At 71.1% G+C, this 57,671-nt stretch carries 43 protein-coding genes and 2 pseudogenes (2 of these 45 only partly in view); 19 read left to right on the top strand and 26 right to left on the bottom strand.

The genetic code is table 11. The features are described 5' to 3' along the window. The 3 genes from F6W97_RS32880 to F6W97_RS32890 form a co-directional block, all read right to left on the bottom strand. Positions 1-448 carry the 5' portion of a hypothetical protein gene (locus F6W97_RS32880; RefSeq protein WP_155374438.1) on the bottom strand. 128 nt of this gene lie to the left of the window's left edge, so only the first 448 of its 576 coding nucleotides appear in the window; its start codon is at positions 446-448; its stop codon lies beyond the left edge, outside the window. Continuing rightward, a complete protein-coding gene (locus F6W97_RS32885) occupies positions 445-1,206 on the bottom strand; it encodes a hypothetical protein (RefSeq protein ID WP_155374439.1) in 762 nt (253 codons plus the stop codon). Before F6W97_RS32885 ends, F6W97_RS32880 begins: the two co-directional genes overlap by 4 nt. A gap of 90 nt (positions 1,207-1,296) precedes the next feature. Further along, positions 1,297-2,130 (bottom strand): aldo/keto reductase, encoded by an 834-nt coding sequence (locus F6W97_RS32890; RefSeq protein ID WP_155374440.1) that lies wholly within the window; start codon positions 2,128-2,130, stop codon positions 1,297-1,299. A 372-nt stretch (positions 2,131-2,502) separates the two neighbouring features. Between F6W97_RS32890 and F6W97_RS32895 the strand changes: the two genes are divergently transcribed. Next, complete coding sequence (locus F6W97_RS32895; protein ID WP_155374519.1) at positions 2,503-5,364, top strand: glycoside hydrolase family 48 protein; 2,862 nt, start codon at positions 2,503-2,505, stop codon at positions 5,362-5,364. Positions 5,365-5,463: 99 nt separating this feature from the next. On the opposite strand, the gene F6W97_RS32900 is transcribed toward F6W97_RS32895, so the two are convergent. The 6 genes from F6W97_RS32900 to F6W97_RS32925 all read right to left on the bottom strand — a co-directional run bounded on the left by F6W97_RS32900 (position 5,464) and on the right by F6W97_RS32925 (position 11,241). Continuing rightward, positions 5,464-5,985 (bottom strand): hypothetical protein, encoded by a 522-nt coding sequence (locus F6W97_RS32900; RefSeq protein WP_155374441.1) that lies wholly within the window; start codon positions 5,983-5,985, stop codon positions 5,464-5,466. A gap of 282 nt (positions 5,986-6,267) precedes the next feature. Further along, positions 6,268-6,849 carry a hypothetical protein gene (locus F6W97_RS32905; RefSeq protein WP_155374442.1) on the bottom strand — a complete coding sequence of 194 codons (582 nt, stop codon included), beginning with the start codon at positions 6,847-6,849 and terminating at the stop codon, positions 6,268-6,270. 3 nt (positions 6,850-6,852) lie between these two features. Beyond that, positions 6,853-7,686: a carbohydrate ABC transporter permease gene (locus F6W97_RS32910; protein ID WP_155374443.1), complete on the bottom strand. Its 834-nt coding sequence runs from the start codon at positions 7,684-7,686 to the stop codon at positions 6,853-6,855. Further along, positions 7,686-8,672 (bottom strand): carbohydrate ABC transporter permease, encoded by a 987-nt coding sequence (locus F6W97_RS32915; RefSeq protein ID WP_407924630.1) that lies wholly within the window; start codon positions 8,670-8,672, stop codon positions 7,686-7,688. The genes F6W97_RS32910 and F6W97_RS32915 overlap by 1 nt, the downstream gene beginning before the upstream one ends. Before the next feature lie 155 nt (positions 8,673-8,827). Next, on the bottom strand, positions 8,828-10,189 hold the full coding sequence (locus F6W97_RS32920; protein WP_155374444.1) for an ABC transporter substrate-binding protein: 1,362 nt from the start codon (positions 10,187-10,189) through the stop codon (positions 8,828-8,830). A gap of 5 nt (positions 10,190-10,194) precedes the next feature. Continuing rightward, the gene (locus tag F6W97_RS32925; protein WP_155374445.1) at positions 10,195-11,241 is read right to left on the bottom strand and encodes a LacI family DNA-binding transcriptional regulator; all 1,047 of its coding nucleotides are present in this window, start codon (positions 11,239-11,241) and stop codon (positions 10,195-10,197) included. 247 nt (positions 11,242-11,488) lie between these two features. Between F6W97_RS32925 and F6W97_RS32930 the strand changes: the two genes are divergently transcribed. The 9 genes from F6W97_RS32930 (at position 11,489) to F6W97_RS32970 (ending at position 24,752) form a co-directional block, all read left to right on the top strand. Continuing rightward, entirely contained in the window at positions 11,489-12,802 is a 1,314-nt protein-coding gene (locus tag F6W97_RS32930) for a Gfo/Idh/MocA family protein (RefSeq protein ID WP_155374446.1), read from the top strand. Between the two features lie 4 nt (positions 12,803-12,806). Then, complete coding sequence (gene uxaC / locus F6W97_RS32935) at positions 12,807-14,264, top strand: glucuronate isomerase (protein ID WP_155374447.1); 1,458 nt, start codon at positions 12,807-12,809, stop codon at positions 14,262-14,264. Beyond that, entirely contained in the window at positions 14,261-15,541 is a 1,281-nt protein-coding gene (locus F6W97_RS32940) for an enolase C-terminal domain-like protein (RefSeq protein ID WP_155374448.1), read from the top strand. The genes uxaC and F6W97_RS32940 overlap by 4 nt, the downstream gene beginning before the upstream one ends. Further along, the gene (locus tag F6W97_RS32945; RefSeq protein ID WP_230687172.1) at positions 15,538-16,896 is read left to right on the top strand and encodes a mannitol dehydrogenase family protein; all 1,359 of its coding nucleotides are present in this window, start codon (positions 15,538-15,540) and stop codon (positions 16,894-16,896) included. The genes F6W97_RS32940 and F6W97_RS32945 overlap by 4 nt, the downstream gene beginning before the upstream one ends. Positions 16,897-16,981: 85 nt before the next feature. Further along, positions 16,982-18,097, top strand: coding sequence for a Gfo/Idh/MocA family protein (locus F6W97_RS32950; RefSeq protein WP_155374450.1), 1,116 nt, complete (start codon positions 16,982-16,984; stop codon positions 18,095-18,097). A 178-nt stretch (positions 18,098-18,275) separates the two neighbouring features. After that, positions 18,276-19,634, top strand: a complete 1,359-nt coding sequence (locus tag F6W97_RS32955; protein WP_155374451.1) for a pectate lyase family protein — start codon at positions 18,276-18,278, stop codon at positions 19,632-19,634. A gap of 157 nt (positions 19,635-19,791) precedes the next feature. Continuing rightward, positions 19,792-21,447, top strand: a complete 1,656-nt coding sequence (locus F6W97_RS32960; protein ID WP_230687173.1) for a pectate lyase family protein — start codon at positions 19,792-19,794, stop codon at positions 21,445-21,447. 12 nt (positions 21,448-21,459) lie between these two features. Continuing rightward, entirely contained in the window at positions 21,460-23,061 is a 1,602-nt protein-coding gene (locus tag F6W97_RS32965; RefSeq protein ID WP_269059722.1) for a pectate lyase family protein, read from the top strand. A gap of 98 nt (positions 23,062-23,159) precedes the next feature. Next, complete coding sequence (locus F6W97_RS32970) at positions 23,160-24,752, top strand: pectate lyase family protein (protein WP_155374452.1); 1,593 nt, start codon at positions 23,160-23,162, stop codon at positions 24,750-24,752. Positions 24,753-24,871: 119 nt separating this feature from the next. Here the strand turns inward: F6W97_RS32970 and F6W97_RS32975 are convergent, their stop codons facing one another. The 7 genes from F6W97_RS32975 to F6W97_RS33005 all read right to left on the bottom strand — a co-directional run bounded on the left by F6W97_RS32975 (position 24,872) and on the right by F6W97_RS33005 (position 35,597). Then, the gene (locus tag F6W97_RS32975; protein ID WP_155374453.1) at positions 24,872-25,348 is read right to left on the bottom strand and encodes a hypothetical protein; all 477 of its coding nucleotides are present in this window, start codon (positions 25,346-25,348) and stop codon (positions 24,872-24,874) included. Continuing rightward, on the bottom strand, positions 25,345-25,617 hold the full coding sequence (locus tag F6W97_RS32980) for a YbaB/EbfC family nucleoid-associated protein (protein ID WP_155374454.1): 273 nt from the start codon (positions 25,615-25,617) through the stop codon (positions 25,345-25,347). Before F6W97_RS32980 ends, F6W97_RS32975 begins: the two co-directional genes overlap by 4 nt. A 141-nt stretch (positions 25,618-25,758) precedes the next feature. Continuing rightward, the gene (locus tag F6W97_RS32985) at positions 25,759-28,632 is read right to left on the bottom strand and encodes a glycoside hydrolase family 9 protein (protein ID WP_230687174.1); all 2,874 of its coding nucleotides are present in this window, start codon (positions 28,630-28,632) and stop codon (positions 25,759-25,761) included. Between the two features lie 231 nt (positions 28,633-28,863). After that, the gene (locus F6W97_RS32990) at positions 28,864-29,910 is read right to left on the bottom strand and encodes a LacI family DNA-binding transcriptional regulator (protein WP_155374523.1); all 1,047 of its coding nucleotides are present in this window, start codon (positions 29,908-29,910) and stop codon (positions 28,864-28,866) included. 94 nt (positions 29,911-30,004) lie between these two features. After that, complete coding sequence (locus F6W97_RS32995; RefSeq protein WP_155374456.1) at positions 30,005-32,839, bottom strand: glycoside hydrolase family 3 protein; 2,835 nt, start codon at positions 32,837-32,839, stop codon at positions 30,005-30,007. A gap of 296 nt (positions 32,840-33,135) precedes the next feature. Further along, positions 33,136-34,155, bottom strand: a complete 1,020-nt coding sequence (locus F6W97_RS33000) for a sulfotransferase family protein (protein WP_155374457.1) — start codon at positions 34,153-34,155, stop codon at positions 33,136-33,138. A 230-nt stretch (positions 34,156-34,385) separates the two neighbouring features. Beyond that, the gene (locus tag F6W97_RS33005) at positions 34,386-35,597 is read right to left on the bottom strand and encodes an ROK family transcriptional regulator (RefSeq protein ID WP_155374458.1); all 1,212 of its coding nucleotides are present in this window, start codon (positions 35,595-35,597) and stop codon (positions 34,386-34,388) included. Positions 35,598-35,838: 241 nt separating this feature from the next. On the opposite strand from F6W97_RS33005, the gene F6W97_RS33010 reads away from it, so the two are divergent. From F6W97_RS33010 to F6W97_RS33020, 3 genes are read left to right on the top strand one after another with little or no spacing between them, the layout of a single operon-like run. Then, complete coding sequence (locus F6W97_RS33010) at positions 35,839-37,509, top strand: extracellular solute-binding protein (protein WP_155374459.1); 1,671 nt, start codon at positions 35,839-35,841, stop codon at positions 37,507-37,509. Positions 37,510-37,522: 13 nt separating this feature from the next. Further along, positions 37,523-38,686, top strand: coding sequence for an ABC transporter permease (locus tag F6W97_RS33015; RefSeq protein ID WP_230687177.1), 1,164 nt, complete (start codon positions 37,523-37,525; stop codon positions 38,684-38,686). Next, positions 38,683-39,618 (top strand): carbohydrate ABC transporter permease, encoded by a 936-nt coding sequence (locus F6W97_RS33020; protein ID WP_155374460.1) that lies wholly within the window; start codon positions 38,683-38,685, stop codon positions 39,616-39,618. The genes F6W97_RS33015 and F6W97_RS33020 overlap by 4 nt, the downstream gene beginning before the upstream one ends. 232 nt (positions 39,619-39,850) lie before the next feature. Here the strand turns inward: F6W97_RS33020 and F6W97_RS33025 are convergent, their stop codons facing one another. Further along, complete coding sequence (locus tag F6W97_RS33025) at positions 39,851-40,615, bottom strand: alpha/beta fold hydrolase (protein ID WP_155374461.1); 765 nt, start codon at positions 40,613-40,615, stop codon at positions 39,851-39,853. Positions 40,616-40,790: 175 nt separating this feature from the next. Beyond that, positions 40,791-42,032, bottom strand: coding sequence for an MFS transporter (locus F6W97_RS33030; protein ID WP_230687178.1), 1,242 nt, complete (start codon positions 42,030-42,032; stop codon positions 40,791-40,793). Positions 42,033-42,089: 57 nt separating this feature from the next. On the opposite strand from F6W97_RS33030, the gene F6W97_RS33035 reads away from it, so the two are divergent. Continuing rightward, a complete protein-coding gene (locus F6W97_RS33035; RefSeq protein WP_230687179.1) occupies positions 42,090-42,941 on the top strand; it encodes a transcriptional regulator in 852 nt (283 codons plus the stop codon). A 166-nt stretch (positions 42,942-43,107) separates the two neighbouring features. Here the strand turns inward: F6W97_RS33035 and xylB are convergent, their stop codons facing one another. Together xylB and F6W97_RS33045 are read right to left on the bottom strand one after the other, a co-directional pair. Beyond that, positions 43,108-44,499: a xylulokinase gene (xylB, locus tag F6W97_RS33040; protein WP_155374462.1), complete on the bottom strand. Its 1,392-nt coding sequence runs from the start codon at positions 44,497-44,499 to the stop codon at positions 43,108-43,110. A 5-nt stretch (positions 44,500-44,504) separates the two neighbouring features. Then, positions 44,505-46,865: a TIM-barrel domain-containing protein gene (locus tag F6W97_RS33045; RefSeq protein WP_155374463.1), complete on the bottom strand. Its 2,361-nt coding sequence runs from the start codon at positions 46,863-46,865 to the stop codon at positions 44,505-44,507. Between the two features lie 111 nt (positions 46,866-46,976). On the opposite strand from F6W97_RS33045, the gene F6W97_RS33050 reads away from it, so the two are divergent. Next, positions 46,977-48,959: a beta-galactosidase gene (locus tag F6W97_RS33050; protein WP_196279428.1), complete on the top strand. Its 1,983-nt coding sequence runs from the start codon at positions 46,977-46,979 to the stop codon at positions 48,957-48,959. A 259-nt stretch (positions 48,960-49,218) separates the two neighbouring features. Here the strand turns inward: F6W97_RS33050 and F6W97_RS33055 are convergent, their stop codons facing one another. Together F6W97_RS33055 and F6W97_RS33060 are read right to left on the bottom strand one after the other, a co-directional pair. Continuing rightward, a complete protein-coding gene (locus F6W97_RS33055) occupies positions 49,219-49,581 on the bottom strand; it encodes a hypothetical protein (RefSeq protein ID WP_155374465.1) in 363 nt (120 codons plus the stop codon). A gap of 56 nt (positions 49,582-49,637) precedes the next feature. After that, complete coding sequence (locus F6W97_RS33060; RefSeq protein ID WP_196279429.1) at positions 49,638-51,047, bottom strand: DUF1254 domain-containing protein; 1,410 nt, start codon at positions 51,045-51,047, stop codon at positions 49,638-49,640. 121 nt (positions 51,048-51,168) lie between these two features. Here F6W97_RS33060 and F6W97_RS33065 point away from each other — a divergent pair, with 121 nt between their 5' ends. Then, on the top strand, positions 51,169-51,516 hold the full coding sequence (locus F6W97_RS33065) for a hypothetical protein (protein WP_155374466.1): 348 nt from the start codon (positions 51,169-51,171) through the stop codon (positions 51,514-51,516). A gap of 373 nt (positions 51,517-51,889) precedes the next feature. On the opposite strand, the pseudogene F6W97_RS33070 reads toward F6W97_RS33065, so the two are convergent. Together F6W97_RS33070 and hisN are read right to left on the bottom strand one after the other, a co-directional pair. Next, positions 51,890-52,720: pseudogene (locus tag F6W97_RS33070) on the bottom strand (hypothetical protein); the annotation flags it as partial. A gap of 106 nt (positions 52,721-52,826) precedes the next feature. Next, positions 52,827-53,630 (bottom strand): histidinol-phosphatase, encoded by an 804-nt coding sequence (gene hisN, locus F6W97_RS33075; protein ID WP_155374467.1) that lies wholly within the window; start codon positions 53,628-53,630, stop codon positions 52,827-52,829. Between the two features lie 163 nt (positions 53,631-53,793). Here hisN and F6W97_RS33080 point away from each other — a divergent pair, with 163 nt between their 5' ends. Then, positions 53,794-54,072, top strand: coding sequence for a DUF2087 domain-containing protein (locus F6W97_RS33080; RefSeq protein WP_155374468.1), 279 nt, complete (start codon positions 53,794-53,796; stop codon positions 54,070-54,072). Here the strand turns inward: F6W97_RS33080 and rsgA are convergent. Next, positions 54,057-55,091 carry a ribosome small subunit-dependent GTPase A gene (gene rsgA, locus F6W97_RS33085; RefSeq protein ID WP_155374469.1) on the bottom strand — a complete coding sequence of 345 codons (1,035 nt, stop codon included), beginning with the start codon at positions 55,089-55,091 and terminating at the stop codon, positions 54,057-54,059. The genes F6W97_RS33080 and rsgA overlap by 16 nt on opposite strands. 10 nt (positions 55,092-55,101) lie before the next feature. Continuing rightward, positions 55,102-56,388: a 3-phosphoshikimate 1-carboxyvinyltransferase gene (gene aroA / locus F6W97_RS33090; RefSeq protein ID WP_155374470.1), complete on the bottom strand. Its 1,287-nt coding sequence runs from the start codon at positions 56,386-56,388 to the stop codon at positions 55,102-55,104. Between the two features lie 111 nt (positions 56,389-56,499). Between aroA and F6W97_RS33095 the strand changes: the two genes are divergently transcribed. Next, a complete protein-coding gene (locus F6W97_RS33095; protein WP_155374471.1) occupies positions 56,500-57,186 on the top strand; it encodes an SOS response-associated peptidase in 687 nt (228 codons plus the stop codon). Positions 57,187-57,365: 179 nt separating this feature from the next. Next, positions 57,366-57,671: pseudogene (locus F6W97_RS33100) on the top strand (WhiB family transcriptional regulator); its annotated part runs 42 nt beyond the window's last position; the annotation flags it as partial.

Here is a 57,671-nt window from a genome sequence, read left to right on the forward strand (position 1 = left end):
CGAGCAGGGTCAGGTCGCCGGCCGAGGCGGCGGGCACCTCGATCGCGATCTCGCCCTCGACCGGAAGCCCGGGCTGGATGCTCCGGCCCCCGGTGACGAGAAGCTGGTCGAACCGGTCGGTCGTCTGGTAGATCCGGCCCGAGGCGTCGCGTACGGCGGCGTAACTGATGTGCGACGGCTCGGTGCGGGCGCTCAGGCGCAGCTTGACGACGACCCAGACGCCCTGGGTGTCCATGATCGCATCACCGATCTTGAGTTGGGCGGCGCAGCGCACGGCGACGGCCCGTACCGCGAAGTCGCGGCCGACCACGTCCGTGCCGAAGTCGCCCGATACGGCGAAGGGCCGGAGCTGGTGGTTGCGGTCGGGCGGGGAGTCGGCCACGGCCTGGCCGGCGGCCAGCACGGCCGCGACGAGCAGGAGACCACCGAGACGGCGCAGCAGGCTCACGGCGACGTCCTGACCGTCGGCGTCGCACCGGGTCTGGCCGAGGTGGCGACTCGCGGCGGGGGCACCGGCGACGGCGTGGCCCCCGGCGACGGCGAGGCGCCGGGCGAAGGCGTCGCGCCGGGAGAAGGCGTCGCGCCGGGAGAGGCCCGCACGTCGAGCACGGGCACCGTGACGCCGGCCCGGACGGCCTCGTCCTCCATCCACGTGCGCTCGGAGCTGAACGAGTCGGCGCGGTACGTCATGCCGAGGACGAGGACCGTCGCCGTGGTGGGCACCGGCGCGTCCCCCGACTGCTCCCAGAAGAACGCCACCTTCTCCGGCATGTTCGGGTGCAGGCGGCTGACCACCCGCTTGTCGCGGTAGAGGACCATGTCGTAGGGCTCCTCGGTGAGCACACCCTCCACACCGGACAGCCGCACCATCTTCTTGGTGAGCGTCCAGCTCTCGTTCGCGGTGATGGTGACATTGGCGGTCACGTAGAGCCAGCGGTTCTTGTCGTCCTGGCGGCGCAACGGCGGCAGGTCTCCGGCCAGGCGCACGTCGATGACCTCGACCCGCCACGGCCCGCCGTCCACCGGGACGCCCGCCGCGACCTGGGGACTCTTGTCCTCCGCGGGCGCGGTCTCCAGCCCGCCGAACCCCGCGGTGACCGCCAGCACCAGGCCGATCAGCACCCAGCGCAGCTGCGGCGCGACGCCGTCCAGCAGACCTCTGAAGAGCCTGCGGCTCAGTTGACCCCGCCCCGTGGTGACCGACACAGCGGCGAGCATACGAGATGGAACGCTTGCGGGGACACCCGAGCGGGGCCGCATCCCTACACAGTGGACACGACCCCGCCGGGTGGTGGATCAGCCCATCCAGGCGAAGACGGCCGGGTCGGGGCCGATGCGGCCGCCGTTGTCGAGGGTGGCGATCGCCGCCATGTCCTCGTCGTCGAGGGCGAAGTCGAAGACCGCGATGTTCTCGGCGATCCGCGACGGGGTCACCGACTTGGGGATGACCACGTTGCCGAGCTGCAGGTGCCAGCGCAGCACCACCTGCGCCGGGGTGCGGCCGTGCTTGGCCGCGACCCGCGCCAGCAGCGGGTCGTCGAGCAGGCCCTTGCCCTGGCCGAGCGGGCTCCACGCCTCGGTCGCGATGTCGTGCACCGCGTGCAGCTTGCGCAGCTCCTCCTGCGGGAGGTGGGGGTGCAGCTCGATCTGGTTGACCGCGGGCACCACGTCGAACTCGTCCAGCAGGCGGCTCATCGTCTGCACGGTGAAGTTGCAGACGCCGATGGCGCGCACCCGCTTGTCGGCGTGGAGCTTCTCCAGCGCGCGCCAGGCCTCGGTGTACCTGTCCTGGGACGGCACCGGCCAGTGGATCAGGTACAGATCCAGGTAGTCGAGGCCGAGTCTGGCCAGGCTCTCGTCGAAGGCGCGCAGGGCCTTGTCGTACTCGTGCTCGGTGTTCCACAGTTTGGTGGTGATGAACAGCTCCTCGCGGGGCAGCCCGGCGGCCCGCAGTCCGCGGCCCACGCCTTGCTCGTTCATGTAGATCTTGGCGGTGTCGATGCTGCGGTAGCCCGACTCCAGCGCCGTGGTCACGGCCTTCTCTGCCGCGTCGTCGTCGACCTGCCACACGCCGAATCCGAGCTGGGGCATCGCTACGCCGTTGTTGAGGGTCACCTCAGGAACGATCATGTGGTCCATTCTTCCAGTGCCGCGCCCTCAGGTCTCGGCAGTCTGCCCGGCACGGATCGGTGAATCGACGCACACCGCGTCTGCCGATCAGTCGCGGCAGTGACCCCTTGCGATGGAAGCGCTCCCATGCAAGACTGATCCGAATTCGCGACCGGGAGCCATCGTCGCGCGACACGGCACGTCAGGGCATGGACGCGCCGAAGCGGCACCGCCGTCCTCCGTGACGGTTCGGCAAGGTTTCCCGCCGGGACACGGTTCCGGCACATTCGCGAGGAGATCGTCTTGTTGTACCCACTGCGGCGTTCCCGCCCCAGTCTGCTGCGGCGCCTCGGCGCCGTCGCCACGGCGACGTTCGTCGCCGCCGGCGGTCTGATGGTGGCGGCGAGCCCGGCCCAGGCCGCAGTCGCCTGCGAGGTCGTCTACACCGCAAACCCATGGACCGAAGCCCCGAGTTCCGGCGGCTTCACCGCCAACCTGACCCTCAAGAACCTCGGTGACCCGTGGACGAGCTGGACGCTCGGCTTCACGCTGCCCTCCGGGCAGAGCGTCACCCTGCCCGGCTGGTCCGCGAACTTCACCGCGTCCGGCCAGAACATCACCGCCACGAACCTGAACTACAACGGCAACGTGCCGACGAACGGTTCGACCGGGATCGGCTTCAACGGCCGCTGGAGCGGCACGTACTCGTCGCCGACCTCGTTCACGATCAACGGCACGGCGTGCACCGGGGCCAACCCGGCGCCGACCGTGAGCATCACCGCGCCGGCCAACAACACCCACTACACCGCCCCGGCGGCGTTCAGCATCGCGGCCACCGCGGCGGACACCGCGCCCGGCACCGTGTCGAAGGTGGAGTTCTACCGCGACGGGCTGCTGCTCGGCTCGGACACCGCGTCCCCGTACACCTGGGACGTCTCGGCGCTGCCGGTCGGCACGTACGTGTTCCAGGCCAAGGCGACCGACAACGGCGGCGCGACCGCCACGGCGAACACGACGGTCGTGGTGGACGCCTCCGTCGCACCGAAGATCCTGGTCAACGGGGCCGGCACGGCGGCGGTGAGCGTGCCCGAGGGTGGCACGAACACGTTCAAGGTGAAGCTGTCGGCCGCGCCGTCGGCCAACCTGACCGTGGCCGTGGCCCGCACCGCCGGTGACACCGACGTGTCGGTCTCCACCGGCGCGACGCTGACGTTCAGCACCACGAACTGGGGCACCGAGCAGACGGTGACCCTGGCGGCGGCGCAGGACGCGGACAACGCCTCCGGCTCGGCGACGGTCACCGCCAGCGCCACCGGGTACGACCCCGGCGTGGTCACCGCGACCGAGGCCGACGACGAGGTCAACGTCTACACCCAGCGCTTCATCGAGCAGTACAACAAGATCAAGAACACGGCCAACGGGTACTTCTCGCCCGAGGGCGTGCCGTACCACTCGATCGAGACGCTGATCGTCGAGGCGCCCGACTACGGCCACGAGACCACCAGCGAGGCGTTCTCCTACTGGCTGTGGCTGGAGGCCTACTACGGCCGGTTCACCCAGGACTGGACCAAGTTCAACCAGGCCTGGACGGTGATGGAGCAGTACATCATCCCGTCGGCCGCCGACCAGCCCAACGCGGGCGTCGCCGGCACCCCGCAGTACGCGGCCGAGCACCTCACCCCGGCCAACTACCCCTCCCAGCTGCAGCCCAGCGTCCCGGTCGGCGTCGACCCGCTGCGCAGCGAGCTGACCAGCACCTACGGCAACGGCAACATCTACGGCATGCACTGGCTGCTCGACGTCGACAACAAGTACGGCTTCGGCCGGTGCGGCAACGGGACCACGCGTCCGGCGTACATCAACACCTTCCAGCGGGGACCGCAGGAGTCGGTGTGGGAGACCATCCCGCAGCCGAGCTGCGACAACCTCAACCACGGCGGCACCAACGGCTACCTGGACCTGTTCGTCAAGGAGTCCAGCGCGCCCGCGGCGCAGTGGAAGTACACCAACGCCCCGGACGCCGACGCCCGCGCCATCGAGGCGGCCTACTGGGCGCTGACCTGGGCCACCGAGCAGGGCAAGCAGTCGCAGATCGCATCGACGCTGACCAAGGCGGCGAAGATGGGCGACTACCTGCGCTACGCCATGTTCGACAAGTACTTCAAGAAGATCGGCAACTGCGTCGGCGCGACCACCTGCGCCGCCGGCACCGGCCGTGACTCGATGCACTACCTGATGTCCTGGTACTACGCCTGGGGTGGCGGCCTCACGTCGGCCTGGTCGTGGCGCATCGGCTCCAGCTTCAACCACTTCGGCTACCAGAACCCGATGGCGGCGTACGCGCTGGCCAACGTCAACGCCCTGAAGCCGCAGTCCCCGACCGCGAACGCGGACTGGACCAACAGCTTCAACCGGCAGCTCGAGTTCTACCAGTGGCTGCAGTCGTCCGAGGGCGGCATCGCCGGCGGCGCGACCAACAGCTGGGCCGGCTCGTACGCCACGCCGCCCGCGAACACGCCCACCTTCTACGGCATGTTCTACGACGAGAAGCCGGTCTACCACGACCCGCCGTCGAACCAGTGGTTCGGCATGCAGGTCTGGTCGATGGGCCGCATCGCCGAGCTGTACTACGCCACCGGCAACACCAAGGCCAAGGCGCTGCTCGACAAGTGGGTGCCGTGGGCGATCGCCAACACCACGGTCAGCGGCACGAACTTCGCCGTCCCGTCCGAGATGGGCTGGTCCGGCGCACCGGCGACCTGGAACCCGGCCAGCCCGGCGACCAACACCGGCCTGCACGTCACGGTGACCAGCACCGGCCAGGACGTCGGCGTCGCCGCGTCGCTGGCCCGTGCGCTGCTGTTCTACGCCGCCAAGTCCGGCAACGCCGCGGCGAAGACCACCGGCAAGGGCATCATCGACGCGCTGTACGCCAAGGCCGAGAGCAAGGGCGTCTCGACGACGGAGACCCGCGGCGACTACTCGCGGTTCGACGACGTCTACAACGCCACCACCGGCCAGGGCATCTACGTCCCGGCCGGCTGGACGGGCGACATGCCCAACGGCGACGTCATCACGGCCGGCAAGTCGTTCCTGGACATCCGGTCCTGGTACACCTCCGACCCGGACTGGTCGAAGGTGCAGGCGCACCTGGCGGGCGGCCCCGCGCCGAGCTTCAACTACCACCGGTTCTGGGCACAGAGCGACGTGGCGATGGCCTTCGCCGACTTCGCCGCCCTGTTCCCCAACGGCTGACCCCGGTCGGCCCGTGCATGAACGGCGGGCACCCCTGCACGGGGTGCCCGCCACCTCGTAATTGGGGCTCCGGCGTCGTCACCTGGACCGGAAGGCATTTCAGCGCAGGTCGTTGCAGGTGACGAGAATTTTGTTGCCGATGCTCCGATACTCTTCCGTGACGACCAGGTTCCAAGCCGCAGCGCCGTCACTTCGGAGCTTGCTGACCTCGGCCAGCAGCCAGGCCACCACCTTGCTCTCCTCGGTCAGCGCCTCCTTCAGCTGCGGATGCTGAGCCTGGCGGATCTGGTTCTTGAGCGCCGACTGGAAGTCGGTGAGCAGCTTCTTCCACCTGGCTATGGCTTGCCGACCCTTGACAGGATCGCGTTTCGCGCTCTGCAACGCTGCCAGTGCCGTCGGGTCAAGCAGGTAGGTCCGGTAGGTGTAGTAGGCCTCGCACACCTGGAGCGTGCTGGTGGCGGTTTGCTTCCGCAGAGCGGCGGCAGGATCGAGCGACGGCGACGGCGACGGGATCGCCGAAGGGCTCTTCGACGGGATGGACGTGGGTGTGGCCTGATCGCCGCAGGCGGTCAACGCGGGTAGCGCCAGGACCACGATGGTGAGCAGCTTGAACGGTCGCATGTTGTCCCCTGTCAACGCGGGGCCGTGGCCGGCCCGAGGCGAGTCTGGAGCCGGAAGATCGTTTCTGCCATCCATCACCCGGCCAGTCCACATGGGGATGCGGGCGTTGATCCCGCGATCGACGGATCTCCGTATCCTGGGCGACTCTCGAGGTTCGACGAATCCACCGGGCAACCGCCACGTGTCCCTGTAGCGCGGCTTCACCAGAATGACCGCGCCGTCGACTGCGTGTCTTCCCCGGTCTGGGTTCGTGCAGATTCCCGGAACTGCACGAGCGCTGCGTCAGGCGGCGGGAGTGGGGACGAGGACGCGGCGGGCGATGGTGTGCAGGGCGAGCAGGACGTAGCCGACCAGGAGCGGGGCCGTGATCGGGAGGATCGAGCCGATCAGGAAGGCGATCCCGATGACGCCTGAACAGGTCAAGATGAGGGCCGGGCGGGACAGCGCGGTGCGCAAGGCGCGGCGGTAGGTGTACCCCCGGCCGAGGAACGGCACGGCCAGCGCGGCCAGCCCGAGCAGCGCCACCACCGCGACGGCGGTGACGGCCAGTAGCACTCCGCCGCCCGGGGCCAGGCCCTGGTTCAGCCAGAAGATGTTGAGCGTCAGGAGCAGGATCGTGGCCAGCACGATGAGGGTGGCCAGTGCGCCGGGCAGCAGTCGGCGGCCGAAGGAGCGGAGCAGGTCGCGCGGGCCGGGCCAGTGGCCGTCGGTGAAGCGCTGGTGCACCGCCTCGGCACCGACGGCGACGGCGGCGCCGGTCGTCACGACCGGCACCGCCGCGACGGTCACCACGATGCCGACCAGGGCGAGGTCGGCCGCGTCACGCAGGGTGTCGCGCCAGTCCGTGGTGGTCGTCGCCGTCATGTTTCAGCCCTTCAGTCCGCTGGTGTTGATGCCCTGGACCAGGAAGCGCTGGAAGCCCAGGAAGAACAGGAACACCGGAAGCAGGGACAGTACCGACATGGCCAGCATCGGGCCGATCGAGGTCTGGCCGCTGGAGTCGATGAACAGCCGCAGCGCCACCGGCACGGTGTAGCTGGGCACGCTGGGCAGGTAGACCAGCTGGGTGAAGAAGTCGTTCCAGGTCCAGATGAACGAGAAGATGGCGGTCGTGATCAGGGCAGGTCGCGACAGCGGAAGGATGACGTGCCAGAACGTGCGGTACGGGTCACAACCGTCGATCTTGGCGGCGTCGTCGAGTTCGCGGGGGATGCCCCGCATGAACTGGACCATGAGGAAGATGAAGAAGGCCTCCGTGGCCAGCAGCTTCGGCAGGATCAGCGGGAGCGGGGTGTCGATCCAGCCGAACTCGCTGAACAGCACGTACTGCGGAACGATCAGCACGTGGCCGGGCAGCAGCAGCGTCGCGATCATGAGCGCGAAGTAGCCCTTGCGGCCCCAGAACCGCAACCGCGCGAAGGCGTACGCGGTGACCAGGCAGGATATTGCGTTCGCCACCACCGTGGCCAGCGAGATCACGATGCTGTTCATGAAGAACCGGCCGAAGCTGACGCCGGGGATGTAGCTCCAGCCGTCGGAGTAGTTCGACCAGGTCAGCTCCTGGGGCCAGATGGAGAGGTTGCTGCTCACCTCGGTGGGCGACTTCAGGGAGGAGCCCAGCACCCAGATCAGCGGGTAGAGCACGATCGCCAGCACGCCGAGCAGGGCCAGCACCCGCACCCATCCACGTACGCGGGCCATCAGTTCTCTCCGTCCGAGTAGTGCACCCAGAACTTGCCGGTGCTGAAGAAGACGATCGTGATCAGGCCGATCGCCGCCAGGAAGATCCAGGCCAGCGCGGAGGCGTAGCCCATCTGGAAGTCGGTGAAGGCCTTGTCGTAGATGTGCAGGGTGTAGAGCTTGGTGGAGCCCAGCGGGCCACCGGTGCCGTTGCTGATGACGAACGCCGAGGTGAAGCCCTGGAACCCGTTGATCGTCTCCAGCAGCAGGTTGAAGAAGATGACCGGCGACAGCATCGGCAGCGTGATGTGGAAGAACTGCCGGGTCTTGCTGGCCCCGTCAACCTGCGCGGCCTCGTACAGCTCGGTGGGCACCTGCTTGAGGCCGGCCAGGAAGATGACCATCGGTGCGCCGAACTGCCAGATGGTGAGCACCATCAGGGTGGACAGCGCCCAGTCCGGGTCGTTGATCCAGTTGTTGCCCTCGATGCCGAACAGGCTCAGCCCGGCGTTGAACGCGCCCTCGCGGTTGAACATGGCGACCCAGACCAGGGCCAGCGCCACCGAGCCGCCGAGCAGCGACGGCAGGTAGAACATGCCCCGGAACAGGCCGACGCCGCGGCGCTCCTTGTTGAGCAGCAGGGCCACGCCCAGTGAGGCGGCCAGCTTCAGCGGGATCGCGATCAGGCCGAAGGTGAGGGTGACCCGCACCGACTGCCAGAAGGTCGGGTCGAGGGTGAAGATCTTCTTGTAGTTGTCGAAGCCCACCCACTCCACGAACTCCCAGCTCGACAGGACGTCGTAGTTGGTGAAGCTCAGGTAGAGCGAGAGCAGCATCGGGAACGCGGTGATCGCCATCAGGCCGATCAGCCACGGGGAGAGGAAGACGTAGCCCGCCAGGCCCTCGGAGCGGCGGGAGGCGTAGTTCTTCTTGCGCCGGCCGCGCGCCGGCGGCGGCGCTGGCGCCGGAACCGGGAGGGCCGGTCGGGAAGCCGTGGTGAGTGCCACGCGCGGTCCCCTTCCAGGAACGAGATCGATGAACGGCGGAAATGGAACGGGCCCGGCCCCGGCCCGGGAACGGCCGGGCCGGGCCCGCGTCCGCTGGCGGCTGACCTCGGCGGGCGACTGTACGGCGCCCGCCGAGGCTGCTCACCAGCGTCCGGTCATGCCAGAGCGGAGGCGGCTTCGGTGAAGAACTGCTTGGCCGCGGCCTCGGGGGTGGCCTTGCCGTACGACACCGTCTCGGCGATGTCGCGCAGCGTGTTGCGCAGGCCGCTGTGGCCCTTCGGCGGCGGCGCGGGGGCCGGGCCGAACTTCGGCGTGATCTCGTTCTCGAAGGCGACGGTGTCCTTCATCTTCTGGTCGGTCAGCGCGTCGGAGACCGCCTTGCGCACGTCGAGGTTGTTCGGCAGGCCCCGGTCCACGCCCAGGATCTTGCCGGCCTCCACGTCGTTGGCCAGGAAGTTGATGATGTCGGCGACCACGTCAGGGGCCTTGGTGGTACGCGAGGCCGCCCAGTACGTCGACGCGCGCGCCCACTGACCCTTCGGGTCGCCCGGGTATGCCGTCATGCCCAGGTCGTTCTTGGTGGCCTTCTGCATCTCGGAGAGCTGGTTGGACCACATGAACGACACGGCGGCCTTCTTGGTCACCACGAGCTGCGTCGCGACGCTGCCGGTGACGGCCTCGTGGCAGACATCCGCCGGCGGGGTCGCGCCCTTGGCCCGGGCGTCCACCCACAGCTGGAACCAGGCGACCAGGTCCGCCTCGGTGAAGGCGATCTTGGGGCCGTCGTAGAACTCCTTGCCCTGGGCGCGCAGCCACAGCCACAGCGCCTTGTAGTCCGAGCTCGGGTCCATCAGGCCCCAGTACTTGCCGCCGGACTTGGTGGTGATGCCCGCACCCCAGGTGATGATCTGGTCGTAGGTCCAGCCCACCTGCGGGGCCTCGACGCCCAGCTCGGCCAGCTTCGTCTTGTCGAAGATGATGGCCGGGGTGTTCTCGCCGGTGGCGATGGCCACCTGCTTGCCGCCGAGCTGCCCGTACTTGGTGAGGCTCTCGGGGTGGTTCGACACGTCGATCTTCTTGCTCGCCGTGTACTTGGACAGGTCCAGGGTGACGTTGCGGCCGGCGTACTCGGCCAGGCCGTTGTCGTCGAGCTGGAAGATGTCCGGCGCGTTGCCACCGGCGGAGATGGTGGCGAGCTTGTCGTAGTACCCGGTGAACGCCTGCCACGTGGGCGTGATCGTGACGTTCTTGTGCTTGCTCGTGTAGAGCTTCAGCGCCTCTTCGGTCAGCTTGGCGCGGGCCTCGCCGCCCCACCAGAAGAAGGAGACGGTGACCGGGGCGTTCGGGTCGACGGCGGGCTCGTCGTCGCCGCAGGCGGCCAGCAGGCCGGCCGCGGGCACGGCGATGGCCGTTCCGGCGAGTAGACGCAGCAGATGGCGGCGGTTCAAGCCACCCGCCGGCAGGCTACCGTTGTGCTGCGTCGGCTCGTCGGCCGGCGCGGGTGTCGCTGGGTGCATAGCTTTCACTCCCTGCTCTCGGAAGCGACACCGTCAAGGGGCGGTTGCTGCCGCCTGCCCGGGCCCGCAGTGCGATGCGGGCCCGGGCCTGACGAGTCGCGGATGACCAACTCGGTCTGAAGCGTTACCAATGCGGTGGTGCGGCGGTCGTCGCCATGCTGGAGCAGCATGTCGACGGCCGCCCGTCCGGCGGCCGCCGTGGGGGTGGCCACCGTCGTCAACATGGGGCGGGTGCGGCGGCTCAGCGCGGTGTCGTCTATTCCGACGACGCTGATCTGATCCGGCACCTTGACCCCGCGGTGGTCGAGTGCGTCGATCAGGCCGACGGCCATGAGGTCGTTGTACGCGAGCACGGCGCTGACGCCGGCCCGCAGCACTGCCTCGGCCTGTGCCGATCCGCTCTCCTCGGTGGGCGCGTTGGGCCCGAGGACCACCAGCTCGGCCCCGGCGTTGCGGGCGGCGAGGGTGGCCGCGCGGCGGATCTCGCGGTTGGTCCAGGACCCGCGCGGGCCGCCCAGCAGGGCGATCTCGCGGTGCCCGAGGCCGACCAGGTGCTCGACCGCGAGCCGGGCGCCCTGCGCTACGTCCATCACGACCGCGGGCAGGCCGGGGACCGGCCTGTTGACCACGACCAGCGGGACCTCGCGGGACAGCTGCTCGATCTGCGTGTTGCTCATGCGGGGGCTGCACAGCAGCACCCCGTCCACCTGCTTGGCCAGTGCGAGCACCAGCTCCTCCTCGACACCGGGGTCTTCGTTGGTGTCGGCGACGAAGACGTGGTAGTCGCGGCCGCGGGCGTGACTTTCCGCCGCTTTGATCAGCGGCGGGAAGAACGGGTTGGCGATGTCCGCCACGATGAGCCCGATGTTGTGCGTGCGCCCGGTGATCAGTGCGCGGGCGGCCCGGTTGGGCCGGTATCCCAGCACTTCCGCCGCGGCGAGCACGTGGGCCCGGGTCTCGGCGTTCACCAACTGTGGTGCGCTGAACGCGCGGGACACGGTGGAGACGTGCACGCCACTGGCCTTGGCGACATCGCGGATAGTGGCCGGCACCTGCACTCCTTTGTGTACACGCGATCCTGTGTTGGCTATCACGGTGGTGACCCATTAATGCAAACGGTTGCGACCGTGTCAACGGGTGAAGATGTCGATCTGGTTTCGACAGTGGACCTTGGCGGTGTCCGCACTGGGAAATATGGGGACAATCAAGGCGGATTCCGGGGCAACCATTGACGCGATCGGAGCCTGATGGTTAGTTCTGCTGCAAACGTTTGTAGTCGCATGAGGCCCAGGAGGCCGGATGACCACGCGGTACGCGATCGTGGGGACCGGGGCTCGAGCGCAGATGTTCGCCCAAGCCCTGAACAAGCACGGCGAGCTTGTCGCACTAGCCGATGTCAACCCCGCTCGGATCGCCGCCCAGCAGCGCCGCCTGCAGGCGGCGGGCGCCCCGCCCGCCGTGGCCTACGACGCCGGCGAGGTGCCGGCGATGCTGGCCAAGGAGCGCGTCGACACCCTCGTGGTGTGCAGCGTCGACGCCACGCACGACGAGTACATCGTCGCGGCGCTGGACGCCGGGTGCTCCGTGGTGACGGAGAAGCCGATGACGGTGGACGTGCCCAAGTGCCGGCGCATCCTGGAGGCGGTGAAGCGCAACGACGGCAAGGTCGGGGTCGCCTTCAACTACCGCTTCCACCCGGTGCACGAGCAGGTCCGCACGCTGCTGGCCGAGGGCGCGATCGGCGAGATCGGCTCGGTGCACTTCGAGTGGCTGCTCGACGTGCGCCACGGCGCGGACTACTTCCGCCGCTGGCACCGCGACCGGGCCAACTCCGGCGGCCTGCTGGTGCACAAGGCAACCCACCACTTCGACCTGGTCAACTGGTGGCTGAACAGCACGCCGGTGCGGGTCACCGCCGAGGGCCGGCTGTTCTTCTACGGCGACGGCGGCGCCCGCCACGGCTACGCCCGCGACTACGCCCGCGCCCACGGCGCGCCGGCCGCGCAGGGCGACCCGTTCGCGCTGCACCTGGCCGACAACCCGAATCTGGCCGAGCTGTACCTCGATGCCGAGTCCCACGACGGGTATCACCGCGACGTGAACGTGTTCGCGCCCGGCACCGACATCGAGGACGACATGTCGGTGCTGGTCCGCTACGCCAGCGGCGCGACCATGTCGTACCACCTCACCGCGTACGCGCCCTGGGAGGGTTACCGGATCGCCTTCAACGGCAGCCGGGGCCGCCTGGAACTCGACATCGTCGAGTCCGACCACGTCGCGCCCGGAGTGGCCGGGGCGGTCAAGGGGCACTCGGCCGCGCTGCACGGCGTGGAGGCGGCCGCCGAGGGCGGCAGCGTCTCGCTGCGGCTGCGCCGGTTCTGGGAGCCGCCGGTCGAGGTGCCGGTGGCGGCGTACGACCGGCAGGGCCACGGCGGTGCGGACGTGCGCATGACCGGGGTGCTCTTCGGCGGCGACGCCGACCCGCTGCACCGGTCCGCGACGGCGCTCGACGGCGCGCGCTCGCTGCTGACCGGCCTGGCCGCGAACGCGTCGATCGCCTCCGGGCGCAGCGTGGACGTGGCGCAACTGCTCGACATCTCGGAATGGGAGTGACGACGTGGACGACCTGCTGTTCCCGGCGGAGGCGCGTACCCGGGCGATCGCCCGGGAGCTCTACACGCACGCGCGGAACCTGCCGCTGATCAGCCCGCACGGCCACGTCGACCCCGGCATCCTGGCCGAGGACGCGCCGTTCCCGGACCCGGCCCGGCTCATCATCGTGCCCGACCACTACGTGACGCGCATGCTGCTCAGCCAGGGCGTGACGCCCGACCGGCTGGGCGTGCCGCGCGTCGACGGCGGCCCGGTGGAGACCGACCCGCGGGCGATCTGGCGCACCTTCGCCCAGCACTGGCACCTGTTCCGGGGCACGCCGTCGCGGCTGTGGCTGGAGCAGACCTTCAAGACCGTGTTCGACATCGAGACCCCGTTCGGGCCGCTGACCGCCGACCGGGTGTACGACGAGCTGGCTTCGCGCCTGGAGCAGCCGGAATACCGGCCGCGGGCGCTGTTCGGCAAGTTCAACCTGGAGGTGCTGGCCACCACCGAGTCCCCGCTGGACGACCTGTCCCGCCACGCCAAGCTGGCCGCGGACGGCTGGGGCGGCCCCGGCGGGCGCGTGATCACCACGTTCCGCCCGGACGACCTGGTGGACATGGACTGGCCCGGCTGGGCGGCGCGGGTGGCGAAGCTCGGCGAGATCACCGGCCTCGACACCACGACCTACGAGGGTTTCCTGGCCGCGCTGGCGCAGCGGCGGCTGGACTTCATCGCCGCAGGCGCGACCTGCTCCGATCACGGCCACCCGACCGCGGCGACCGGCTCGCTGTCACCCGATGACGCCAAGCTGCTGTTCGAGCGGGCGCTGCACGACGGCCTGGCCGTGACGCCCGACGGCACCCCGGTGATCCCCGGGCCGCCGGTCGCGCCGGCCGAGGCCGAGGCGTTCCGGGCACACATGCTGATGGAGTTCGCCCGGATGTCGCTCGACGACGGGCTGGTCATGCAGCTGCACCCGGGATCGTCGCGCAACCACAACGCGGCGCTGTTCCGCACGCACGGGCGCGACGTGGGCGGGGACATCCCGGTGGCCACCGAGTACACCAACGCGCTGCGGCCGCTGCTGGACGAGTTCGGGCACGACCCGCGGTTCCGGGTCGTCGTCTACACGCTGGACGAGTACACCTTCACCCGCGAGCTGGCCCCGCTGGCCGGCGGCTACCCGGCGATGTTCGTCGGCGCGCCGTGGTGGTTCCTCGACGCGCCGGAGGCACTGCGCCGCTGGCGGGAGGGCGTCACCGAGACCGCGGGCTTCTACAACACGGCCGGGTTCGTCGACGACACCCGGGCGTACTGCTCCATCCCGGTGCGCCACGACGTGGCCCGCCGGGTCGACGCGGGCTTCCTCGCGCGCCTGGTCGCCGAACACCGCCTCGGCCTCGACGAGGCCGCGGAGACCATCGCCGACCTGGCATACCACCTGCCCAAGAAGATCTTCCGAGTAGGACAGTCATGAAAATCATCGACGCCAAGGTGCACGACGTACGCTTCCCGACCGCCGCCGCGGGCGACGGCTCGGACGCGATCAACCGCGGGGACTACAGCGCCGCGTACGTCGAGCTGCACACCGAGTCCGGCCTGTTCGGCGCGGGCTTCACCTTCACCAACGGCCGCGGCAACGAGATCGCCTGCGCGGCGATCGAGGCCCTGTCGCACCACGTCGTCGGCCGCACGCTGGAGGAGATCTTCGCCGACCCGGTGACGTTCTGGCGCTCGCTGAGCGCCGACGTGCAGCTGCGCTGGCTGGGCCCGGAGAAGGGCGTCATCCACATGGCGACCGGCGCGCTGGTCAACGCGGTGTGGGACCTGCGGGCCAAGGCCGAGGGCAAGCCGATGTGGCGCCTGCTGGCCGAGATGCCGGCCGAGGAGCTGGTGGCCAGCGTCGACTTCCACCACATCACCGACGCGATCACCCCGGCCGAGGCGCTGGAGCTGCTGGCCGACGACGGCGGATACGCCGAGCGGCTGGCGGTGCTGGAGCGCGACGGGTTCCCGTCGTACACCACCTCGGTGGGCTGGCTGGGCTACCCCGACGAGCAGGTGCGCGAGCTGACCCGGGCGGCGTACGCCCAGGGTTGGCGGGCGATGAAGATGAAGGTCGGCGGGCCGATCGAGGACGACATCCGCCGCGCCCGGCTGATCCGCGAGGAGATCGGCCCGGACGCGCTGCTGATGATGGACGCCAACCAGGTCTGGGACGTCGACGAGGCGATCGCCAACATGGCGGTGCTGGCTGAGGTGAACCCGTACTGGATCGAGGAGCCCACCCACGCCGACGACGTGCTCGGGCACGCGGCCGTGGCGCGGTCGGTGAACCCGATCCGGGTCGCCACCGGTGAGGTCGCCGCGAACCGGGTCATCTTCAAGCAGCTCATGCAGGCCGACGCGATCCAGGTGTGCCAGATCGACGCCTGCCGGGTCGGCGGCGTCAACGAGGTGCTGTCGATCCTGCTGATGGCGGCCAAGTTCGGCGTGCCGGTGTGCCCGCACGCGGGCGGCGTCGGCCTGTGCGAGTACGTCCAGCACCTGTCGATCTTCGACTACCTGCGGCTCGGCCGCTCGCTCGACGGGCGCATGGTGGAGTACGTCGCCCACCTGCACGAGCACTTCGAGGACCCGATCACCGTGGTCGGCGGCCGTTACCAGCTTCCGACGCAGCCGGGCTACTCGGTGACGCTCAAGCCGGAGTCGATCGCGGATTTCTCGTTCCCGGACGGCCCGGTATGGCGATGACGGTCCCCGCGACCCGGCTCGGCCGGGCGACGCTCTCCCGGCTGCCCGCCGAGAGCCGCCCGGCCGTGCGGCCCGGCGAGGCCAAGGCCGGTGTGCTGCATCTGGGACTGGGCGCGTTCTTCCGCGCCCACCAGGCCGTCTACATCGAGGCGGCGATGGCGGCCCGCGGCGGCGACTGGGGCATCGTGGCCGTCGCGCCGCGCTCGCGCGACGTGCTGGAGGCGTTGCGGGCGCAGGACCACCTCTACAGCATCGTGACGCTCGACGCGTCGGCCGAGCGCACCCGCGTCATGGGCGCGCTGACCGGCACGGTGCACGCCGCGAGCGACCCGGCAGGCGTGGTCGCCCAGCTGGCCGACCCGGCGATCCGGGTGGTGACGCTGACCGTGACGGAGAAGGCGTACGCCCCCGACGCGGCCGTGCCGCGGCTGCTGGTCGACGGCCTGATCGCGCGGGCCCGCGCGGACACCGGCCCGATCACCCTGCTCAGCTGCGACAACCTGCCGTCCAACGGCGTCGTGCTGGACAAGCTGCTGTCCGGGATGATCCCGGCCGAGCTGCGCGACTGGTACGACGTCTCGGTGCGCTGCCCGTCGAGCATGGTGGACCGGATCGTCCCGGCCACCACGGCGGGCACGCTCGCTTCGGCCGAACGCTGCCTGGGCGCTCGGGACCTGGCCGCGGTCGCCGGGGAGCCGTTCAGCCAGTGGGTCATCGAGGACTCCTTCGCCGGGGCCGTGCCCGACTGGGCCGCGGGAGGCGCGGTGCTCACCGGCGACGTCACCCCGTGGGAGCACCTCAAGCTGCGCGGCCTCAACGGCGTGCACAGCGGCCTGGCGTACCTGGGCGCGCTGGCCGGCTGCGAGAGCATCGCCGACGCGGTGGCCCTGCCCGGCATGGCCGACCTGCTGCGCCGGTATGTCGCCACCGAGGTGACGGCCTCGATGACGCCCCCCGACGGGGTCACCGTCGCGGGCTATGGCGACGCGGCGCTGGAGCGCTTCGCCAACGCGCGGCTCGGCCATCGCTGCCTCCAGGTGGCCATGGACGGCACGCAGAAGCTGCCGCAACGGGTGCTGTCGGTGCTCAACACCGTCGCCGACCCGGCCCTGGCCACGCTGATCGTCGCCGCCTGGGCGAGGTTCGCCGAGGGCACGGGCGACGCCGGGCAGGCGCTGCCGCTGGACGACCCGCGGGCCGCCGATGTCCGCGCGGACCTGAGCACCGAGGCCCTGTTCGGCCCCGGCGGCGTGCTGGAGGTGCCGGATCCGACGCACCGCCGCATGATCGAGGAATGGCGTACCGCACTGGCCACGCACGGCGCGGCGGACCTGGTCCGGACGGCGGTGCGCTGATGACCTGCGCCGCGTCGCGGACCGCCGCCGACCGCCGGCTCCGGCGGTCGCCTGCGGCCCGGACGACAAGTCGAGGGAGGACGGCATGACGGCCACGTCGGTGGCGCTGATCGGCGCGAACGGACATGGGCTGCACCACCGGCAGAACCTGGTGGAGCCCGCCGAGCGAGGGCTGATCCGGCTGGTCGGGCTGGCCGATCCGCAGCCGGTGGTGGACCCGCCGGACGGCGTGCCGATCTACACCGACCATGTCGCGATGCTGGCCGAGGTGAAGCCCGAGGTCGTCATCGTGTGCACGCCGCCGCACACGCACCTGGCGCTGACCCGCGACGCGCTGCACGCGGGGGCTGACGTGCTGCTGGAGAAGCCGCCCGTGCTCGACCGGGTGGAGCACGATGCGCTGCTGGCCGAGCAGGACGCGACCGGCCGGGTGGTGCAGGTCGGCTTCCAGTCGCTGGCCTCACCGGCCCTGGCGCGGCTGCGCGAGGCCGTCGCCGCGGGCGGGCTGGGCACCGTCCGGCAGGTCTCGGTGCTGGGCTGCTGGCGGCGCGACGACGCCTACTGGTCGCGTTCGCCCTGGTCCGGGCGGCGCAGCGTGAACGGCCGGCCGTCTCTGGACGGCGCGCTGGCCAACCCGTTCGCGCACGCCGTGATGCAGGCCCTGGCGGTGCTGGACCTGCCCGTCATCCGGGTCGAGGTGGACTGGTTGCGGGTGCGCCCGATCGAGGTCGAGGACACCGCCACCCTGCGCGTCACGCTCTCCGGCGGGGTCACCGTGCTGGTCGCGGTGACGCTGGCGGGGGAGGAGTTCGTCGACGGCGAGCTCATCGTGTACGGCGACCGAGGCTCTGCTGAGCTGACGTTCCGCGAGGACCGGCTGCGCCTGCCTGCCGACCCGGCGGCCGTGCTGGTGGAGGGGCGGCAGTCGCTGTTGGAGAACCTGCTGGCGCACCGCGCCTCGGGGGTCCCGCTGCTGTCGGGGCTGGCCCGCACCGCGTCGTTCACCACGGTCATCGAGCAGCTGCGGGTGGCGCAGCCGCCCTACCAGGTCGCCGCGGCGGCGCTGGACGTCGAGGACGGGCACCGGACGCTGGTCGGGGTGAACGCGGTGCTGCGCCGTTGCGCCGCCGAGGGGGCCCTGATGAGCGAGCTTTCCGCGCCCTGGCATGCAAACGTTCCGGGCGGGACTGCAAACGGCTGAACAAGCGTGGCAAGGCTATTTTGAATAGTCGCAGGATCCGGCCTTTGCGGAGGCCGGACCAGCCAATACTGTTCATTTATCGCTGCAACAAAGCTGCTATTCCAATCCATTGACTTCACTGTCGCCACTTTCTTATGTTCCTGGTGAGGTAACACATCGGACACATATGGAGAGCGCGATGCGAAAGCGAGACAGTGTTGTCGGGCGCGGCCGGGTCGGACGGGCCGCCACCGGCTCCGTCCTCGGCGTGCTGTTGCTGTTGACGGGCGCGGCGCCCGCGGCGGCGACCGGCGACCCCAGCGGCCCCGGCTGGTGGGCGCAGCAGCTCGCCCGCCAGCCGCTCGCCGCGAACGACGGCTGGGCGGCCTCCGGCGCCGGCACCACGGGCGGCTCGGCCGCTGACGACGCCCACGTGTTCACGGTCCGCAACCGTGACGAGCTGGCCGCCGCGCTGACCGGCGCCGAGCCGAAGATCGTCTTCGTCGAGGGCGTCATCGACGGCCTGAAGACCGCCGACGGCACGGCCCTGACCTGCGCGGACCTCGCCGACCCGGGCTACACGCTGGAGAGCTACCTCGCCGCGTACGACCCGGCGGTCTGGGGCCGGGCCACCGACCCGAGCGGCCCGATCGAGGCGGCCCGGGTGCGCTCGGTGGCCAACCAGCGGGCCCGCACCGAGCTGAGGGTCGGCCCGAACACCACGATCCTGGGCCTGGGCGGCGCCACGCTGCGCCACCTCACCCTGATGATCGACGGCGGCAACAACGTGATCGTCCGCAACCTCAACTTCGAGGACGCGGCCGACTGCTTCCCGCGCTGGCGGCCCACCGACGGCGCCGAGGGCAACTGGAACTCCGAGTACGACCTGGTCTCGGTGCGCCGCTCGACGAATGTGTGGATCGACCACAACACCTTCAGCGACGGCGACAACCCCGACAGCAACCAGCCGGTGTACTTCGGCCGCCCGTGGCAGGTGCACGACGGCGCGTGCGACATCACGCACACGTCCGACCTGGTCACCGTGTCGGCGAACGTGTTCACCCACCACGACAAGACCATGCTCATCGGCTCCTCGGACACGGTCGGCCCGGACGTCGGCAAGCTGCGGGTCACCCTGCGGCACAACATCTTCGACGGGGTCGGCCAGCGCGCGCCGCGCGTGCGGTTCGGGCAGGTCGACGTGTACAACAACACGTTCCGCGTCGCCGAGTTCTACGACTACAGCGTCGGCCTGGGCATCCAGTCCGCGGTGTACCTGGAGAACAACTACTTCACGCTGACCGACGGCATCACCGCCGACCGGGTGCTGAAGGACTGGAAGGGCACCGCCGTCACCGAGCGCGGCAGCTTCGGCCGGGTCGGCGACACCCGCCCCGGCCCGCTGAACCTGCTGGCGGCGTACAACGAGGCCCACGACCCGGACTTCGCCGCGGACGCGGGCTGGACGCCCACCCTGCGCGCGTACCAGCCGCTGCCCGGCTGGGCGGTACCGCTGGCCACGCTGCTCTCCGGCGCCGGACGGCTCGGCGCCCGCTGACCCGATGCCCGGCGGCCGGACCCTGCCCGGCCGCCGGGCATCGCAAGCCGGCGGTCCCGCTCACCGACGGCGTACAGAGCTCCCGCACCCTGGTGGCGCCCTCCGGCACACCCGTGCCGGACCACCGGGTGCGGTTCCTCCCAAGGAGGTACCGCTCATGTCCATCTCCATGCGCGCGGCTCCACGGCGTCGCAGACTGGCTGCGGCGTTGGGCGCGGGCTTCACGGCCCTCGTCGTGGCGCTCGGGGCCACCCAGTTCGGCGGGACCGCCTACGCGGCGACGCTGTTCTCGGACGATTTCGAAGACGGCAACTCCACCGGCTGGTCCAAGTCCGGTGGCAGCTGGTCGGTGGTTGCCGACGGCAGCCAGGTATACCGGCAGACCAGCACCGGGGCCGACGCCAAGGCCCAGGCGGGCTCGACCTGGACCGCCCAGTCCGTGTCGGCCCGGGTCAAGCCGATTGCCTTCGGCAACTCCTCGCGCTCGGTCGGCGTGGCCGCCCGGCTGCAGAGCCTGTCCAACTACTACTCGCTGGTGCTCACCGGCTCCGGCACGGCGCAACTGCGCCGCGTCTCCGGCGGCGGCGTCACCACACTGGCCACCGCGACGGTCGCGGTGTCCCCGGGGACCTGGTACACGTTGCGGCTGGACGCGTTCGGCTCGGCGCTGACCGGGTTCGTGAACGGCACGCAGGTCGCCACGGCCACCGACAGCACCTTCTCCTCCGGCAAGATCGGGCTGATGGCGTCGTACGCCAGCGTCTCGTTCGACGACGTGACCGTCACCGACACGGCGGGGCCGGGCACGCCCAGCAGCCCGCCGCCGACTCCGACGGGGTCAGCACCCCCGCCCTCGCCGAGCAGCTCCCCACCGCCGCCCGGCACCTGCAACACCGGCGGCACCCCGGTCGGCTTCGCGGCCGTCAACGCCTGGGGCCGCAGCACCACCACCGGCGGCGCGGGCGGTCCGACCATCGAGGTCGACACCGCGGCCGAGCTGATCGCGGCGATCGCGCAGACCGGCCCGCTCAACATCTGCGTCAAGGGGCTGATCACGGTCCCGGCGGGCATGTACAACGTCAGCTCGCACAAGTCGATCATCGGGGTCGGCTCCGGTTCCGGTATCACCGGCGGCGGCTTCAACATCGGCCTGACCATCGACGACGCGATCACGTCCCCGCCCGCGAACGCGGTGCAGAACGTGATCATCCGCAACATGGTGTTCCGCAACGCCAGCGACGACTCGATCAACGTCCAGATGTTCTCGCACCACATCTGGCTCGACCACAACGACCTGGCCCAGGGTTACGACGGTCTGATCGACGTCAAGCGCGGCTCGTCCTACGTGACCATCTCCTGGAACCACACCCACCACCACAGCAAGAACATGCTGCTGGGCCGGGACGACGCCGACGACCTGCAGGACACCGGGCGGCTGAAGGTCAGCTACCACCACAACTGGTTCGACGAGACCCCGCAGCGCAACCCGCGGGTGCGCTACGGCGAGCCGGTGCACATCTACAACAACTACTACTTCCACAACACCGACGTCGGCGTGGCCTGCCAGACCGACGCCGGCTGCGTGGTCGAGGGCAACTACTTCGAGAGCGTCGAGGAGCCGATCTCGAACAGCTATGCAGGTCCGGGCGGTCGCTGCGTGGCTCGCAACAACATCTACACCGGCAACGAGCCCGGCGCCCCCGACTGCTCAGGCACCGTCGAGGAGCCCAGCGCCTACTACGGCTACGTGCTGGACAACCCCGCCGACGTCAAGGCCATCGTGATGGCCGGCGCCGGTGTCGGAAAGATCTGAGGAGGATCTTCCATGCGACACGCGCACAGCCCGGGCGCGCACCGCGCCAGGCGAGCCGGTCTGGTGACCGCCGCCGCCACCGCAGCACTGGCCGTCGTGATGACGGCCCTGCTGAACCTGACCGGCGGCGTCGCCATGGCCGCCACGCTGTTCTCCGACAACTTCAACAGCGGATCGGCCACCGGCTGGTCCAAGTCCGGCGGTGACTGGTCCGTGGTCACCGACGGCAGCGGCACGTTCCAGCAGGGCAAGGTCGACAGCGAGCTGGCCCGCCAGTTCGCGGGCAGCACCTCGTGGACCAACTACACGGTCTCGGCGCGGGTGAAGCCGACCGGCTTCAGCGGCTCCGGCCGCTACGCCGCGCTCGGCGCCCGCTCCACCGGCTCGTCGACCCGCTACCAGGTGGCCCTGCTCAACTCGGGGCGGGCCGAACTGCAGGCGGTCAACGGCAGCAGCGTCACCGTGATCGGCGGCGTGAACCTGACCGTGAGCACCGGCACCTGGTACACCCTGCAGCTCACCGCCAGCGGGTCCACGCTGACCGGCTGGGTCAACGGCACGCAGGTCGGCTCGGGCACGAACACCGCGTTCGGCTCGGGTCGGATCGTGCTGGTGACGTCGTACGCCACGGCCCGTTTCGACGACGTCGTGGTCTCCGACGCGGCGGGCCCCGCCCCGACCACCGGCGGCCCGCAGCCGTCGGCCTCGTCGTCACCGCAGCCCCCGTCGCCGTCCGTGCCCAGCAGCCCGCAGCCGCCGGTCACCGGGCTGGTCGGCTGGGCCACGGTCTCCGGCACCACCACCGGTGGCGCAGGCGGCAGCACGGTCAACGTGACCAGCGCGTCCCAGTTCCTCAGCGAGATCAACTCGTCGGGGACGAAGACCATCACGTTCTCCGGCAGCTTCTCGCTCAGCGGCATGAACAAGGTCGCCTCGAACAAGACGATCCTGGGTGTCGGCTCCAACGCCACCCTGGTCGGCGGCGGCCTGACGCTGAGCAACGTCTCCAACGTCATCATCCGGAACATCAACTTCCGGGACTGGGACGACGACGCGATCAACGTCGAGACCAGCTCGCACCACGTGTGGATCGACCACAACAGCCTGACCAACGGCTACGACGGCGCGATCGACATCAAGCGCGGCTCCGACTACATCACGGTGTCGTGGAACCGGATCTACGGCCACGACAAGAGCATGCTGCTCGGCCATAGTGACGACAACGGCAGCCAGGACATCGGCCACCTGCGCGTCACGTACCACCACAACTGGTTCGACGGCTCCGGCACCCGCCACCCCCGCGTGCGCTTCGGCAACCCGGTGCACGTCTACAACAACTACTACAACGGCAACGAGTACGGCGTCGCCTCCACCTGCAACGCCGGCGTGCTGGTCGAGGGCAACTACTTCGAGAACGTCGACGAGCCGACCGCGGTCGGCTACGCCGACTCTCCGGTGGGCGCCATCGTCCAGCGCAACAACTACTTCGTCGGCTCCGGCAGCCCCGCCAGCGGCGGCGGCACCGTCAACAGCATCCCCTACTCCTACACCCTCCAATCGGCGAGCTCGATCAAATCGATCGTGACCGCCTCCGCCGGCACCGGCCGCATCTGATGAAAGGAAGGGCACCTTCACAACGCTCAGCGTTGTAGAAGGTGCCCTTCCCATCTCTGCACCGCATTTGATCTGCCCGCACATGAACCGGAGGAGAGATGACGATCCCGCACCGCCGGCGCACCGCACTCCTCGCCGGCACCATCGCCGCCGCCCTCGCCCTGGCGGTCGGCCTCACCACCGCCGCGTCCGCGGCGACCCTGTTCAGCGACGACTTCGAAGACGGCAACGCCACCGGCTGGAGCAGCTCGGGCGGCAGCTGGTCGGTCGTCACCGACGGCTCCCGCGCCTACCGCCAGAGCAGCACCAGCGCCGACGCGAAATCACTGTCCGGCACCGCCTCCTGGACCGACTACACGGTCTCGGCGCGGGTCAAGCCGATCGCGTTCGGCAACAGCACCCGCGCCACCGGCATCGCCGCGCGCGCGTCGAGCACGTCCAGCTTCTACTCGCTCGTGCTGGTCGGCGCGGGCCGGGCCGAGCTGCGCCGCACCAGCGGCGGCGGTGTGACGGTGCTGGCCCAGGCGGCCACCACGGTCAGCCCTGGCAGCTGGCACACCCTCGCCCTGCAGGTCACCGGTAGCACGCTGCGCGGCTCGGTCAACGGCACGCAGCTGGTCACCGCGACCGACGCGAGCTTCGGCACGGGCCGGATCGGGCTCGTCGGCTCGTACGCCAGCGCTGCCTTCGACGACGTCCAGGTCGTCACCGGCACCGGCCCTGATCCGTCACCGTCGACGCCTGCCTCACCGTCGGCCCCGGCCTCGCCGTCGCCGAGCACCAGCCCGCCGCCCCAGCCCCCGCCGGGCCAGGCCGACGGCTACGCCTCGGTGAACTCCCTCGGCCAGAACGGCACGTACGGCGGCGCGGGCGGGCAGACCGTCACCGTCACCAGCGCGGCGCAACTGGCCGACTACGCGGGACGGGCGGAGCCGTACATCATCATGGTCTCCGGCCGGATCTCGGTCAGCGGCATGATCACCGTGGTGGCGAACAAGAGCATCATCGGCGTCGGCGGCACCGCCGAGATCACCGGTGGTGGGTTGCAGATGGGCTCGACCACCCGGCCCGGCAACAACGTCATCATCCGCAACATCACCTTCCGCGACGCGTCCGACGACTCGGTGAGCGTGCACAACGCCTCGCACCACGTGTGGATCGACCACAATGAGTTCTGGCCGGGCTTCGACGGCTCGGTGGACGTGAAGCGGCAGTCGAACTTCGTCACCGTGTCGTGGAACGTCTTCCATGCCACCGACAAGTCCATGCTGCTCGGGCACTCCGACACGTTCCCCGACGACATCGGGCACCTGAAGGTGAGCTACCACCACAACCTGTTCGACGGCTCTAACCAGCGGCATCCGCGGGTGCGGTTCGGTGAGCCGGTGCACGTGTACAACAACTACTACCGCAACGTCGGGCTCTACGGCGTCGCGTCCACGGAGAACGCGGGCGTGGTCGTGGAGGGCAACTACTTCGAGAACGTGGCGTTCCCGTGCTACTCGACCAACGGGTACGCCGACAGCGCGCCCGGCCGCCTGGTCCAGCGCGCGAACGCGTTCGTCAACTCAGGGGCCTGTGAGGCGAACGGCACCGTGGCGGAGCCGGGCAGCTTCTACGGCTACACCCTCGACGCCGCCGCCACCGTCCCCGCCAAGGTCACCGCCGGTGCCGGCGTCGGCCACCTGTAAGAGGAAGTCCCGCGATGGAAGGGCACCTTCTTGGCCGCTGAACGTGGCGGAAGGTGCCCTTCCCGACGCGGCTCCGCACCGACGTGCTCGGGTGTGTCGTCGGCACCTGCCGAACGCGCTCAGTGCTCCCAGGGCAGCTCGCGCGGTCGGCGGGACCAGCGTGGGCCGAGCTGCTCGGATTCGAAACGGGAGGTCCATCGCCGCCGCTCCGCGCCGCCGTCGAAGTCGGTCGCCGCATCGAACCGGCGATCGAGCGCGGCCAGCAGCGAGCCCAGTTCCCCCGAGGCGAGTTCCGGGTGGGCCTCGACCATCGTGCCCAGCGAGTCGCGGCTGGCCAGGTCGTTGAAGTAGAGGTCGATCAGGTAGCCGTCGTCGAGGCTGTCCTGCTCCAACCGGCGGATCAGGTGCTCCCAGAGCCGGAACCGGTTGCGTACCGAGTACTTCGGTTCGAGCAGCGCGGCGGCGAAACGGGGCGCCATGCCGGCGCGTTCGCGCTCCAGGCGCTCGGCGTCGATCCGCTCGATCGAGGCACGCTCCGCCGGGGTCAGGCGCGTCCAGGCGGTTTCCGTCGCGGGGGCGTCGTCGGCCCAGTTCACAGCTCGATCACGGTCCGCGACAGCTTCTCCAGCGACCAGCCGTGCACGCGGTCGTCGAGCTTCAGCGTGGTCAGCCGGCCGGAGTGGTCGACGGTCGCGGTCACCGACCCTTCGGCGACCGATGCGGTGGCGGCCAGCTCAGTCTGCCGCTGTGCCAGCTCGCGGGTGCGGGCCGCGCGGGCTTCGATCACCGCCTGCCAGCCGTCGATGCGCCGGGAGGCCTGCTCCGGATCACCGAACATCGCGTACCTGGGACCTGGCGCGCTCATCAGACCTCACGCGATCCCCCTCTACGCGTCGATGTGCCACTGCGGCAGCCTAACGCCACGCCCACCCGCTCCCGAAGTCCAATGAGGAGCGGAAAGGGCGCTTTCCACAACGAAAGCGTCGTGGAAAGCGCCCTTCGTCATTCAGCTGACAGTGCAGGTGGCGCCGTTGAGTTTGAAGGCGGGGGGTTCGGGGTTGGTGGTGGTCCAGAGGCCGTTGTAGCCGATCGTGGCGGAGGCGTTGGGGGCCAGGTTGGCGTTCCAGGAGAGGTTGGTCGCGGTGACGTTGAGGCCGCTCTGGGACCAGTTCGCGCTGTGGCCGCTGCTGACCGCCTGCCCGGTGGCCGGGAAGGTGTAGGTCAGCGTCCAGCCGTTGACCGCCGTGGTGCCGGTGTTCTTGATGGTCACCTTGGCGCTGAACCCGCCGGGCCACTGGCTCTCGATCAGGTATGCCACGTCGCAGCTCGCGCCGCCGCCGGTGCCCGACGTGGTGAACGTGACGGGCGAGGAGGCAGTCGAGGTGTTGCCCGCGCCGTCGACGGCGACGACGTAGTAGGTGTACGAGGTCGAGGCGGTCAGGCCGGTGAGGGCGAACGAGTTCGTGGTCGGCGAGCCGGCGAGCACGTCGGTCGTGCCCGCCTCGCGGTAGACGCGGTAGCCCGCCAAACCGCTGCCGCCGGTGTCGGTGGAGGCGGTCCAGACCAGCGTCGCGCCGGTCTGCGTGATCGACGTGGCCGTCGGCGTGCCCGGCTGCGTCGGCGCGGTGGTGTCGGTCGGCGGTGCGGTGGTGCTGAAGGTGACCGGCGACGAGGCGGTCGACGTGTTGCCCGCGCCGTCAACGGCGACGACGTAGTACGTGTACGAGGTCGAGGCGGTCAGGCCGGTGAGCGCGAACGTGTTGCCGGTCGGCGAGCCGACGAGCACATCGGTCGTGCCCGCCTCGCGGTACACGCGGTAGCCCGCGAGCCCGCTGCCGCCGGTGTCGGTCGACGCGGTCCAGCTCAGCGTGGCCGAGGTGGACGTGATCGAGGACGCGGCGGGGGTGCCGGGCGTGCTCGGCGCGGTGGTGTCCGGAGTGCCCCCGCCGGGCGGGTCGCCCCAGACCCTGGTGGTCCCGTCGTACAGCGTGATCTTGCTGTTGCGGGCCATGGTCGCCTGGTACGACCAGTCGTTGGAGACGTCCCAGGTGCCGGAGCTGGTGATCCGGAACTGCACCTCGCGCCGCCAGTCGGACTGCCCCGCCGGGATGATGTTCTGCCCCGCGCACGAGATCGTCACGTAGTACACGTTGCCGCTGTGCTGGGTCGGCCCGGTCGGCGGCGAGCACTGGCTGTACGCCACCGACGTGCTGATCTGGCTCGGCGTGGTCGCCCCGTCGAGGGTGAAGTAGTACCGGAACGAGCCGTTGGACAGCGCCCGCGCCGGCCACGCCGACTTGTTGTAGACCAGCGCCTTCACCTCGGTGAACGTGGTTCCGGTGGTGTTGAGGCCGGACTCGACGTACAGCTCGGCGTCGTCGGGCGTCTCCGTGGGCGGGAAGCTCGCCAGCGGCGTGCCGCCGAACTCGCTGTACATGCGTACCAGTGCCGAGGTGAAGCCGCCGTTGTAGTCGGTGGCGACCTCGTTCATCTGGTAGTTCTGCCGGTCGTCGGTGTAGGCGTCGTTGGCCGAGCCGGGCCCGCCGACCAGCGCGCCGTACAGCACGTGCCGGTTGTTGACCGGGCTGGTCAGGCTGTCGGTCCACGAGCCGTGCGCGGTGCGGTGGTGCGGGTTCTTCGGCGGGTTGGTCCCGAAACCGTTGACGTAGCTGCGGTTGTTCGGGTTGTCGCCGAGGATGTAGTTGATCTGCCGGGCCGCGAAGTCGTGGTAGCGCGCCTTGCGCGTGGCGTCGCTGATCCAGTCGGAGTACACGAAGGCGACCCAGGCAGTGTTCGCCGAGTAGCGCAGCGAGCCCCACTGCTGCAGCCAGGCCTGGCCGCCGGGGGAGTAGGTGATGCGCTGGCCGTTGACGCCGACGGTCCAGTAGTCCAGCCACCGGTTGGCGTCGTCGACGTACTGCTGCTTGCCGGTGAGCTTGGCCAGCAGCACGTACGAGCCGTAGGTCTTGTCGTCCCAGTCGTGGGTCCACTTGTAGGAGTGGGTGGTCGACTGCGGCTCGGTGCCGAGGTTGGCGTAGTAGGACTCGGCCTTGCTCAGGTAGGCCGCCTCGCCGGTGGCCCGGTGCAGCCAGATCGCGCCCCAGACCAGCTCGTCGTTGAAGCCGCTCCACGAGTTGTAGTAGCTGCTCGCGTCGGTGATGCACTCGCTGTACTTCTTCCGCACCGTGTCGGCGAAGGTGTACAGCTGGCGAGCGTGGCTGACCAGGGTGTTCGCGTAGGTGGGGTCGGTGGGCCGGAAGACCATCGAGGCCGCGGCCATCGCGGCCGCCGTCTCCGCGGCCAGGTCCGTGCCGCCGCAACTCGCATCGATCTTGTACGCGGGCCGCGCCATCTTCATCACCTCGGCCGGACCCCACCACTGGTGGTCCGTCCCGCCGTTGCCGACCTGCCCGTAGAGCACGTTGGCCGACGGGTGCGCCTTGATGAAGTAGTCGTTGACGAACCGCAGGTTGTTCAGCAGCGGCGTGAGCTGGCCGGAGGCCGTGTAGGCGGACCGGTACTCGACCGCCCCCCAGGCCAGCATGGTGGCCGTGGCGGCCATCGGGAAGCCGAACTTGACGTGGTCGCCCGCGTCGAACCAGCCGCCGGTGAGGTTCACACCGACGTCGGAACCGTCGTTCAGGGCGGAGTTACCGCGCCAGGAGACCCGGTTCCACGACGGCTTGGGGCCCGCGGCCTGCGCCTCGTAGAAGAACAGGGACTTCTGCAGCGCCTCGCCGTAGTTGTACGGACCGGCGGCCTGGGCGGGCGCTGCGGAGAGGCCGGTCGCCAGGGAACTGACGATGAGGACGCCGCAGGCTCCGGCGAACAACCGACGCCACCGGCCCGGAGGGCGGATGCCGTCACTGAGGGTAGGCACTAGGATTCTCCTGTCCGTGGAGCCGCGCGACGCGAGTCGCTGCGGTAGGGCACAGGTGGGGCGGATGTGGGCGCATCCGCCCCACCGCTATCGCAGTTCGCGGTGCGGTGGGTTAGTCAGGGCTTTCCTGTACGTTTCGGTCGACATCGATGGAAGCGCTCCCACCTCTGTCAAGCACGATTTAACCGCGCGGTTGCCTTCTTGTGAAGCCCCGATTTCGGCGCGGTTCCCTTACCTGGTCACGACTCCGGTGCTCGCGCGCGGTGTCAGCATCGGCGGCAGCAGTGTCGTCGGCGGCACCGTTCGGTCGTCGAGCTTGCGCATCAGCAGCTCCACCGCCTGCCGGCCGACGTCCTCGGCCGGTATCTGCACCGAACTCAGCGCCGGTGACGACCGCTCCGCCAGCTCGTCCGGGCAGATCGCCACCACGGAGACGTCCTCGGGCACCCGGCGGCCCAGCGCGCGCAGCGAGTGCAGCACGTGCGCCACCGCCGCCTCGTTGTGCACCACCAGCCCGGTCAGCCCCGGATGGTGGTCGAGCAGGTGCACCAGCGACTCGTGCACCGCCTCCGGATGCTCCTCGAACGGCTGCGCGTACGCCGTCAGCCGCAGCCGCTTCGCGGCCTCCACGAAGCCGTCCCGGGTGCGGTGGGCGAAGCCGGTGTCCCGGTCGTACACCACACGCGGCGCGCCGAGCAGCGCGATCTCCCGGTGGCCCAGCGCGGCCAGGTGCTCCACGCACACCGCGCCCGCCCGGTGGAAATCCAGGTCGACACAGGTCAGCCCGGCCGAGTCGGCGGGCAGCCCGATCAGGACGCTGGGCCGCTCCAGCCGCCGCAGCGTCGGCACCCGCGGATCGTGCATCTCCACGTCCATCAGCACCAGGCCGTCCACCATCGCGCCCGCGGCCACCCGGCGCAGCCCGGCCGGGCCCTCGTCCGCGGTCACCAGCAGCACGTCGTGGTGGTACTGCCGCGCGCTGGTCACCACCGCGGTGGCGAACTGCATCAGCACCGGCAGGTGCATGCCCTGCCGCAGCGGCAGCACCAGCGCGATCACGCTGGACCGGTTGCTGGCCAGCGAACGCGCACCCGCGTGCGGGTGGAAGCCCAGCGCGCGGATGCTGGCGTGCACCCGGGCGCTGGTCGTGGCGGAGATGGCCCGCTTGCCGCTGAGCACGTACGACACCGTGCTGGTGGACACGCCCGCGTGCCGGGCCACATCGGCGATCGTCACCACGCTGTCGCGCTGGGACGACCGCCGCGGCCGGCTCCTCATCGGCGGCACCGGCACCTCCCCGTTCATGCCCGCTCCTCGCTGCGCTCGTCGCAGCCATGAAGATCTGGCGACATGATTCGCTCGCTCCGCTCGCTCATGAGAAGACGAGCTCGCTGACGATGATGCCCGGTGCGTCGTAGACCAGGTATAGGTCGGTCCGGCCGGATGTGCCCAGCGGGCAGCTGATCTTCTGGTACGCGTACCGGCCCTCGCCGGCCCCGACCGCCTCGGCCAGCACCTCGCCGTCGAGCGGGTCGTCGGCCACCAGCGCCACCCGGCCCGCGCCGCCCGCGACGGCGAAGACGACCTCGTCGCAGCCGGTCAGGTCGGTCGCGCCGAAGGACAGCCAGGCACCCGCGTCGGTGGCGCGCACCGCGTCGCCGCGCTCCGGGGCGGCGTCGACCAGCACCACGCCGCAGGCCTCGTCGTGGTCGATCGCCCGCAGCAGGCCGGGCAGCCGGCGCGCGCCGATGCGCTCGCCGCGTACGGTCAGCGTGGCGCAGCCGCGGATGTCGGTCGCCGAGCGGCCGGCCATCACCTTGTGCCGGGCCGCCTCCACCACGGGCCGTCCCGTGGTCACGTCCCAGAACGACAGGTCGGCGGCGGCCAGCGGGATGCTGACCACGGTCCGCTCGCCCGGTTCGAGCCGGATCCGGCGGAACCCGCGCAGCCGCCGCAGCGGCTGCTTGACCCGGGAACGCTGCTGGTGCGTGTAGAGCTGGACGACCTCCTCGCCGGCGCGCACCCCGACATTGCCCACCTCGACGGTCACCGTGACCGTGCCGTCGGCGTCGATCGTGTCGGCGTCCAGGCCGACCGCACCGTACTCGAACTCGCCCCAGCTCAGGCCGTGCCCGAACGGGTACAGCGGGGTGCCGCGGTAGTACAGGTACGTCGCGTCGCTGGTGATGATGTCGTAGTCGTAGAGGTCGGGCAGCTCGCAGTGGCTGCGGTACCAGGTCTGCGGCAGCCGCCCGGCGGGCTCGGCGTCGCCGAACAGCACGTCGGCCAGCGCGTGCCCGAACTCCTGGCCGCCGTGGCTGCTCCACAGCACCGCGGGCAGGTGCACGTCGGCCCAGCTGATCGCGTACGGGTAGCTGCTGGTGAGCACGAGGGCGGTGCGCGGGTTGGCGGCGTACACGGCGCGCAGCAGTGCCTCCTGCGCGGGCGGCAGGGACAGGTTCTCCCGGTCCTCGGTCTCGCGTCCGTTGACCAGGGGATGGTTGCCCAGCACCACGACCACGGCGTCCGCCTCGGCGGCCACGGCGGCGGCCTGTTCGGCCCCGCTGTGGCGCAGCTCCACCTGGAGCCGGGTCGCCTGCTCGTAGCTCGCGCCGACCGCGGCCACCCCGTCCTCGCCGACGACGAGGTAGCTGCGGCTCAGCTCGTGGTGCAGCGACAGCGTGCCATCGGCCCGCTCGACCAGCCGGAACGTCTCGTGCACGTCCCAGCCGTGCGGGCCGGGCGCGTCGGCGACCAGCAGGTTGTCGCGCACGGTCAGGTGCCGGCCGTTAGCGGCCGAGCGCAGCGCCAGCACGCTGGTGCCGTGGTGCCCGGCCGGGCCGGGGTGGCTGCCCCAGTCGAACACGTCGAAGCCGTGCGGATCCGCGAACGCCCGCCGCAGCGGCACGGCCTCGTTGGGGTCGGCGACCGCGAGGTAGCCGCCGCCGACCAGGCGCAGCGCGACGCGGTCCGCGCCCTCGGCGAACGTCACCTGGTCCGCGCCGAGCCGGGCGGCCAGCCCATCGCGCGCGGTGACCTGGTAGGGCAGCGTGCCGCTGTACCAGTCGGCCATCAGCTGGTCGCCGAGCGGGCCGACCACGGCGACCCGGCGCACCTGCTCCCGGTCGAATGGCAGCAGCCGGCACTCCTGCTTGAGCAGCACGATGCTGCGGGTCGCGGCCTCCCGGGCGAGGGCCTGGTGCGCGGGGCAGTTCACGGTGTCGGGGTCGAGGCCGGTGAACGGATTCGACTCGGCCGGGTCGAACTCGCCCAGCCGCAGCCGGATCGTCAGCGCCCGGCGCACCGCCGTGTCCACATCGGCCTCGGTGATGAGGCCACGGTCCAGGGCCTCGGTGATCCGCCCGATGGTGACGTGCGAGTTCGCATCGGCGTCGGTGAAGCTGTCCACCCCCGCCTTCAGCGAGGCGGCGTGGCTGGTCGCATGGTCGGGGAAGTAGGCCTGCTGGGCGGGGTCGGCCAGGTTGCTCGGCGCGTACGCGTCCGACACCACCAGCACCTCGTCGCCGGTCCAGGACCGCAGGTCGTCGTTCAGGTGCGGGCTGACGTGCGCGGGACGGCCGTTGACCAGGTTGTACGACGCCATCACGGCGACCGCAGCCCCGCTCTCGATCGCCGGGCGGTACGCGGGCAGCTCGTATTCGTGCAGCACCCGGGGGCCGAGGTTGCTGGAGCTGACACAGCGGTCGTTCTCGTTGTTGTAGCCGAGGAAGTGCTTCAGCGTCGGGGCCGTCTTCAGGTAGACGGGGTGGTCGCCGCGCAGTCCGCGTGCGTACGCCTCACCCATCAGCCCGGTCAGCCAGGCGTCCTCGCTGTAGCCCTCCTCGTTGCGGCCCCAGCGCGGGTCGCGCAGCGGGTTGACCACCGGCGCCCACACGTTGAGGCCGGCGCCGGACGGGTCCTTGTGGTGGCTGGCACGCACCTCGTCGCCGACCGCGTCGCCGACCCGGCGCACCAGGTCCGGGTCCCAGCTCGCGCCGAGACCGACCGCCTGTGGGAACACCGTCGCCTCGCCGAGCCAGGCGAGCCCGTGCAGTGCCTCGGTGCCGGTGCGGAAACCGCCCACGGACAGCCGCGGCACAGGCGGCTGGTGCTGGTGCAGCAGCGCGATCTTCTCGGAGAGGGTGAGCCGGCCGAGCAGGTCGGCGACACGGTCGGACAGGCGGGCTGAGGGGTCGCGGAAGTTCATCGCCGGGTTCCTTCGTCTGGGCGGACGGTCGGAAGATGCGTCGTGGAGTGGGCGGTGCGGCGGGGCTGTCGAAGCGCTTCGACTCTGGATCGAGAACGGGTCGCTCCTGATCCACAGTCGAAGCGCTTCGACGATCGTCTGAAAAAGACCCCGCCCGGCACGTGTTTCTGCCTGATTTCGCAACGGAGTACGCCAGAGATTTACCGTGTCCCACCGGTTGTCGTCAAGGGAGCGTTCCCATGGCTGGTCGGCGCCGGTCCGCGCCCGAGCGGCTCAGCAGCGCCGATGCTCCGCCGTCAGCGCGGAAGAAGTTCCCGGGGCTCGGCCGGGCGGTAGGCCAGCGCCTCGGCGGGGCGCAGCCGGTCGCGCAGCCGGCCCAGCGCGCGCCGCGCCGCGACCGTGCGGCGCGGGCCGTCGACGTGGGCGTAGTGCAGGTGGTGCACCCGCCCCGGCCCGCTCCACCACGGCGAGCCGTCCTCGGACACCGGATAGCCCAGCTCCCGCAGCCGCCCGCCCAGCTTCGCCTCGCACAGGGTGACCTGCCAGGGCTCCAGCCGGTCCCGCCAGCTGCCGACCCGCTCGGTGGTCACCGGCTCGTGGGTGAGGCGGTGCCAACTCTTGCGGCTGGGCACCGCGACGTCGGCCAGCCGGGCCGGCTCGGCCATCGCCGGGTCGTACTCCTCGCCCAGGAACCGGCAGATCGCCCGCAGCTCGGGCTCCGGGTCGGCGACCAGGTGCTCGTAGCGCACCTCGTGGTAGGAGTTCTCGTCCAGGATCCGCCGGGCGTACGCGGAGGAGTCCATCGCCCGCGCCCAGTCGGAGATCGCGTGGCACACGTCCTTGCCCTGCTGCCAGGGCGTCTCGCCGAGCGAGGCGACGCAGTCGCGGCCGTCGCGCACGATGTTGACGACCTGCGCGTCGGGGAACAGGCGCAGCAGCGGCCCCAGGTTGTTCAGGTACGCCGGGCGCTTGTCGCCCCAGCGGGGCTTGTCGAAGCGGCGCGCGTAGGCGCGGAACACGATGCCGAGCGCGGACCCGAGCGTCGGCGGCCCGGTCACGATCTCCTCGGTCACCGCGTCCGGGTCCAGGCCAAGGTCGGCGAAGGCGGTCTTGCCACCCGTGATCCACTCGGCGAGGCCGCGCCGGTTGGCCGGCTCGCGCAGGTCGCCGAAGCTCGCCCGGTCGGTGTACGCGCCGAGCAGGAACCGCGTCTCCGGGGGGATCGCGATGCGCGGGTGCGCGTGCAGCATGAGCTGAAGCATCGTGGTGCCCGACCGCGGGCACCCCACGACGAAAACCGGCCGGTCACTGCCCACGAGTGGCTCCGTCCATAAGGGTGGCTTGTCCGGAATACACCCTTATTAACGACCCGTGAACAACCCACGATGCGCGCCCCCACCCGCCCATCCCGTCGCAACTCTTAAAGAGTCGCGCCCTCACGAGCCGCCAGATGGCGCGACTCTTTAAGAGTTGCGCCAGGGGTGGGGCGGGGTGGGCGGGCGCGCGGCGCGCGGCGGGGGCGGGGCGGGGTGGGCGTCGGCGGGGGTTAGAGGCGGGGGAGGCGGCCGGCGTCGACGTGGTCGAGGACGGTGGCGGCGCCGCCGGTGGCGGCTGCGCCGTGGTCGAGGATGGAGGCGACGACCTTCGCGCCGCCCTCTTCGGGGCCGATGCGGCGGGCCTTCAGCTCGGCCTCGACGGGTGGGAGTAGCCAGGGGGCGAGGGGGACGAAGTAGCCGCCGAGCACCACGACCTCGGGGTCGAGCAGGTTGGCCAGGATGGAGACGCCCTGGCCGAGGGCTCGGCCGACCTCGTCGAGGGCGTGCAGGGCCGCGGGGTCGTTGCTGCGCGCGCGGCGTACCACCTCGTCGACCTCGGGTTGCAGGTCGGTGATGTCGCCGTCGCCGGCCACCTCGGGCAGCACCCGCGCGATGATCGCGGTGATGCCCGCGATCGCCTCCAGGCAGCCGCGGCGGCCGCAGGCGCACGGCGGGCCCTGCGGGTCGATGGTGATATGCCCGATCTCGCCGGGGAAGCCGCGGTGGCCGCGCAGCGGCTGGCCGTCGCTGATGATGCCCGCGCCGATGCCGACCTCGCCGGTCAGGTAGATCAGGTTCTGCGAGCCGGCGAACGCGCCGTAGCGCGACTCGGCCAGTACGGCGAGGTTCGCGTCGTTGTCCACGGCGACCGGGAAGCCCGGTTCGCCGAGCGCGCGGTTGACGATGTCGCGCAGGTTGACGTCACGCCAGCCCAGGTTGGGGGCCATGATGACGACGCCGTCGGGGGAGACCAGGCCGGGCACGCCGACGGTCAGCCCGAGCACCCGGCGGTCCTCCTTCTGCACCCGGTTCACCGCACGCCGGCCGAGTGCCGCGATCGCGGTGGCGGCCTGCGCGGGGCTGGACGCGAGCCCGGCGAACGAGCGCCGCCAGGACAGCACCTGCTCCCCGGCCAGGTCGATGGCGACCGCGGTGAGGTAGTCGGCGTTGACCTCGATCCCGATGGCCGCGTACGGCGAGCCGTCGAGCACGAGCATGGTCGCCGGGCGTCCGATCCGGTGCTCGGTGAGCCCGGTCTCGCGCAGCAGCCGCCGCTCGATCAGGTCGGCGACGAGGCTGGACACGGTCGCCTTGTTGAGCCCGGTGGCGGCGGCGATCTCCGCGCGGGAGCATGGCGCGTGCCCGCGCACGTAGCGCAGCACGACAGCCAGGTTCGTGGCCCTGACATCGGCGAAATCCGCCGGTTGAGGGCCGCGCTGCATGGTGATCACCGTCTGCCCTCCGGTGTGGCTGCACTGGTCGCACCATCATGCCGTATGGAGCCGAAGGTGAGCAGCGCCGTGGACCCGACATGGATCCGCGGCATGGGAACGCTCCCTTGTGGTCACCCTGACCTTCGGCTAGTTTGTTTAGTCGGAAGCCGAACTAACTGTACCTCGTAACCGTTCCACAGACACCCCTTTCCCTGATCCTGAGCTTGACAAATGACGAAGGGAGCACGCCGTGGACAACCCCCTCGCGGGCGCGGCGGCGAACCGCCGATCGTTCCTGAGCCTGCTGGGCCTGGGCGCGATCGCCGTCGCGGGCAGTGGCACACTCGCCGCCTGCGGTGAGAAGGCGGCGGACACGGGCACTACGCAGCAGCTCGACAAGCTGCAGGCGGTCCTGCCCAAGTACCAGCCGCTGGAGCTGGTGCAGCCGGACATCAAGGGCGTCTCGCCGGTCGCCAACGGCTTCACCAAGTACCCGTCCGCGCTGGTCGACGCGATCGCCGAGAAGCCCGGCCGGGGCAGCACCATCACCACGATGACCCCGTACTGGGGGCAGGTGCCGGCGGGGCCGGGGCAGAACGCCTACCTCGACGCGATCAACGCGGAGCTGGGCGCCGTGGTCACCCCGGGCATCCAGGACGGCAACACGTACGCCGACAAGCTGAACGCGATCCTGCCCGCCCGGGACATCCCGGACGTGCTGTGCATCCCGTCCTGGGAGATCGGCAAGATCCCCAACTTCTCCGAGGCGACCAAGGCCCTGTTCGAGGACCTCACCGACCACCTCGCCGGGGACAAGGTCAAGCCGTACCAGATGCTGGCCAACCTGCCGACCGTGGCCTGGGGCAACGCGGTGTGGAACGAGCGGCTGATGGCGGTGCCGTGGCCCACCGACGGCCCGTACCCGTGGGCGCTGTTCTACCGCAAGGACCTCACCGACCCGGCGGGCGCGACCATCCCGAAGACGGCCGAGGAGCTGTACGCGTTCGGCAAGAAGATGACCGACCCGGCCAAGGGCGTATGGGCGTTCAACGACATCCAGGCCATGGTCGAGATGATCTTCAAGGTACCCGGCGCGAAGGAGGGCTGGCGCGCCAAGAGCGGCAAGGTCGAGTTCAAGTACGAGACCGAGGAGTTCAAGGCGGCGCTGGAGTTCCTGGCGAAGCTGTACAAGGACGGCCTGATCCACCCGGACGTGGTGGCCAGCAAGGGCGCCGACGCGAAGCTGCTCTTCTCCAGCGGCAAGATCGCGATGATCCAGGACGGCGTGGGCGCGTGGCTCGGCGTCCAGGCCGAGCAGCAGAAGGTCACCGCCGGGTTCAACATGCAGCCGGTGCCGTTCTTCGCCGCCGACGGCAGCGCGCCGCTGGTGCACGGCTCGGGCGACCCGGTCTTCTACACCTTCGTGAAGAAGGGCCTGGGCAAGGAGAAGGTCGAGGAGATCCTGCGCATCCTCAACTTCGTCGCCGCGCCGCTGGGCACCAAGGAGTTCGAGCTCATCGAGTACGGCGTCGAGGGCAAGCACTTCACCAAGGGCGCCGACGGCTGGCCGGCCGGCACCGACCTGCAGGGCAAGGAGAAGGCCGACCAGTTCCGCTTCCTGGCCGGCACCGCGCCCACGATCAAGTACGACGCACGGGTTCCCAACTACGTGAACGATCTGATCAACTGGGAGAACGCCGCGGTCAAGAACCTCGAGGTCGACCCGTGGCTGGGCATGAAGCTGGAGATGCCGGCGGGATACGTGAAGGTCAAGCAGCCGACCGAGGACAAGGTCAAGGACATCGCGCGGGGCCGCCGCCCGCTGTCCGACCTGGACGCGGTGCTCAAGGAGTGGCGTGACGGGGGCGGCGAGGAAGGCCGCGCGTTCATGGCGAAGGCGCTGAGCGACGCCGGACGATGAACAGGGAGTCGCTGTGAAAGGCACCACCGACGCCGGTGGGCAGCAACCGGCGGGCCGCCCCACGGGTGGCCCGCCGGAGGCCGCGCTCGGCGCAACGGCCGGGTCCCTGGTGACCCGGCCTCCTCTGACACCCGGGGACGCGCCGGAGGGCGACGCGCCCGTGCGCGGCGTGCCCGTGCCCCTGCGCGGCATACCCGCAGCCGCGGCCGCTTCGGCGCCGGCCCCGGCGGCGGCGCGTTCCCGGCGGCGGGTGCCGTTCGCGACCCGCTGGCGGCGGGACTGGCCGCTGCTGGTGATGAGCCTGCCCGCCGTGCTGCTGCTGCTGGTCTTCCACTACGTGCCCACGCTGGGCAACGTGGTCGCGTTCAAGGACTACCAGCAGTGGTCCGGCGACAACGCCGTCGAGGCGATCATCAACAGCCCGTGGATCGGCTTCACCAACTTCGCCGAGCTGTTCGCCGACTCCCAGTTCTGGGACGCGCTGCGCAACACCCTGCTGATCACGACGTTCCAGCTGGTGTTCTTCTTCCCGCTGCCGATCGCGCTGGCCATCCTGCTCAACAGCGTCGTGTCGACCCGCCTGCGCGGCTTCGTGCAGACCGTGGTCTACCTGCCGCACTTCTTCAGCTGGGTGCTCGTCATCACGTTCTTCCTGCAGATGCTCGGCGGGGCCGGACTGCTCGCCCAGGTGCTGCGGGACAACGGGTTCCAGCCGTGGGACGTCATGACCAACCCGGACACCTTCATCCTGCTGGTCAGCTCCGAATCGCTGTGGAAGGACGTCGGCTGGGGGACCATCGTGTTCCTGGCCGCCCTGTCCGCGATCGACCAGAACCTGTACGAGGCAGCCGCCTCCGACGGGGCCAACCGCTGGCGGCGGCTGTGGCACGTCACCCTGCCCGGCCTGCGCCCGGTCGTGGTGCTGCTGCTCATCCTGCAGCTGGGCAACGCGCTGTCGGTCGGCTTCGAGCAGTTCATCCTGCAGCGCGACGCGGTGGGTCGGCAGGCCGCCGAGGTGCTCGACACCTACGTCTACTACCTCGGCCTGCTCCGGCAGGACTTCGGGCTCGGCGCGGCGGCCGGGCTGTTCAAAGCCCTGATCGGCCTGATCCTGATCCTGGTCGCGAACCGGGTCGCGCGCCGCTTCGGCGAGGAGGGGGTGTTCGTCCGCTCATGACCACTGTGCTGACCCCTGCCATGCGGGACCGCCGCAGGAAAGCCCAGCGGCCGGCCTGGGAGGAGCCGCCCACGATCCCCGGCCGGATCGCCAAGGGCGCGCTGCTCACCGCCGTGGTGCTCGCCGTGCTGATCCCGATGTGGTCGGTGATCGTGACCAGCTTCTCGTCGAAGCAGGCGATCGCCGACGCGGGCGGCATGGTCTTCCTGCCACGCGACTTCGACATCTCCGCGTACGTGCTGATCTTCACCCGGGGCGAGGTGTCGTCGGCGGTCTGGAACAGCATGTTCGTCACCGTCGTCGGCACCACGCTGAGCCTGTTCTGCACCGTGCTCGCCGCGTACGGCCTGTCCCGCCCCGGCAGCCTCTGGCACCGTCCGCTGCTGATGTTCTTCCTGATCACGTTCCTGATCGGGCCCGGCCTGGTGCCCACCTACGTGGTGGTGACCAGCCTCGGGCTCAAGGACTCGCACTGGGCGCTGATCCTGCCCGCCGCCGTCAACGCGTTCAACCTGATGGTGGTCCGCCAGTTCTTCATGGGCATCCCCGCCGAGCTGCTCGACAGCGCTCGCATCGACGGTGCGGGCGAGTGGACCATCCTCGCCCGGATCGTGCTGCCGCTGTCCAAGGCCGTGGTGGCCGTGGTGGGCCTGTTCTACGCGGTCGGCTACTGGAACATCTACTTCAACGCGGTCCTCTACCTCAACAACGCCGAGGACCGGGTCGTGCAGCAGGTGCTCCAGGCATACATCATCGCCGGGCAGAGCCCCGCCGGCATCGGCTCCCCACCCGCCCTCGGCTTCAACGCCCCACCCAGCCTGGCCGTCAAGATGGCCGTCGTCGTGGTGGTCCTCATCCCGGTGGTAGCCGTCTACCCCTTCATCCAGCGCCACTTCACCAAGGGCGTCATCACCGGCGCCCTCAAGGGCTGACCGGGCACGACTCCCACCCGCACAGACTGATCGCCGCGGCTCTCCCTTCGCCGCGGCGATCTCCACGCCGCCCGCCGCCCGCCGCCGCCGGTGCCGCCGCGCCAAGATCGCTGTTTCAGGTCAAGATCTGCGGTCTGACCACAGTTTCTGTCCCGAAACAGCGATCTTCACCTGACGGCGCGGCGGCGAGCGGCAGCGAGGCGGTGAGGCGGTGAGGCGGTGAGGCGGTGGGTCAGGCGAGGAAGGAGACGAGGGCCGCGGCGAATTCGGGGTTGCGGACCACGGTGAGGTGGTCGCCAGAGAGGACCTTCCAGCGGGCGTCGGGCAGGGCGGCGGCCAGTACCTCGGGGCGGGTGGCGAGCCAGTCGTCGGTGCCGGCCAGGACCAGAGTGGGGATCTTGATCCGGTCGAGGGCGATGGGGGTACGGTGGCCGGCCTGGGCCTGGGCCGCGAGGGCCTTGCGGTCCGCGCCGGAGGCGTCGGCGAACAGCCGGAAGCCCATCACGCGCTCGTCGGTGATGCCGCTCGGGTCGTCGGCGAGCAGGCCGTCGATCAGCGCCCGGCCCGGCAGCGCGGCCCGGTCCACGCCGCCCTGCTCGACGGCGCCCGCGCCGATGCCGCCGGTCACCAGCCGCCGGACGCGGTCGTCGGCGGCGGCGGTGAGCAGGGCGACGACGCCGCCCATGGAGTAGCCGGCCAGGTCCACCCGGTCCAGTTCAAGCAGGTCGAAGAGCGCGGCCAGGTCGCGGGCCATCTTGTCCTCGCCGTACCGAGCCGGGTCGTGCGGCTTCTCGGACGAGCCGTGGCCGCGGGCGTCGATCGCGATCACCTGGCGGCCCGCGGCGACCAGCGCGTCCACGATGCCTGGGGCCTTCCAGTTGGCCGCCGCGGACGTGCTGAATCCGTGGTGCAGCACGACGGGCGGCAGCTCGCCGCCCGGCTCGCCCCAGCAGTAGTGAGCCAGGGTGATGCCGTCGAAGGACGTGAAGGTCTGCATGCGGATCTCCGATCAGGTCAGGGACTCCTCGTGCCCCGTGCCCGATCGCACGCCGCCCAGGGGTGCGTGCGGCCGGCGGCGCTGTGTCCAGTCTCCGGAGCCGAGGGCGGGCAGGCATCGGTGGTTTCACCGGTCCGTCGGACGCATCCGGGTCGAGCCGCCGGGTGTCGGCTGCTCAGGTGGCGGCGGCCGCGGGTTCGGCGGCGTCCGTGCGTACCCGCGGCGGCCGGCCGGATCCGGTGGCGTCGGTGGCCGGGAGCGGGCGGGTCAGCGCGGGAGTCAGCGCGAGGGTGACCAGGACCGAGGCGGCGGCCAGTACGGTCATCGCGGTGCCCGGCCCGGTGTGCTGGGCGATGAGGCCGGCTACGGTCGCGCCGACCGCCTGCATGGTGAGCATCCCGGAGCTGTGCAGGCCGAGCGCGTGGCCGCGCATGGACTCCGGGGTGAGCGCCAGCAGCCGTTCCTGCAGCAGCAGCCCCGCGCCGAAGCCGGCCGAGGCCAGCACCACGGCGACGACGGCCACCGGCAGCGCCGGGGCCAGCACGAAGATCAGGTATGGCACGGCCAGCAGCAGGCGGAACGGGGTGATGAACGCCGCCCGTCGCCGCGCGGGCAGGAACCGGCCCGCGGTCATGTCGCCGGCCAGCATGCCGAACGCGCCCGCGACGAACAGCACGCCCGCGGCGTCGGGGGCGTACGGGACGAACAGCGCCTCGCAGCCGACGATGAGCCCGTTGGGCACCCACAGCGACAGGTAGACCGCGCGCCGCGGGCGGGACGACCACAGGGTCGCGTTGCTGCGCCACGTCTGCCGCACGGAGGGGCGGCCGGTGGCGCGCGGCGCGCGGCGGGTCAGCCCGAGGCGCAGGCAGAGCGCGGCGGCCAGGTGCAGTCCCGCGCTGCCGAGCAGCGCCAGCCGGGGCGAGACGCCGGTGGCGACGAGCACACCGCCCAGCGCGAAGCCGGTGATCTGCATGACGCCGACGGACATGTTCATCACCGAGCGGCCCAGCAGGTAGCCGCCCTCCGGCAGGATCTCCCCGAGCAGGCCCCAGCGGACGCCGCCCGTCACCGAGTTGACCAGCCCCTGGCACAGCAGCACGGCGAGCATGGCCGCGATCGGCATGCCGGGGGCGGCCAGCGCCAGGGAACCGGCGCAGAACAGCACGGCGACGGCGGACAGCGCGAACCGCGGCGGCACCCGGTCGGCTGCCGACAGCAGCGTCATCGCGCCCACGACCTGCATGAACGAGGCGCCGAACATGGCGATCGCGGACAGCAGCGGCGAGCCGGTCCGGGTGTAGACGAGCGTGCCCAGGGCCAGTCCGCTGAGCGTGCCCGCGGCGACCTGCATCGACATCGCGGCGAACAGGGGGCGGAACTCGGGTACGCGGAACAGTTCACGGTAGGTCTGCACGCGGGAAGTCTCGGCCGTGGAGATCACCGGAGCTACAGTTTCGCCGGGAGGCGAAACATGGGGCTCTGGCAGATCGACGCGGACGTGCTGGCGACCAGCAGGTTCACCGTGTCGGGGCTGACCGAGGCGCTGGCCTGCCTGAGCCTGCTGGAGTACGACAGCCCGCCACCGGGACAGGAGCAGTGGTTCGGCGAGCACCGAGCGGCCTACCAGCGCATGATGGCCGCCGATCCGCTGCGGCGGCCGCTGGTGCGTACGGCGCTGCGCCCGAGGTCGATCGCCGACTTCATCTGCCGCCCGCCGGCGCCGCAGGACCGGGGGTTCGCCGACGAACTCGCCCGGCTGCGGCAGACCCCGGTGGCGCAGGCGCTCGCCGACCTGCGGGCGGATGGGCCGGTCCGGCCCGAACTCGACACGTCCGACCTGGTGGAGCGCACCGCCGACATCCTGGAATGGGTGTGGACCCACACCGTCGAGCCGACCTGGGCGCAGCGCCGCCGGTTGTTCGAGGCCGACATCGTCGCGCGCACCCAGCAGTTGAGCACGGGCGGCTGGGCGGCGGCGCTCGACGGGCTGCGGCCGGGGCTGCGCTGGCTCGGCGGGGGCCGCCTACAGATCAACGTGTACGACAACCCGCCGCGCGTGCTGACCGACGCGCAGCTCAGCTTCATCCCGAGCAGCGCCCGCCGGGGCTGGGTGTGCTGGCTGCTGCCCAGCCGGTTCGCGATCGTCTACCCGTGTGCGGGGCGGCTGGCGGCACCGGACCGCGATGCCTCCCCGGTGGCGCTCGACCGGCTGCTCGGACCGGGTCGCGCGGCGATCCTGTGCCACCTCGACGCGCCGCTGAGCACCACCCAGCTGGTCGCGGTCACGGGCGCGGTGCTGGGTTCCGTCGGCCGACACCTGTAGGTGCTGCTGGACGCGCAGCTGGTACGCCGCCGTCGCGCGGGCCGCTCGGTGCTCTACTACCGCACCGAGGCCGGCGACCAGCTCGTGCGGCTCAACCGCAGCCCGCAGGAGCGTTAAGAAGGGCACCGTCTACAACGCATAGCGATGTGAAGGTGCCCTTCCTTCGTCAGGGGCGGGGGAGGGTGCGGTCGCGGGCTTCGGCGTAGCGGGCGCGGACGGTGGCGTGCGCGTCGGCTTCGAAGAGTTCGAGGCCGTCGAGGGCCCAGGCCGGGGCGGCGCCGGTGGTGATCCAGGCGGCCTGGCGGGCGGCTCCGTCGGCGACGTACTCGCCGGGCGGGGGGACGGCGACGGGGCAGCCGAACACGGACGGGGCGATGCGGCGCACCGCCTCGGACTTCGCGCCGCCGCCGACCAGGAGCACCCGGTTGACGGTCGCGCCCTGGCCGCGCAGGGCGTCGAGGCCGTCGGCCAGCGCGCAGAGCATGCCTTCGACGGCCGCGCGGGCCAGGTGCGCCGGGGTGGACGTGCCCAGGGTGAGGCCGTGCAGGGAGCCGGTCGCGTCGGGCTTGTTCGGGGTGCGCTCGCCCTCCAAATAGGGCACCAGGACCAGGCCGTCGCTGCCGGCGGGGGCGGACAGGGCCAGCCGGGACAGCTCGGCGTGGTCGACGCCCAGCATGGTCGCGGCGGCGTCGAGCACGCGGGCGGCGTTGAGCGTGCAGACCAGCGGCAGGAAGTGGCCGGTGGCGTCGGCGAAGCCCGCGACGGTGCCGGTGTCGTCGGCCGCGGGGACCGTGGCGACGCTGAACACGGTGCCGGAGGTGCCGATGGACACGATCACGTCGCCGGGCGCCGCGCCCACGCCGAGCGCGGCCGCGGCGTTGTCCCCGGCGCCGGGGCCGAGCAGCGCGCCCGCCGGGGTCCGGCCGGGGGAGCCGTCGGGGCCGAGCACGGCGGGCAGCAGCAGGTCCCGGCCGAAGGCCAACTTGAGCAGGTCGCGGCGGTATTCGCCGGTGCCGGGCGACCAGTAGCCGGTGCCGGAGGCGTCGCTGCGGTCGGTGGCCAGCGCGGCGAGGTCACCGGTGCCGCCCAGCCGCCAGGTGAGCCAGTCGTGCGGCAGGCACACGGCGGCCGTACGGGCGGCGTTGTCGGGCTCGTGCTGGGCCAGCCAGCGCAGCTTCGTCACGGTGAACGAGGCGACCGGCACGCTGCCGACCGCCTCGGCCCAGGGCTGCCCGCCGCCGAGTTCGGCGACCAGATCGGTGGCGGCCTGGGCGGAGCGGGTGTCGTTCCAGAGCAGGGCGTCGCGGACGACCTGGCCGTCGGCGTCGAGGCAGACCATGCCGTGCTGCTGGCCGCCGACCGAGACGGCGGCGACGTCGTCCAGCCCGCCCGCCGCGGCGACCGCCGTCTGGAGGGCCTCCCACCAGGCGTCGGGCGGGCAGGACGTGCCGTCGGGGTGGCTCGCCCGCCCCTGGCGGACCAGCGCACCGGTGTCGGCGTCGCGGACCACCACCTTGCACGATTGGGTGGAGGAGTCGATGCCGGCGACGAGTGCCATAAGGTTCAGTCTCCTGGTGCCTGCCAGGTCGCCGTGAGCAGGCCGTCCACCGGGCCCAGCGTGGCCCGCACGCCGTTGACCAGCACGGTGGCCGGAGGGGTGCCGCCGGCGACGGTGGGGAACGCGATCGCCGTGACCCGGGCCGGCCCGGCGATGGTCACCGAGAGCGTATCCCCGTCCCGCCGTGCCGCGACAGTGGTTGCGTCACCGTCGTCGCGGATCTCGCACGATCCGTCGCCGCCGCCGAAGCTCAGCAGTGTGAGCTGCGCCCATGGACCGTCAGCCAGGTGCTGGGCGGGCGCGGTGACGGGCAGCAGGGCGTCGCGGCGTACCCACAGCGGCAGTTGCGTCAGCGGGGGCGCGACACGCAGCGTGACGCCGCCGCCGACCGCGTCGCCGCTCCACCAGTCGACCCACTCGCCCGGCGGCAGGTAGACGTCACGCTGCTGGCTTGCACTGATCATGGGCGCGACCAGCAGGTCCGTCCCGAGCCGGTACACGTGCTCGGCCCGCCACGAGGCCGCGTCGGCCGGGGAGTCCACGCCGAGCGCCCGCATCATCGGCTCGCCGGTCTCCGCCGAGCGCAGGGCTGCCGAGTACAGGTACGGCAGCAGCCGGTAACGCAGCCGCAGCGCCTCGATCACGTCGGCCTCGACGGCCGGGAAGCGCCACGGCTCACGGCTGGTCGTGCCGTGGAAGCGCACCAGCGGCGACAGCGCGCCGAACTGCGCCCAGCGCAGGTACAGGTCGTCGCTGGGGGTGCCGCAGAAGCCGCCGCTGTCGTGGGACCAGTACGGCACCCCGGACAGCCCGTGCGCGAGCCCGCCGTTCATCGACGACGCCAGCGCCTCGTACGAGCACATCGTGTCGCCGCCCCACTGGGCCGCATGGCGCTGCCCGCCCAGGTACGACGAGCGCCCCCACACCATGGCGTGCCCGTGCACCTCGCGGGTGACCTCGGCGACCGCGTCGTTGAACAGCAGCGCGTACACGTTGTGCAGTTCGGTGCCGGTCATGCCGTTGAACGCGACCGCGTCGGCGGGCACGCCCTCGGCGAAGTCGGTCTTGAACACGTCGACACCCTGCCGGGCCAGCGGCCGCAGCAGGTCCTGGAACCAGGCCGTGGCCTCGGGATTGGTGAAGTCGACGATGCCGCCCGCCGGGAACGAGCCGTGCCAGGAGTCGGCGACGTACACCGAGCCGTCGGCCCGGCGCAGCAGGAAGCCCCGCTCGGCGGCCTCGGCGAAGCGGTCGGTGCGGTGCGACAGGTACGAGTTCATCCACACGCACACCCGGAAGCCCTGCTCGTGCAGGGTCGCCAGCATGGCGTCCGGGTCGGGGAACGCCTCGGCGTCCCACAGCAGGTGCGACCAGGTGCCCTCGGCCTGCCAGTAGGTGTCCAGGTGCAGCACGTCGCAGGGGATGCCGTGCGCGCGGATGGTCGCCGCACGGGCCAGCACCTGCTCCTGGGTGTCGCGGCAGAAGCCCGACGAGATCCAGGAGCCGAACGCCCACTTCGGCGGGCAGGCCGGGCGGCCGGTGAGCGCGTTGTAGCGGGCCAGCACGTCGGCCGGGGTTGGCCCGGCGAGCACGTAGTACTCGATCAGGTCGTCGGGGACGATCACCTGGGTGACGCTGCCGGTGGACGCGCCGAAGTCGAACTCCACCGGCAGGCCCGAGTCGACGACGATGCCGTAGCCCTTGCTGGACTGGTAGAACGGCACGTTCTTGTACGCCCGGTCGGACTCGCTGCCGAAGGCGTCGAAGTTCCACATCACCGGCCGCTGGCCGCGCAGGTTCAGCGCGGTGAAGCGCTCCCCGGTGCCGGACAGCACCTCGTCGGCGGGCATGGTGAAGCTCTCGTGGTAGGCCACGATCTGGCCGTCGACCCGCGAGCAGCCCAGCGGCAGCGTGCGCATACGCCCGGAGATGTCGGTCAGACCCGGGTCGGCGCCCAGCAGCAGGCGGCCGTCGGCGTCGTGGAAGGACAGCCGCCACGGGCTCAGTGTCACCTCGGCGGTAAGCGGGCCGGCCGTGACGGACACGGTGTTCTCTCCGGTCACCACGGTCGCGACCGCGCCCGGGTCGGGTTGGGTGAGCGGGAGCAGCCGGGCGCTGCGGCTGCGCGCGCCGGCCTCCTCGGACAGGCGTACCCGCAGCATGCCGTCACCGGCCGCGCCGATGTGCAGTTGCAGCACGGAGCCGGTGTCGGTGTGCGCGTGCAGCGTCGCGCCGGTGGAGTCCTTGCTGGTCAGTTCGGCCCACACGACGGTCTCCGGGCCGAGCTCGCCGTAGGCGCGGCGGGGCAGTTCCGGTGGGTCGGCGGAGAAGTATTCGTGGGCCACCAGTGGCGGACGGAACGGCATGATCGGCTCCCAGTGCGGCGTCTACTGCAGGTACAACATTTTTAGTTTTCCGTGTAGCCAAACAAACGTCAACGGTTGACGCCCCCTCCGCCTCCCTCTAATTTGGCCGAGGTGCCAACAAAGCCGTTCTTCCTCGGTGCCGACTGGAATCCCGAGCAGTGGCCGGAGCAGGTCCGGGCCGAGGACCTCGCCCTCATGCGCGAGGCCCGCGTCACCGCGGCGACCGTCGGCGTCTTCAGCTGGTCGCGCCTGGAGCCGAGCCCCGGGGTGTACGAGTTCGGCTGGCTCGACCGGGTCCTCGACGGCCTGCACGACAACGGGATCGGCGCGGTGCTGGCCACCCCGACCGCCTCCCCGCCGCCCTGGTTCACGCTGGCCCACCCGGACGCCCTCGCCATGCGCCGCGACGGCGTACGCCTGGTCCACGGCTCCCGCGACACGTACTGCGTCAACGCCCCCGCATACCGCGCCGCGAGCCTGCGTATCGTGTCCGCGCTGGCCGAGCGCTACGCCCGGCACCCCGCCGTGCGGCTGTGGCACGTGCACAACGAGTACGGCACCTGGTGCTTCTGCGATCACTGCGGCCGCGCCTTCCGCAGCTGGCTGCGCGAGCGCCACGGCACCCTCGACGCCCTCAACGACGCCTGGACCGCCGACTTCTGGAGCCAGCGCCACACCGACTGGGCACAGGTGCTCCCGCCCCGCGCCACGCAGTACCTCGGCAACCCCACCCAGGAACTGGACTACCGCCGCTTCCTGTCCGACAGCATGCTGTCGGCCTACACCGAGCAGCGCGACGCGATCAAGGCGGTCGCGCCGGACGGGCAGGTAACCACGAACTTCGTGCTGGGCGGTTGGGTGCCGGTCGACCACGCCCGCTGGTCCCGCGAAGTCGACCTGGTCGCCATCGACCACTATCCGTCCACCCTGGACGGCACACCCGCCGAGAGCGCCTTCGCCGCCGACACCGCCCGCGGCTGGTCGGCCGCCGCCGGGCACGGCGGCCCCTGGCTGCTGATGGAGCACGCCCCCGCCCACGTCACCGAACACGGCGTACAGCGCCGCAAACCGCCCGGCATGCTGGCCCGCATCGCCCTCGGCCACATCGCCCGCGGCTCACAGGGCGCGATGTACTTCCAGTGGCGCGCCAGCGCCGGCGGCGCTGAACAGTGGCACAGCGCGATAGTTCCCCACACCGGTCCCACCGCCCGCACCTACCACGAGCTCCGCGCCCTCGGCGAAACCCTCGCCGCGAGCGAAGGAAGGGCGCCTTCTTGCCGCTCCGCGTATAAGAAGGCGCCCTTCCCAACCGGCGAAGCCGGATTGCCTGCGGCTGGTGCGGCCGGCGCGGGTGGCGGCGAGGTGGCGGTGTGGTTCGACGAGGTGTGCGGGTGGGCGGTCGGCGCGTCGCACCTACCCGCACCCGTTGACTACCAGGGGATCGTCGAGGGCTGGCACCGGGCACTGTGGCGGCGCGGGTACCCGGTCGACGTCGTGCCGCCCACGGCGACGCTCGCGGGGTACCGCGTGCTGGTCGTGCCGGCGGCGTACCTGCTCACCGACGAATCCGCGCGCAGGCTGGACGAGTACACGCGCGAGGGCGGGCACCTGGTGGTGACCTACCTGTCCGGGATCGTGGACGAGCACCTGCGGGTGCGGGTCGGCGGGTATCCGGGTGCGCTGCGGGACATGCTCGGGATCCGGGTCGAGGAGTTCGATCCGCTGCCGCCTGGCGCGGTGGTCACCCTGGACACCGGCGACCTGGTGACCGGTTGGACCGAGCATCTGACCGCGCCGGGCGCGGCGGTGCTCGCCCGCTATCCGGACGGCCGTCCGGCCGTGACCCGGCGCGAGCACGGCGCGGGTCGTGCGTACTACGTGTCCTGTGACCTGGACGAGGCGGCGACGGCCCGACTGCTCGACGGCATCTGCGCCGCCGCCGGGGCGGCCCCGATCCTGCCCGGCCTGCCCGACGGCGTGGAAGCGGTGCGCACCCAGGACGGGGTCTGGCTCTTCAACCACACGGACGAACCGCACGAGATCGCGGGGCGACTCATCGCCAGGGGCGACGTCACACGGCTTCCGCTCGCATAGCAACCATTTCCCGGAAATCGCTGCCGTGAACCTTTTGTGAAGTAGATCTTGTGCAGTTGGTGCTGCCAGGACGACACGAACTGCACAAGATCTAACCTACTCGTGGCCGTGCGGGCCGAGCCGGACCGGCCGCCGCCTCCGGTGGTGCTGTCGCATCGTCCGTACCCCCGTACCCGTCGGTTGTGCCGGGTGGCACGGTAGCCGAGCTGCGCCAGGCGGAGACTCGGCCGAAACGCTCGATCTTGGTGGACGGCCCGGTTCACGCGGGGCGGTGGTCGATGAAGCGGTCGCCGCCGAATGCCGTGAGCGCCGCCGCGACCTGATCCGGGGTGTCCTTCACCTTCGCCAGGTCGAGCAGCACCCGGCAGGGGCGGCCGTCGACGGGGTTGGGCGCGTGCACCAGCCCTCGGTCGAGCATCGCGCCCGCGACCGGCACGAGCAGTAGGCGGCACACGATGCGGCTGTCGGTGACGGCCGGCCCCTGGTACAGGATCACGGACTCCACCTGTGACCAGAGCACCTCGGTCGCCCAGCCGTCGCGGCTGAGCGCCAGACCGTGCGCGTCGACGCGGAAGCCATGCGGCCGGCTGCGCCAACGCAGGTACTTCCTGAGCCGCCCCATGAATGTTCCCGCCCATCGCCCGTCGGGCACATGCTAGGGGAACAGAGCCGCTGCAGTCAGCCCGTGCGCTCGATCTCGCCGGGCCGCCACGTCTGGTCGTACCAGGCCTGGAGCGGGCCGTAGAGGCGGAGCAGCGTGAACCAGTGCTTGCCGGGCACGGTCTGGATCCAGTTCGACTCGTGGCCGGGTGGTGGCGTCGGGCCGAAGCGCACGTCGACGGTGCCGTCGGCGTTGGCCGCGACGGTGCCCGAAAGGCTGCTCACGCTGGGGTACAGGGTGTCGGTGACGAGCAGCGAGCGGGTCTGGCAGTCGTACACGCTGACCGACCAGAACGTCTTCGCGGGAACGTGCCGCGGCAGGTGCAGCCGGTACGAGCGCCCGCCGTCGAGCCACTGCCCGTCGGCGTCCTCGGCGGTGTAGGCGTACGCGGAACCGGTGCCCACCGGCGACTCGGCCATCGCGGGTGTGACCACGGTGGCGAGGTAGTGGAACGCCGCGCGGGCGTCCAGCAGGCGGGCGCCCTCGCTCAGGAACTCGTGGCTGCCCCCGACGAAGATGCGCTTCCACGAGGAGTCGGGGTAGTAGTAGGCCGCCGGGTCGCGCGGGCGGAAGACCAGGGCACGGGCGATACCCGCGCCCAGCGGGGCGGCCTGGGCGAGGATCGCGCGCAGCCGGTGGTCGGGGCCGAACACGTCGCCCTTGACGATGCCGATGCTCGCCAGGATGCCGCGCCGTTCGGGGTCGAGCGACTCCAGCGGCTCCTCCTGGACCACCACGTCGACCTCGTCGTAGAAGGTCGCGTCGTTGGCGTGCACGGTGTTGTGCGGCCGGTCGGCGAGGTTCACGAACTCGTTCGGCGGCGGGTACGCGGCCTGCGCCAGCGGGTACACCCGGACCTGCTGGACCGCCTCGACGCCGTCGAGCGCCCGGAACACCGCCCAGTTGGTGAAGGTGGGGCTGCGGAACGTGTAGTAGCCGTCGGGCACCTCGTCCTCGTGGTCCGGGGGCAGGAACAGGTACTTGCCGCCTTTGCCCTGGTCGGGCCCGGCCCATCCCAGGTCGGTGACATACCGGAACCAGAAGTCGTCGACCACGCACAGCGAGTTCGGCGGCACCTCGACCACTGTCGGCCCGTCGGTGTCCAGGTCGAGGAAGGTGTGGCCGTACGTGGTGTCGGTGTTGGGGGTCAGGTAGAGGCTGGTGGAGTTCAACCGCGGGTCGGTGATGCCGATCTGGCGGGCCGAGGTGACGCCCACGCTGCGCAGGCCCGTCCGCATCACCGCGAGCGACGCGCCCGGCATGGCCACCAGGAAGGCCTCGACGGCGCGGACCAGGTCGAGCGCGTCGAAGAGCCGGTCGGCGCCGTCCGCGGCGGGCAGGCCGTCGTGGAAGGCGAACTGCCCGAGCGGGGTGTCCAGGCTCTCGGGCATACCGATGGCGGCCAGGATCTCCTTCGGAATGGACATGACGCGCACCTCTCGCGCGGCCGCATGCCGCGCCTTACCGCACCGTACGCAGAGATGATGCGATATGTCCCGGGTATGGAAAGGAAGTGCGTATCGGCCGGTCCCGCCGGATACTCGCCTCGTGGAGATCGACAACCCGGACCTGGTGCGCTACTGGTTCGTCTTCGACCTGACCGAGCACCGCCCGCCGCCCTGGCCTGCGGGCAGGATCGTCCTGAACTGTGCCCCGACCCTGTACGGGCTGCTGTACCAGGGAGCCGGAGTGACCGGCTACGACCAGCGGGACTGTCTGCGTCTGTTGGAGGCGCAGGCCGGTGAGCCGCTGCCGCCGGTCGAGCGTGCCCTGCGCAATCCGCCCATCGAGCCGGCGTGGCGGGGTCACCTGGGCAATCCGGCCTGGCGGGGCGTCTGGTTTCCGAGGGTGGAGTCGAATGGCCCGGTGATCGGGCCGGCGATCAGTCCGCGTTGACCGGCAGCGGGCGGCGGGCGGGGCCGGGCAGCGTCATCGGCGGGTGGCCGCCAGGGTGATGGCCGTTGGCCTGGCCCGGCTCAGCAGGTCCGAAGCCGTTCGCGGTGCCTGTGGCGTGGCCGTTCGCCGGGCCGTGACCGTTCGCGGGGGCATGGCCGTTCGCGGGGGCATGGCCGTTCGCCGGGGCCGGGCTTGTCGAGACGGGGACCATGACCGGCACGTAGCCGCCGGCGGCCGGCTCAGGCTCGGGCTCGGGCGCGCGTGCGGGCGTCGGGATGGTTCCGGTGCGCGGACCGGCCTCGCCCGCGCCGGGCACCTGGAACACGCCGCGCGCCGGATGTGGCGGCAGGCCGGGCACGGAGGCGGAGCTGAACCGCACCGGCAGCGGCACCGGCTCGGCGACCAGGTCATGTTGTGGCTCGGCGTATCGGGTGAGCGCGATGACCGCGCCCAGCGTGATCACGAAGCCGAGCGCGGCGACCGGGACCATGCCGGGGCGGATCTTGTCGCCCAGCAGCAGCATGCCGATCGCGGCGGCGGGGACCGCGCCCGCGGCGTCCATGGCCGCGACGGCGGCGTTGGTGGAGCCGCGCTGCATGGCCAGGCCGAGCAGCAGCTGGCCGGTGAGCGAGTGTGCGATGACCAGGTAGAGCAGCGGGTTCAGGCCGAACTCGACGATGGTCTGGGCCGAGGCCAGCGGGCGGGCCGCGATCGCGGCGGAGGCGAAGCAGAGTCCCGCCAGCGAGCCGAGCACCACCGAGCCGAGCACGCCCTTGACCTTGCCCGCGAACGCGCTCACCCCGGCAATCGCGACCAGCGCGAAGACCAGTGAGATGACGCCCTTGGCGTCCAACGGCTCGGCGTGGCCGGGCTCGGCCGACACGGCCAGCATGCCGATGCCCGCCATGACTCCCAGCAGCAGCAGGACCTCGGCCAGTGGCAGTTTCCACTTGAGCACCGCGACCCCGGCGAACGCCGTGACGCACAGGCCCGCGGTCACCGCGGACTGCACGAGGAACAGCGGAAGGTCACGCCGCGCGCCGAGGGCGAGGAAGAAACCGAGGATCTGGCAGCCGAGCCCGAGCAGGTACGTCGAGTTGCCGAACAGGCGCAGCAGCAGCCCTGGATCAAGGCTGTCCGTCGTCGCTGTGCGTGTCGCCGCGATGGACTGCAGCAGGTTGGCGATGCCGTACGCGGCGATCATCGCCACCAGGAACCACCAGCCAGAGGACACCACCCACGCAGCTTAGACCCTTAGGGGTCGGCTGCGCCCTACCCGCCCGGCGACTTCACCGAGTGAATGAGAGTGATTACAGTGCGCGAAGTCCGGCCGGGCTGAGCCGTTCCAGCACGTCATCGTGCAGCTGCCCGTTGGTGGCCACCGCCGACCCGCCGCCCGCGCCCGTGCGCCCGGACAGGTCGGTGAAGGTGCCGCCCGCCTCGGTGACGATCGGCACCAGCGCGGCCATGTCCCAGAGCATCAGCTCCGGTTCGATCATGATGTCCAGCGCGCCCTCGGCGAGCAGCATGTAGCCGTAGAAGTCGCCGTACGCCCGGCTGCGCCAGGTCTTGCGCATCAGGTCGAGCACCGAGGCGAGCCGGCCGGTCTGCTCCCAGCCGTCCAGGGAGGAGTAGCAGAAGCTCGCGTCGGCCAGGCGGCGCACCCCGGAGACCCGGATCGGCTGCGCGGCGGCCTGGTGCCGGCCCGCGAACGCGCCGAGCCCGCGCGCGGCCCACCAGCGGCGGCCCAGCGCCGGAGCGGAGACCATGCCGACGACCGGCTCGTCGCCCTCCATCAGCGAGATCAGCGTGCCCCAGATCGGCACCCCGCGGACGAAGTTCTTGGTGCCGTCGATCGGGTCGATGACCCACTGGCGGTTGCCGCTGTTGCCGGTGACCCCGAACTCCTCGCCCAGCACGCCGTCCCGCGACCGGGTGCGGGCCAGCGTGGAGCGCAGCGCCTTCTCCACCGCGGTGTCCGCGTCCGAGACGGGCGTCAGGTCCGGCTTCGTCTCCACGTAGAGGTCGAGCGCCTTGAACCGGGACATGGAGATGGAGTCGGCGGTGTCCGCCAGCACGTGGGCAAGCCCAAGGTCGTCCGAGTAGCGGGCCATGGCGAGAACTTATCGGATCTCCGCGCCGCCGAGGTAACGGGTTCGCGGACCCGCCGTAAATGAGAACGCGTGGACCGCGGCGGGCCGGGTACTTTCACGGTCATGAGCCGCGGTCCGGTCGCGGACGCGGCTCGTGGTGTGGCGGGCGCGGCAAGGAGGAGTCATGGGCGCGGACCCGGAAAAGGTGCTCCGGACGTTCCTCGACGAGCACGGGCGGCTGACCTCGATGCCCGCGAAAGCGGGTAAGCGCCGGGTGCTGCTGGAGCACATCGTCGCGGCCTTCGAGCCGGGCGTGAAGATGAGCGAGCGCGAGGTCGACGCGGTGCTGCGGGCCTTCTACGAGACCGACTGGGTGTCGCTGCGCCGCTACCTGATCGACAGCGGTCTGATGGCGCGCGCCGACGGCCTCTACTGGCGCACCGGCGGCTACGTCGAGGTCTGACCGGTCTCGGTGTCGCCCGCCCGGGAAGAGAGCAGGCGGCGGTACGAGGCCAGCCGACGCGCGTCGGCCTTGCCCTGCGCCACCCAGGCGTCCAACGCGCACTCCCCGCCGTTGTGCTCGCAGTTCGGCGGGCAGTCCACGGTTCCTTCGACCAGGTCGGTGAAGCCGTGCAGCAGGTCGTCGGAGGAGACCAGGGCCAGGCCGAAGCTGCGAACGCCCGGGGTGTCGATGATCCACGACTCGCGCTTGTCGGGCAGGCGCAGTGCCACCGCGCTGGTCGAGGTGTGCCGCCCCTTGCCGATGGCGCTGACCACGCCGACCGCCCGGCGCGCGTCCGGGATGAGCCGGTTGACCAGGGTCGACTTGCCGACACCGGAGTGCCCGACCAGCACCGACCGCCGGCCGGACAGGCGTTCGCGCAGCTCGTCGAGGTCGCCGTCGGGACGGGTCAGCACGTGGTCGAGGTCCAGCTCGGCGTAGTAGCTCAGCACCTGCTCCGGTCCGGCCAGGTCGGCCTTGGTCAGGCACAGCAGCGGCTCGATGTCGGCGGCGTACGCGGCGACCAGGCAGCGGTCGATGAACCCCTCGCGCGGCGGCGGGTCGGCCAGCGCGCTGACGATCACGAGCTGGTCGGCGTTGGCCACGACCACCCGTTCGATGCGGCCCTCGGCGGTGGTGTCGTCGTCGTCGGCGGTGCGCCGCAGCACCGAGCGCCGCTCCTCGATCCGCACGATCCGGGCCAGGCTGCCCACGTCGCCGGTGACGTCGCCGACCAGGCCCACCTCGTCGCCCACCACCACGGACTTGCGGCCCAGCTCACGCGCCCGCATGCAGGTGACCTCGAAGACCTTCTTGCCCTCGTGGACCACGCAGGTGTAACGGCCCCGGTCGACGGCGACCACGAACCCGGTCACCGCGTCGTCGTGCTTGGGCCGGGTCCGCGTGCGGGGACGCGAACGGGACGACTTGGTGGCCCGCACCTTCACGTCGTCCTCGTCGTACTCCCGCTTCTTCTTCACCGCTGGCCTCTCATCTTCCGGCGACCACCGCGCTCCATAGTGCCGGGAATTCGGGCAGCGTCTTGGCGGTACACGCCACGTCGGTGAGCTGCACACCGGGCACCCGCAGGCCGATCACCGCGGCCGCGTGCGCCATCCGGTGGTCGTCGTAGGTCTCGAAGACGGCGCCGGACAGCGGGCCGGGCGTGATGGCCAGCCCGTCCGCGGTCTCGGTGACCCGCGCGCCGAGCGCGGTCAGCTCGCGGGCCAGCGCGGCCAGCCGGTCGGTCTCGTGGGTGCGGATGTGCCCGACGCCGCGCAGCGTCGACGGGCCGTCGGCCAGCACGGCCAGCGCCGCGACGACGGGGGTCAGCTCGCCCACGTCGGACAGGTCGGCGTCGATGCCCTTGATGGCGCCGGTGCCGGTGACGGTCAGGCCGTGCTCGGTGAGGGTGACCGTGCCGCCCAGCGCGCCGAGCAGCTGCCGCACCTTGTCCACCGGCTGCACGCTGCTGCGCGGCCAGCCGGCCAGGGTGACGCTGCCGCCGGTGACCAGCGCCGCGCCGAAGAACGGGGCCGCGCCGGACAGGTCCGGCTCGATCTGCCAGGCCCGGCCGGACAGCCGGCCGGGCGCGACGTGCCAGACGTCGCGGGCCGAGTCGTCGACCGCGGCCCCCGCGGCGCGCAGCATCTGCACCGTCATCCGCAGGTGCGGGGCGCTGGGCACCGGGTTGTCGCCGACGTGGCGCACGGTGAGGCCCTCGTCGAAGTCGGCCCCGGCCAGCAGCAGTCCGGAGATCAGCTGGCTGGACAGCGAGGCGTCCACGGCGACCTCGCCGCCGCGCAGCCCGCCCTTGCCGTGCACGGTCAGCGGCAGGCCGTCGATGCTCGACGCCTCGATCGTCGCGCCGAGTTCGCGCAGCGCCTTGAGCAGCGGCCCGAGCGGGCGCTGCCGGGCGCGGGAGTCGCCGTCGAAGGTGATCGGCCCGTTGGCCAGGGTGGCCACCGGCGGCAGGAAGCGCATCACGGTGCCGGCCAGGCCGACGTCGACGTGGGCGGGCCCGACCGGCGGCCGGGGCCGGATCTCCCAGCGCTCGTCGTCGGAGGTGGACACGTGCGCGCCGAGCGCGCGCAGCCCGGCCGCCATCAGTTCGGTGTCCCGGGCGCGCAGCGGGGCCAGCAGCGTCGAGGGGCCCATGCCGAGCGCGGACAGCACGAGTGCCCGGGCGGTGATGGACTTCGAACCGGGAAGGCGCACCACCGCATCGGTGGCATCGACGGCGGTCGGTGCGGTCCACGGTACGAGTGGTCTGCTCACACCTGCTCCTCGCTGCGCTCGTCGGCGGCGGGTCGGCCGCTCGTGGTTCGCTCATGGCGTTCGCGTACGCCTCACAGTCTGCCTGATAGACGCTGACGTAAGGTGAGCGGCATGTGTGGGCGGTACGCGACGACACGTACGGCGGCGGATCTGACTCAGCTGTTCGCAGCCGAGGACGAGACCGCCGAATCGCTCGCCCCCGACTACAACCTCGCGCCCACCGACCCGGCCCCGATCGTGCGCGTCTGCGCGACGCGGGAGGCCCGGGTGCTGAGCCTGGCGCGGTGGGGCCTGGTGCCGCCGTGGGCCGACGACCCGCGCACCGGACTGAAGCTGATCAACGCGCGGGCCGAGACGGTGGCCACCTCCCGGGTGTTCGCGCCGTCGTTCGCGGGCAGGCGCTGCATCGTCCCGGCGGACGGCTGGTACGAGTGGGTGCGCACTGAGACGGGCAAGCAGGCCTACTACATGACCGACTCGGCGCCCGGCCGCGGGCTGGCGTTCGCGGGCCTGTGGGCGGCATCGAAGTTCGGCCTGAGCTGCACCATCGTCACCACGGCGGCGCAGGGCGAGCTGGCCCGGGTGCACGACCGGATGCCGCTGCTGCTGGAGCCGGAGCTGTGGGAGGCGTGGTTGCGGGGCCCGGCCGACCCGGAACTGCTCGCACCGCCGGGGCCTGGGTATCTGTCCGGTCTGGAGATCCGTCCGGTGGGCGCGGCCGTCGGCAATGTACGCAATGACGGTCCTGAATTGACGAGGCGGCTCGCGGGGCCGGACATTCAGACCAGTCTGTTCTGATTTTGCGCTGGATCGTGCCAGTTTGCGCCACGAATTTGCGGGTAAACCCTTGCCCGTTCCTTCTACCGTGCGGTAAGACACAGCGTCGGTGGTAAGCGGCAGTGCCGCGCGTCACCGTCTGTCTGAGCCGGATCCTCCCGCCGGGGGCGGGGGGACCGACCCACGGGGGAGGTGGGTGGATGACCCGCGCGCGTATTCCACGCCCGCATGAAGTCGCCGCTGCTCGCAGAGACCCGCGTTTGGTGCGGGCCGTGCGGGAGCGGCATGACAACGCCTGGCGCACCAGAGGCGCCTGCCAGGCCGTCGATCCGGAGACGTTCTTTCCGGCGCCGCTGGAGCCGGCCGACACGGCCGTCCAGCTGTGCGGAAGGTGTCCGGTGTCGGGGGCCTGCCTGGCCTGGGCGCTCAGCGTCGGCGACTGCCACGGAGTCTGGGGCGGCACGACCGCACGCGAGCGGCGGGCCATGCTCGTCGCCTGGCGCACC

Origin of the sequence: Catellatospora vulcania (assembly GCF_009720385.1) — a bacterium.
GTDB lineage: Bacteria > Actinomycetota > Actinomycetes > Mycobacteriales > Micromonosporaceae > Catellatospora > Catellatospora vulcania.

Bases quoted from the DNA above. Each gene is read 5' to 3' on its own strand.
- F6W97_RS32890 (WP_155374440.1), bottom strand. From the start codon at position 2,130: ATGATCGTTCCTGAGGTGACCCTCAACAACGGCGTAGCGATGCCCCAG.
- F6W97_RS32895 (WP_155374519.1), top strand. From the start codon at position 2,503: ATGGTGGCGGCGAGCCCGGCCCAGGCCGCAGTCGCCTGCGAGGTCGTC.
- F6W97_RS32900 (WP_155374441.1), bottom strand. From the start codon at position 5,985: ATGCGACCGTTCAAGCTGCTCACCATCGTGGTCCTGGCGCTACCCGCG.
- F6W97_RS32905 (WP_155374442.1), bottom strand. From the start codon at position 6,849: ATGACGGCGACGACCACCACGGACTGGCGCGACACCCTGCGTGACGCG.
- F6W97_RS32910 (WP_155374443.1), bottom strand. From the start codon at position 7,686: ATGGCCCGCGTACGTGGATGGGTGCGGGTGCTGGCCCTGCTCGGCGTG.
- F6W97_RS32920 (WP_155374444.1), bottom strand. From the start codon at position 10,189: ATGCACCCAGCGACACCCGCGCCGGCCGACGAGCCGACGCAGCACAAC.
- F6W97_RS32930 (WP_155374446.1), top strand. From the start codon at position 11,489: ATGACCACGCGGTACGCGATCGTGGGGACCGGGGCTCGAGCGCAGATG.
- F6W97_RS32940 (WP_155374448.1), top strand. From the start codon at position 14,261: ATGAAAATCATCGACGCCAAGGTGCACGACGTACGCTTCCCGACCGCC.
- F6W97_RS32945 (WP_230687172.1), top strand. From the start codon at position 15,538: ATGACGGTCCCCGCGACCCGGCTCGGCCGGGCGACGCTCTCCCGGCTG.
- F6W97_RS32950 (WP_155374450.1), top strand. From the start codon at position 16,982: ATGACGGCCACGTCGGTGGCGCTGATCGGCGCGAACGGACATGGGCTG.
- F6W97_RS32955 (WP_155374451.1), top strand. From the start codon at position 18,276: ATGCGAAAGCGAGACAGTGTTGTCGGGCGCGGCCGGGTCGGACGGGCC.
- F6W97_RS32960 (WP_230687173.1), top strand. From the start codon at position 19,792: ATGTCCATCTCCATGCGCGCGGCTCCACGGCGTCGCAGACTGGCTGCG.
- F6W97_RS32965 (WP_269059722.1), top strand. From the start codon at position 21,460: ATGCGACACGCGCACAGCCCGGGCGCGCACCGCGCCAGGCGAGCCGGT.
- F6W97_RS32970 (WP_155374452.1), top strand. From the start codon at position 23,160: ATGACGATCCCGCACCGCCGGCGCACCGCACTCCTCGCCGGCACCATC.
- F6W97_RS32980 (WP_155374454.1), bottom strand. From the start codon at position 25,617: ATGAGCGCGCCAGGTCCCAGGTACGCGATGTTCGGTGATCCGGAGCAG.
- F6W97_RS32990 (WP_155374523.1), bottom strand. From the start codon at position 29,910: ATGAGGAGCCGGCCGCGGCGGTCGTCCCAGCGCGACAGCGTGGTGACG.
- F6W97_RS32995 (WP_155374456.1), bottom strand. From the start codon at position 32,839: ATGAACTTCCGCGACCCCTCAGCCCGCCTGTCCGACCGTGTCGCCGAC.
- F6W97_RS33005 (WP_155374458.1), bottom strand. From the start codon at position 35,597: ATGCAGCGCGGCCCTCAACCGGCGGATTTCGCCGATGTCAGGGCCACG.
- F6W97_RS33020 (WP_155374460.1), top strand. From the start codon at position 38,683: ATGACCACTGTGCTGACCCCTGCCATGCGGGACCGCCGCAGGAAAGCC.
- F6W97_RS33025 (WP_155374461.1), bottom strand. From the start codon at position 40,615: ATGCAGACCTTCACGTCCTTCGACGGCATCACCCTGGCTCACTACTGC.
- F6W97_RS33035 (WP_230687179.1), top strand. From the start codon at position 42,090: ATGGGGCTCTGGCAGATCGACGCGGACGTGCTGGCGACCAGCAGGTTC.
- xylB (WP_155374462.1), bottom strand. From the start codon at position 44,499: ATGGCACTCGTCGCCGGCATCGACTCCTCCACCCAATCGTGCAAGGTG.
- F6W97_RS33045 (WP_155374463.1), bottom strand. From the start codon at position 46,865: ATGCCGTTCCGTCCGCCACTGGTGGCCCACGAATACTTCTCCGCCGAC.
- F6W97_RS33055 (WP_155374465.1), bottom strand. From the start codon at position 49,581: ATGGGGCGGCTCAGGAAGTACCTGCGTTGGCGCAGCCGGCCGCATGGC.
- F6W97_RS33060 (WP_196279429.1), bottom strand. From the start codon at position 51,047: ATGTCCATTCCGAAGGAGATCCTGGCCGCCATCGGTATGCCCGAGAGC.
- hisN (WP_155374467.1), bottom strand. From the start codon at position 53,630: ATGGCCCGCTACTCGGACGACCTTGGGCTTGCCCACGTGCTGGCGGAC.
- F6W97_RS33080 (WP_155374468.1), top strand. From the start codon at position 53,794: ATGGGCGCGGACCCGGAAAAGGTGCTCCGGACGTTCCTCGACGAGCAC.
- F6W97_RS33095 (WP_155374471.1), top strand. From the start codon at position 56,500: ATGTGTGGGCGGTACGCGACGACACGTACGGCGGCGGATCTGACTCAG.